General features: G+C 72.2%; 33 protein-coding genes and 2 pseudogenes. 28 read left to right on the top strand and 7 right to left on the bottom strand.

What is annotated here, in order from left to right; genetic code table 11:
* From ABD207_RS23825 to ABD207_RS23795, 7 genes and pseudogenes are all read left to right on the top strand, one after another.
* Positions 1 to 437, top strand: a 437-nt coding sequence (locus ABD207_RS23825) for a hypothetical protein (protein WP_344015155.1), incomplete at its 5' end; no start/stop codon positions are given.
* Positions 438 to 653: 216 nt separating this feature from the next.
* The gene (locus ABD207_RS23820) at positions 654 to 2,900 is read left to right on the top strand and encodes an MMPL family transporter (protein WP_344015154.1); all 2,247 of its coding nucleotides are present in this window, start codon (positions 654 to 656) and stop codon (positions 2,898 to 2,900) included.
* Positions 2,878 to 3,438: pseudogene (locus ABD207_RS23815) on the top strand (GNAT family N-acetyltransferase); the annotation flags it as partial. The gene ABD207_RS23820 and the pseudogene ABD207_RS23815, both read left to right, overlap by 23 nt.
* A 176-nt stretch (positions 3,439 to 3,614) precedes the next feature.
* Entirely contained in the window at positions 3,615 to 4,151 is a 537-nt protein-coding gene (locus tag ABD207_RS23810) for a hypothetical protein (protein ID WP_344015152.1), read from the top strand.
* Between the two features lie 237 nt (positions 4,152 to 4,388).
* Positions 4,389 to 4,574, top strand: a complete 186-nt coding sequence (locus tag ABD207_RS23805) for a hypothetical protein (protein WP_344015151.1) — start codon at positions 4,389 to 4,391, stop codon at positions 4,572 to 4,574.
* 223 nt (positions 4,575 to 4,797) lie between these two features.
* Complete coding sequence (locus ABD207_RS23800; RefSeq protein ID WP_344015150.1) at positions 4,798 to 7,854, top strand: helix-turn-helix transcriptional regulator; 3,057 nt, start codon at positions 4,798 to 4,800, stop codon at positions 7,852 to 7,854.
* A 63-nt stretch (positions 7,855 to 7,917) separates the two neighbouring features.
* Positions 7,918 to 8,109: a DUF6191 domain-containing protein gene (locus tag ABD207_RS23795; protein ID WP_344015149.1), complete on the top strand. Its 192-nt coding sequence runs from the start codon at positions 7,918 to 7,920 to the stop codon at positions 8,107 to 8,109.
* A gap of 58 nt (positions 8,110 to 8,167) precedes the next feature.
* Here ABD207_RS23795 and ABD207_RS23790 read toward each other — a convergent pair whose 3' ends face one another.
* Positions 8,168 to 9,331, bottom strand: a complete 1,164-nt coding sequence (locus tag ABD207_RS23790) for a PQQ-dependent sugar dehydrogenase (protein WP_344015148.1) — start codon at positions 9,329 to 9,331, stop codon at positions 8,168 to 8,170.
* 557 nt (positions 9,332 to 9,888) lie between these two features.
* Positions 9,889 to 10,887 (bottom strand): aldo/keto reductase, encoded by a 999-nt coding sequence (locus ABD207_RS23785; RefSeq protein WP_344015147.1) that lies wholly within the window; start codon positions 10,885 to 10,887, stop codon positions 9,889 to 9,891.
* A gap of 74 nt (positions 10,888 to 10,961) precedes the next feature.
* Between ABD207_RS23785 and ABD207_RS23780 the strand changes: the two genes are divergently transcribed.
* The 6 genes from ABD207_RS23780 to serA all read left to right on the top strand — a co-directional run bounded on the left by ABD207_RS23780 (position 10,962) and on the right by serA (position 20,910).
* Entirely contained in the window at positions 10,962 to 11,915 is a 954-nt protein-coding gene (locus ABD207_RS23780; protein ID WP_344015146.1) for a 2-hydroxyacid dehydrogenase, read from the top strand.
* A gap of 409 nt (positions 11,916 to 12,324) precedes the next feature.
* On the top strand, positions 12,325 to 15,321 hold the full coding sequence (locus ABD207_RS23775; protein ID WP_344015145.1) for a putative bifunctional diguanylate cyclase/phosphodiesterase: 2,997 nt from the start codon (positions 12,325 to 12,327) through the stop codon (positions 15,319 to 15,321).
* Positions 15,322 to 15,551: 230 nt separating this feature from the next.
* Positions 15,552 to 17,402 (top strand): acetolactate synthase large subunit, encoded by a 1,851-nt coding sequence (locus tag ABD207_RS23770; RefSeq protein WP_344015144.1) that lies wholly within the window; start codon positions 15,552 to 15,554, stop codon positions 17,400 to 17,402.
* Positions 17,403 to 17,422: 20 nt separating this feature from the next.
* On the top strand, positions 17,423 to 17,947 hold the full coding sequence (gene ilvN, locus ABD207_RS23765) for an acetolactate synthase small subunit (RefSeq protein ID WP_167996585.1): 525 nt from the start codon (positions 17,423 to 17,425) through the stop codon (positions 17,945 to 17,947).
* 123 nt (positions 17,948 to 18,070) lie between these two features.
* On the top strand, positions 18,071 to 19,069 hold the full coding sequence (ilvC, locus tag ABD207_RS23760) for a ketol-acid reductoisomerase (protein WP_344004945.1): 999 nt from the start codon (positions 18,071 to 18,073) through the stop codon (positions 19,067 to 19,069).
* A gap of 251 nt (positions 19,070 to 19,320) precedes the next feature.
* On the top strand, positions 19,321 to 20,910 hold the full coding sequence (gene serA / locus ABD207_RS23755; RefSeq protein ID WP_344004948.1) for a phosphoglycerate dehydrogenase: 1,590 nt from the start codon (positions 19,321 to 19,323) through the stop codon (positions 20,908 to 20,910).
* A gap of 61 nt (positions 20,911 to 20,971) precedes the next feature.
* On the opposite strand, the pseudogene ABD207_RS23750 reads toward serA, so the two are convergent.
* Positions 20,972 to 21,214, bottom strand: a pseudogene (locus tag ABD207_RS23750) (hypothetical protein); the annotation flags it as partial.
* Positions 21,215 to 21,331: 117 nt separating this feature from the next.
* On the opposite strand from ABD207_RS23750, the gene ABD207_RS23745 reads away from it, so the two are divergent.
* Positions 21,332 to 21,922 (top strand): TetR/AcrR family transcriptional regulator, encoded by a 591-nt coding sequence (locus ABD207_RS23745; protein WP_344015143.1) that lies wholly within the window; start codon positions 21,332 to 21,334, stop codon positions 21,920 to 21,922.
* On the opposite strand, the gene ABD207_RS23740 is transcribed toward ABD207_RS23745, so the two are convergent.
* Positions 21,903 to 23,135, bottom strand: coding sequence for a helix-turn-helix domain-containing protein (locus ABD207_RS23740; protein ID WP_344015142.1), 1,233 nt, complete (start codon positions 23,133 to 23,135; stop codon positions 21,903 to 21,905). The two genes, ABD207_RS23745 and ABD207_RS23740, sit on opposite strands and share 20 nt — an antisense overlap.
* A gap of 136 nt (positions 23,136 to 23,271) precedes the next feature.
* Between ABD207_RS23740 and ABD207_RS23735 the strand changes: the two genes are divergently transcribed.
* The 6 genes from ABD207_RS23735 to ABD207_RS23710 all read left to right on the top strand — a co-directional run bounded on the left by ABD207_RS23735 (position 23,272) and on the right by ABD207_RS23710 (position 29,505).
* Entirely contained in the window at positions 23,272 to 24,198 is a 927-nt protein-coding gene (locus ABD207_RS23735; protein WP_344015141.1) for a proline dehydrogenase family protein, read from the top strand.
* A gap of 38 nt (positions 24,199 to 24,236) precedes the next feature.
* A complete protein-coding gene (gene pruA, locus ABD207_RS23730) occupies positions 24,237 to 25,868 on the top strand; it encodes an L-glutamate gamma-semialdehyde dehydrogenase (RefSeq protein WP_344015140.1) in 1,632 nt (543 codons plus the stop codon).
* 244 nt (positions 25,869 to 26,112) lie between these two features.
* Positions 26,113 to 26,652: a GNAT family protein gene (locus ABD207_RS23725; RefSeq protein WP_344015139.1), complete on the top strand. Its 540-nt coding sequence runs from the start codon at positions 26,113 to 26,115 to the stop codon at positions 26,650 to 26,652.
* A gap of 272 nt (positions 26,653 to 26,924) precedes the next feature.
* Complete coding sequence (locus tag ABD207_RS23720) at positions 26,925 to 27,056, top strand: hypothetical protein (protein ID WP_277350731.1); 132 nt, start codon at positions 26,925 to 26,927, stop codon at positions 27,054 to 27,056.
* A gap of 64 nt (positions 27,057 to 27,120) precedes the next feature.
* On the top strand, positions 27,121 to 28,164 hold the full coding sequence (locus ABD207_RS23715) for a 3-isopropylmalate dehydrogenase (protein ID WP_344004966.1): 1,044 nt from the start codon (positions 27,121 to 27,123) through the stop codon (positions 28,162 to 28,164).
* A 252-nt stretch (positions 28,165 to 28,416) separates the two neighbouring features.
* On the top strand, positions 28,417 to 29,505 hold the full coding sequence (locus ABD207_RS23710) for a branched-chain amino acid aminotransferase (protein ID WP_344015137.1): 1,089 nt from the start codon (positions 28,417 to 28,419) through the stop codon (positions 29,503 to 29,505).
* 113 nt (positions 29,506 to 29,618) lie between these two features.
* On the opposite strand, the gene ABD207_RS23705 is transcribed toward ABD207_RS23710, so the two are convergent.
* The gene (locus tag ABD207_RS23705; protein ID WP_344015136.1) at positions 29,619 to 31,049 is read right to left on the bottom strand and encodes a cytosine permease; all 1,431 of its coding nucleotides are present in this window, start codon (positions 31,047 to 31,049) and stop codon (positions 29,619 to 29,621) included.
* A gap of 155 nt (positions 31,050 to 31,204) precedes the next feature.
* Between ABD207_RS23705 and ureA the strand changes: the two genes are divergently transcribed.
* The 7 genes from ureA to ABD207_RS23670 all read left to right on the top strand — a co-directional run bounded on the left by ureA (position 31,205) and on the right by ABD207_RS23670 (position 38,994).
* Positions 31,205 to 31,951 carry an urease subunit gamma gene (gene ureA, locus ABD207_RS23700; protein WP_344015135.1) on the top strand — a complete coding sequence of 249 codons (747 nt, stop codon included), beginning with the start codon at positions 31,205 to 31,207 and terminating at the stop codon, positions 31,949 to 31,951.
* A complete protein-coding gene (locus ABD207_RS23695) occupies positions 31,948 to 33,657 on the top strand; it encodes an urease subunit alpha (protein ID WP_344015134.1) in 1,710 nt (569 codons plus the stop codon). Before ureA ends, ABD207_RS23695 begins: the two co-directional genes overlap by 4 nt.
* A 97-nt stretch (positions 33,658 to 33,754) precedes the next feature.
* Positions 33,755 to 34,792, top strand: coding sequence for an agmatine deiminase family protein (locus ABD207_RS23690; RefSeq protein WP_344015133.1), 1,038 nt, complete (start codon positions 33,755 to 33,757; stop codon positions 34,790 to 34,792).
* Positions 34,793 to 34,810: 18 nt separating this feature from the next.
* On the top strand, positions 34,811 to 35,410 hold the full coding sequence (locus ABD207_RS23685) for a TetR/AcrR family transcriptional regulator (RefSeq protein ID WP_344015131.1): 600 nt from the start codon (positions 34,811 to 34,813) through the stop codon (positions 35,408 to 35,410).
* A 32-nt stretch (positions 35,411 to 35,442) separates the two neighbouring features.
* Complete coding sequence (locus ABD207_RS23680) at positions 35,443 to 35,625, top strand: hypothetical protein (protein ID WP_344015130.1); 183 nt, start codon at positions 35,443 to 35,445, stop codon at positions 35,623 to 35,625.
* A 306-nt stretch (positions 35,626 to 35,931) separates the two neighbouring features.
* A complete protein-coding gene (gene cimA, locus ABD207_RS23675) occupies positions 35,932 to 37,536 on the top strand; it encodes a citramalate synthase (RefSeq protein WP_344015129.1) in 1,605 nt (534 codons plus the stop codon).
* Positions 37,537 to 37,638: 102 nt separating this feature from the next.
* Entirely contained in the window at positions 37,639 to 38,994 is a 1,356-nt protein-coding gene (locus tag ABD207_RS23670; protein WP_344015128.1) for a hypothetical protein, read from the top strand.
* A 117-nt stretch (positions 38,995 to 39,111) separates the two neighbouring features.
* Here ABD207_RS23670 and ABD207_RS23665 read toward each other — a convergent pair whose 3' ends face one another.
* Positions 39,112 to 39,714: a YceI family protein gene (locus ABD207_RS23665; protein WP_344015127.1), complete on the bottom strand. Its 603-nt coding sequence runs from the start codon at positions 39,712 to 39,714 to the stop codon at positions 39,112 to 39,114.
* Positions 39,715 to 39,871: 157 nt separating this feature from the next.
* Here ABD207_RS23665 and ABD207_RS23660 point away from each other — a divergent pair, with 157 nt between their 5' ends.
* A complete protein-coding gene (locus ABD207_RS23660) occupies positions 39,872 to 41,158 on the top strand; it encodes a glycosyltransferase (protein WP_344015126.1) in 1,287 nt (428 codons plus the stop codon).
* A gap of 529 nt (positions 41,159 to 41,687) precedes the next feature.
* Here ABD207_RS23660 and ABD207_RS23655 read toward each other — a convergent pair.
* Positions 41,688 to 42,095, bottom strand: a 408-nt coding sequence (locus tag ABD207_RS23655) for a DMT family transporter (protein WP_344015124.1), incomplete at its 5' end; no start/stop codon positions are given.

The raw sequence follows: 42,095 nt of genomic DNA, 5'->3' as shown, positions 1-42,095 counted from the left end.
GCGACGAGCCCGCCGGCGAGGAGGCCGCCGGCGAGGAGGCTGCCGGCGACGAGCCCGCCGGCGAGGAGGCCGCCGGCGAGGAGGCTGCCGGCGACGAGCCCGCCGGCGAGGAGGCTGCCGGCGACGAGGCCGTCGGCGAGGAGGCGAACGGCGACGGGTCCGGCGACCACGAGGACACCGACGCCGACGGGAGCGGTGCCCGGCGTGCCCGGTGGCTGGCCAGCGGCACCGGGGCCGCGCTCGCCCTCGCCGGTCTGGCCGCGGCCCTGCTGCGGCTCACCGGCGGCACCCCGCCGCTGGTTCCCGTCGCGTACGCCTGCGGAGCCGCCGTCTGCGCCCTGGCCGGGCTGCTGGGCTCCCGGGGCCGGACCCGCAGGGCGCTGTGGCTGCTGATCGCGGGGCTGATGGTGATGGCGCTGGGTGACCAGTTCGACTGAACCTGTCACCGGACCGGGCGATCGGTTGACTCATCCGGGCCGATTGTCCTGTGAGCTGCCTCCCATCGCTGTGAGGAAGCCCACGAACCCGGCAAATGATCACTCTTGCCTGTCAGAGTGGCACTGCATTGCTCATGCGTTCTTTGCGGGCGGTTCGTTTCATGAACGTCTGTTCCCGGTCAAAGATCCGCAGACAGTCACTCTGGGAGCACGTCCGTGGCAGCTCTTGCACGCTGGTGTGTCCGGCGCCGTCTGATCACCGTGCTGCTCTGGCTCCTCGCCCTCGGCGTGGCCGGCTCGGGCGCGGTCCTGGCCGGCAGCGCCTACTCCAACGACTACCGGGTCCCGGGGACCGAGTCCTCGCAGGCGGCCCGCCTGCTGGAGGAGGGCTTCCCGTCGCTGGGCGGCGACACCGACACCGTCGTCTGGCACACCTCCTCCGGCACGGTCCGCGACGCCGCCGTCGAGCAGACCATGACCCGCACCCTGGACCGGATCGCCGCCCTGCCCGGCGTGGCCTCCGTGTCCGGCCCCTACGACGAGCGAGGGGCCGGGCGGATCAGCGAGGACGGCCGCACGGCCTACGCCACGCTCACCTTCGAGGACCGGGCTCAGGACGTCGACGCCGGTGAGGCCGCGGCCGTGGTGCGCACGGCGCAGGAGGCCGAGACCGGTGACCTGAGGGTGGAGCTGGGCGGCAGCGCCATCGCCCTCACCGAGTCCTCCGGCGGGCACACCGCGGAGATCGTCGGTGTGGTGGTCGCCGCAGTGGTGCTGTTCCTCGCCTTCGGCTCGCTCGCCGCCTCCCTGCTGCCCATCGGCACCGCACTGGTCGGCGTCGGCACCGCCTACGCGGGGATCGCCCTCCTCGGGCACGTCATGACCGTGGCCGACTTCGCGCCCATGCTCGGCATGCTGATCGGCCTCGGCGTCGGCATCGACTACGCGCTGTTCATCGTGACCCGGCACCGGCGCGGTCTGAAGCGAGGGCTGTCCGTCACCGAGGCCGCCGCCCGCGCCGTCGCCACCACCGGACGCGCGGTCGTGTTCGCGGGTGCCACCGTTTGCATCGCCCTGCTCGGGATGCTGATGCTGCGGCTGAACTTCCTCAACGGCGTCGCCGTCGCGGCCTCGCTGACCGTGGTGCTGACGGTGGCCGCCTCCGTCACGCTCCTGCCCGCCCTGCTGTCCTTCGTCGGCATGCGCGCGCTCAGCGGCCGGGAGCGGCGCCGCCTCGCCGAGCACGGTCCCGAGCCGGAGCTGCCGACCGGCTTCGCCGCCCGCTGGTCGGCGTTCGTGGAGCGCCACCCCAGGATCCTCGGCGTGATCGCACTGGTGGTGATCACGGTCCTGGCGCTGCCCACCACGTCCCTGCACCTGGGCACCTCCGACCAGGGCAACGACCCGGAGAACACCACCACCCGCCAGGCCTACGACCTGCTCGCCGACAACTTCGGCCCCGGCGTGAACGGCCCCCTCACCCTGGTCACCGAGGTCGGGGGCGCCGAGGACCGGCTGGCCCTGGGCGACCTGGACGCCACCCTGCGCCAGACCGAGGGCGTCGCCTCGGTGTCTCCGGTGACCTTCGGCAAGGGCGGCGACACCGCGTACCTCACCGTCGTACCGGAGTCCTCCCCGCAGTCGAAGCAGACCAGCGACCTGGTCGACCGGCTGCGCGAGGACGTGCTGCCCCGGGCCGAGGCCGGCACCTCGCTCGATGTGCACGTCGGCGGCATCACGGCCGCCTACGACGACTTCGCCGACGTGATCGTCGGCAAGCTGCCCCTCTTCGTCGGCGTGGTGATCGGCCTGGGCTGCCTCCTGCTGCTGCTCGCCTTCCGGTCCATCGGCATCCCGCTCAAGGCCGCCGCGATGAACGTCGCCGCCGTCGCGGCGGCCTTCGGCGTGGTCGTGGCGATCTTCCAGTGGGGCTGGGGCAGCGAACTGCTCGGCCTCGGCCGGTCCGGGCCCATCGAACCCTTCCTGCCGGTGATCATGGTCTCGGTCCTGTTCGGGCTGTCCATGGACTACCAGGTCTTCCTGGTCAGCCGGATGTACGAGGAGTGGCTGGAGACCGGCGACAACCGGCGCGCCGTCCGGGTGGGGCTCGCCGAGACCAGCCGGGTGATCAACTCCGCGGCGGTCATCATGATCTCCGTCTTCCTCGCCTTCGTGCTCACCGGGGACCGTGTGATCGCCATGTTCGGCATCGCGCTCGCCTCCGCCGTCGCCCTCGACGCGTTCGTGCTGCGCACCCTGCTGGTCCCCGCGCTGATGCACCTGCTCGGCGGCGCCAACTGGTGGCTGCCGCGCCACCTCGACCGGATCCTGCCGCGCATCAGCATCGAGCCGCCCGAGTGCCGCGCCGCCCATGAAAGGCTGGCCGCCGCGACGGACGCCGAGGTGGCGGACGTGCTGGCCGAGGAGGGGCGCGAGCGGGATGTACGCGATACGACTGGGTGATGACGGAGCCGAACTGCGCCCCCTGGAGCCGTGGCACGCCGAGGAGTTCCTGGCGCACCTGGAACGCGGACGGGACTTCATCAACCGGTTCGTCCCCTTCGCCGCCACGGCCACCGATGCCGCCGGCGCCCGCGAGGTGCTCCAGCGGTACGCCGACCGCCGGGCCGCCGACACCGCCTCGCTGCACGGGCTGTGGCTGGACGGCAGGCTCGTCGGCGGCGTGCTCACCCTCAACTTCGACGCGGCGAACGGCACCTGCGAGGTCGGCTGCTGGCTGGAGCCCGCCGCCACCGGGCGCGGGCTGGTCACCCGCGCGATGCGGGTGCTGATCGACTGGGTGGTCGAGGAGCGCGGCATCCACCGCGTCGAGTGGGTGGCCGCCGCAGGCAACACCGCGAGCCTCGCCGTCGCCCGCCGGCTCGGCATGACCCGTGACGGCGTCCGCCGCGAGGCCCACCTCCACCACGGTGTGCGGCACGACCTGGAAGTCTGGTCGGTGCTGGCGCCCGAGTGGCGGGCGGCGCGCGCCGCCGCCTCCTCGGCCGCCGCATCTTCGGCTGCCGCATCTTCGGCTGCCGCATCTTCGGCCACCGCCTCCTCGGCCACCGCATCTTCGGCCGCCGCCCCCTCGGCCACCACCTCCCCGGCCACCGCGGCCGGCTCCCGCGACGATCATTAAGACGACTCTCAGACGGCGTCCGTACGGTGCGGGGCATGGTTACCAAGACAGCGGACGACACCGCGAACGAGACCGCCGAGGACCGGCAGGACGAGGAGGCGGTGGACGCCACGGAGTCCGCGCCGGAGACGGAGACGGAGGTGGCACAGACCCCTGCCGACGCGGGCGAGGAGAAGCCCGCCGGGGTGGGACAGGGCGCCGCGGCGGTCGTCTCGGCCGCGCTCGGCCTGGTCTCGCTCACCGGCAGCTGGCTCGGCACGGTGGCCGCCGCCCGCGAGACCCTCGTCGGCCAGCTCCGGACGTCCACCGAGGCGGGCGTCGCCACCCAGATCAAGGAGATGTACGGCGACGCCTGGCAGACAAGCGCGCTGTGGGGCGGACTGTTCGCGCTCACCGCGCTGGTCGTGGGCGTGGTGGTGCTGCTCCGGCCCGCCTTCGGCACGCCGGGCCGCCTCCAGGCGCCGTGGATCAGATCCGTCGCCTGGGCGGGCATCTCGCTCGGTGTGATCGGACTGCTGCTGGCGGTGCTCAAGTACACCGACGTGCTGCTGGGCCTGCCCTCGGCGGGCTGAGGCACCTCAGACCGTTCCCGGGGCCCTGAGTCCCCTCCGTAAGCGCCTTACGGCGGGGACTCAGGGCCCCCTTCGCATGTCTAAGGTCCCGTGGCCCGCCGAAGATGCGGCACCTTCCCGATGTGCCGGCCCCCCCTGGGAGACGACAGTGGAGACATCGCAGACAGGGCGATCGCCCAGAGCGATCGCACCGAGCGAGATCCCACCGCATTCCCAGTCCTAGCAGAGGGGCCCACCATGCTCGAGTACGAGATGCAGCAGTTCCGCCAGGCCGAGCTCGTCCGCCAGGCCGAGCAGGAGCGCCGGGCGCGCGAGGCCGCCCGCGGGCGCCGGGCGGCCCGCCGGGACTCCGCCGAACGCAGCCCCGAGGCCGAGAGCCATAGGCGCCGCTTCCGCAGGCCCCGGTTCGCCCGCGCGGCATGAGACCGGGATGGCACCGGCGACGGGCCGCGCAGGCGGCACGGGGACCGGCGAGGCGAGGCCCGGCGAGGGCACGGGTTCCGGCGACCGCACGGGGGTCGGCCGCCGCAACCCCGCTCCCGCCGGGCCTCGCGGCGTCACCCCCGCAGATGCCCACGGTGTGAAGGGGCGCCGGGCGGCGTTCAGCCGTGCGAAAACGGGTGACGCGTTGTCACCGGCTCGTGCGATGCTCAGGACCGTGGAGACCAGGTCCGTCAGTCCCGTGTTCGTCGGCCGCGCCGGTGAACTCGACATCCTGAACACCGCGCTCGACCGCGCGAGCACCGGCGCGGGCGAGCCTCAGGCACTGCTCCTCGGCGGCGAGGCAGGGGTCGGCAAGACCCGGCTCGTCGAGGAGTTCGCGGCGGCCGCACGGCGCCGCGGCGCGATCGTGGCGCTCGGCGGCTGCGTCGAGATCGGCGCCGACGGTCTGCCGTTCGCGCCGTTCTCCACCGCGCTGCGCCAGCTGCGCCGGGAGCTGCCCGAGCAGCTCGCCGCCGCCGCGGCCGGGCAGGAGGAGGAGCTCGCCCGGCTGCTGCCCGAGCTCGGCACCACCGCCCGCGAGGCCCGCCGCGACGAACAGGGCATGGCCCGCCTCTTCGAGCTCACCGCCCGCCTGCTGGAACGCGTCGCCGCCGAGCACACCGTCGTCCTCGTGCTGGAGGACCTGCACTGGGCCGACGCCTCCACCCGCCATCTGCTGGCCTACCTCTTCCGCACCCTGCGCACCGGCCGCCTCGTCGTCCTCGCCACCTACCGCTCCGACGACATCCACCGCCGGCACCCGCTGCGCCCCCTGCTCGCCGAACTCGACCGGCTGCGCAGCGTCCGCCGCATCGAACTCGGCCGCTTCAACCGCGAGGAGGTCGGCCGCCAGATGGCCGGCATCCTGGCCCGGGAGCCCGACCCCGACCACGTCGACGAGATCTTCGAACGCTCCGACGGCAACGCCTTCTTCGTGGAGGAACTCGCCGTCGCCGCCCACGAGGGCTGCCGCACCGGACTCACCGACTCGCTGCGCGATCTGCTCCTGGTCCGGGTCGAGAGCCTCCCCGAGAACGCCCAGCGGGTGGCCCGGATCGTCGCCGAGGGCGGCTCCACCGTCGAGCACCGGCTGCTCGCCGCCGTGGCCGGGCTCGCCGAGGACGACCTCCTCGACGCCCTGCGGGCCACCGTCAACGCCAGCATCCTCACCCCCGCACCCGACCGCGACGGCTACCGCTTCCGCCACTCCCTGGTGCGCGAGGCCGTCAGCGACGACCTGCTGCCCGGCGAACGCTCCCGCCTCAACCGCGGCTTCGCCGAGGCCCTGGAGGCCGACCCCACCCTGGTGCCCGCCGACGAGCGGGTGACCCGGCTGGCCAGCTACTGGTATCACGCCCACGACGCCGCCAAGGCGCTGCCCGCCGTGCTCGACGCCTCGGCGGAGGCCCGCCGCCGCCACGCCTACGCCGAACAACTCCGGCTCCTGGAGCGGGCCATGGAGCTGTGGGAATCCGTCCCCGAGGAGATACGCGCGGGCCTGCGCACCGCCGACTACACCGAGGCCTACTGCGGCTGCGACCCCGAGACGGCCACCCTGCGCTACCTCGACCTCCTCGCCGAGGCCGCCGTCGCCGGACGGCTCTGCGGCGAACGCGAACGCTCACTGAAGATCACCAAGCGGGCGCTGCGCATCCTGGAGGAGGAGCCCGACCCGCTGCGCGCCGCCTGGTTCTGGGTCCAGCGCTCCCGGCTCAGCCAGTCCCTGGCCCGCAGCGACGGCTGGACGGAACTGGGCACCGCGCAGGAACTGGTGCGCGGCCTGCCCCCGTCCGAGGTGCACGCCGAGGTGCTCGCCTCCGTCGCCAACTGGTCCATGCTCCACCAGCCCGGCCCGGAGGCCATGGCCGCCGCCGAACGCGCCGTCGAGTACGCCCGCATGGTCGGCGCCCACGACATCGAGCTCAACGCCCGCCTCACCCTCGGCGGCCTCACGGTCGACGCCGGCGACATCGAGACCGGGCTCGCCATGATGTACGAGGTCCAGCGGCAGGCGGCCGAGCTGGGCGTGGACACCGTGCTGTGCCGCAGCTATGTGAACCTGCCGTCCGGCCTCGAAGGCGTCGGGCGCTCCGAGGAGGCGCTGCGCCTGCTGCAGGAGGGGACCAAGGTCACCCGCCGGCTTGGCCTGCTGGACTCCGAGGCCTGGGTGTGGGGCAACCTCGCCGAGAGCCTCCACTCCCTGGGCCGCTGGGACGAGGCGGCCGAGGCCGCCGCCACCGCCCAGCGCCGGGAGCCGAGCGCCCGACCCCGCGCCGGAGCCGCGCTGCGCCTGGCCCATCTCGCCTGCGACCGCGGCGATCTGGCCACCGCGACCCGGCAACTCGCCGCCGCCCGCGCCCACTTCGGCACCCACGACCTCATGCCGCAGTACGCACTGCCGATGGCGCTGGTCGCCCTCGACATCGCCGCCGCCGAGGGCCGCCTGGCCGACGCCCGCGCCGAACTGCTCACGGCCCTCGACGCCGGACTCCCGCCCGGCACCCAGCGCTACGGCTGGCCCCTGCTGCTCGCCGCAGCCACCGCCGAGTCCGACGCCCTCGGCGACCCGGCCGCCGAGTCCGGCCGCCCCGGGATCCTCGACCGGATCCGCGAGGCCGCCAAGAACCTCGCCACCGGCGTGCCCGTGTGGCAGGCCCACGACATCTGGCTGCGCGCTGAACTCAAGCGCGCCGAGGGCATCGCCGCCCCCGACGAGTGGAGCGCCGCTGTCACCGCCGTGGAGCCCCTCGGCAGGCCCTACGACCTGGCCCGCGTGCGCCTCCGGCTCGCCGAGGCCCTGCTCGCCGCCGGGGCCGGCGAGGACGAGCGGGCCCGCGCCAGGGAGCTGCTGCGGCTGGTCCAGGCCGTCGCCGACCACCTGGGCGCCCGCCCGCTGGCCCGGGCCGCCGCCGTGCTGGCCCAGCGCGCCCGCCTCGCCCTCGGCCCCGCCCCGGCCCGGGAGACCCCTGCGGACACCGGCGACCCGGCCGACGCCCTGGGCCTCACCAGCCGGGAACGCGACGTGCTGCGCCTGGTCGCCGCCGGCCACACCAACCGCCGGATCGCCGAGGAGCTGTTCATCTCCCCGAAGACGGCCAGCGTCCATGTCTCCAACATCCTCGCCAAGCTGGGCGTCTCCGGCCGCGGCGAGGCGGCCGCGGTGGCCCACCGGCTGGGTCTTTTCCCCACGGATACCGGTGACCGCGCCACGGCGGGATGATGGACCTGTCCACCCGTCCACCCGTCCGCCCCGCACGTCCGCCACGGCCCTGGAAGGGGAGCGATGTTCAACGTCTTCGAGGAACTCTTCGCACCCGGCCGCAAGCACACCCGCGACGAGCGGAAGCGCCTGGAACTGACGCGGGAGGACGTCGGCGACTCCGACCCCGGCCGCGGGCCCATAGACCTCGCCTCCGGGAAGGTCGTGGTGCGCCCGCCGGCGAAGGACGGCACCGAGCCGGACGCCGAGCAGTGACGGCACCCGGCACGGCGACCTGACGGCTGCCTGCCTGCCTGCCTGCCTTCCGGCCGGCTCAGCTCACCTCCAGCTCCAGGATCCGGTCGTCGCCGTCCTTGGGCTCGACGTGGCCGTCGGTGTTGCTGGAGACCAGCCACAGCCTGTTCTCACCGGCCGGGAGCACCGTGCGCAGCCGCCCGTACTCGCCCTCGAAGAACGCCTGGGGCTCCGCGGACGCCTCCGTGCCCTTCAGCGGGATCCGCCACAGCCGCTGGCCCCGCAGCCCCGCCATCCATATCGAGCCCTCGGCGTAGGCGATGCCGCTGGGGGAGGCCTCGCCGGTGGACCACTGCTCCAGCGGGTTGTGGAAGCCGCCCTCGTCGGAGCGGCCCTCCGCCTCGGGCCAGCCGTAGTTGTCGCCCGGCTTGATCGCGTTCAGCTCGTCCCAGGTGTTCTGGCCGAACTCGGAGGCGAACAGGCGCTGCTTGGCGTCCCAGGCGAGACCCTGCACATTGCGGTGGCCGTAGGAGTACACGGGGGAGTCGGGGAACGGGTTGCCCGGGGCGGGCTCGCCCTCCGGGGTGATCCGCAGGATCTTGCCGCCGAGCGACTCCTTGTCCTGGGACAGGCCCGTGTCACCGCTCTCGCCCGTGCCCGCGAACAGCATCTTGTCCGGGCCGAAGGCGATCCGGCCGCCGTTGTGGATGACGCCCTTGGGTATGCCGCGCAGGACCGTGTCCGGGGCGCCCAGTTGCTCTCCGGAGGGCTTCTTCTCGTCGTAGATCATGCGGACGATGCGGTTGTCCGAGGCGGAGGTGAAGTAGGCGTAGATCATGTGGTCCGAGGCGTACTCGGGGGAGAGCGCGATGCCCAGCAGGCCGCCCTCCCCGGCCGGGGACACCCCGGGCACCTCGCCCAACTCGGTCTTCTTGCCCGTCTTCCCGTCCACCCGCGTGATCGTCGCCTCGTCGCGGGAGGAGACCAGCAGGTCCCCGTCCGGCAGCGCGGCGAGACCCCACGGGGTCTTCAGCCCCGTGGCGACGGTGCGCAGCACCTTCACGGACCCCTTCGCGGGAGGCGTCTGCTCCCCGGAGCGCTCCGGGGGCGAGGCCTGCCCGCTCGTACGGCTGGAGGGAGCGCTGCCGTCCCCGCCCGGCGATCCTCCGTCATCGGAGGAGCAGCCGGCCGTCAGCAGGAGCGCGGCGGCGGCCAGCACGGCCGTCACGGCTCGACGTTGCACGATCTTGTCCCTTCGACGCGGCAGGTTCCACTTGTCATACACCGCTCGCGCCTCCCAGGTTCCCGATCACGCAATTCCCGAACCGGAAAAACCGGAAGGACGGCTCGGTCCGAGCCAGCCGGAGCTCTCGTCGCCCCGCGGTTCCCGCCGACCCCTCCGCGCCTCGTGTTCTCGGGGCGCACATTTCGCGGACCTGCTCGAAGTCTGCGCCAGCGCTGGCCTTCAGGGGCGCGCCCCCGGCCCTCGACCCCGCGCCGCCCGCCGCCCGGCGGCGTCGCCGCCGGGGAGTGCGCGGGCCGGTCCGCGCGGGGGCTCGGCGACGACGGTGGCCTGCACCTGGCGCTGCGCCGCGTCGGCAGGAGGCCCTTCATGACAGACATCCACGCCGCGTCGGCCGCGACGGCTGGGCCGCTCCGGCCCCGAGCGCCGGGCCGCTTCCGCCATGAAACCGGGGATGCGCCGACTATGGAACAGGGGCGTGTCAGCCGGGCATCCGCGCCGCACCACCCACAAAGGACGAGCCAGGAAAGCCGGGCACGCCGAAGTGCCCAGACCGGTCAGTCCCAGGACCCCTGCGCCGGCGGCAGCCCGGCGATCTCCGCGAAGTCCTCCCGGGTCAGCCGCAGCTCCGCCGCCGCCGCGTTCTCCTCGACCCACCGGGTGTGCTTGGTGCCCGGGACCGGGATGACCCGGGGGCTCTGGGCCAGCAGCCAGGCCAGGGCGACCTGGGCCGGGGTGACCGACTCGCCGTGGCGGCGGGCGACGCGGCGCAGGCCGGCCACGATCGGCTGGTTGGCGGCCATCATCTCGGCGGTGAAGCGGGGGTGCCGGGCGCGCAGGTCGTCCGGCTCGAAGCCCTCGCCGGGGGTGAGCGTGCCGGTCAGGAAGCCGTTGCCCAGCGGCATCGCCGCGAGGAATCCGATGCCGCGCGCCTCGCACCACGGCAGCAGCGTGCGCAGCGCCTCCGGCGACCAGACCGACAGTTCGGCCTGCACCGCGCTCACCGGGAACACCTGCTGCACCCGCTCCAGCTGGCGGATGGTCGCGTCGTACAGCCGCGTCCCCGGCCGCCGGGCCGAGCGCGCGCCCACCGCGCACAGTCCCAGCGCCCGTACCTTGCCGGCCTGCACCAGCTCGGCCATCGCCCCCCAGGTCTCCTCCACCGGCACCTCGGGGTCCTCCCGGTGCAGCTGGTAGAGGTCGATGACATCCGTCTGCAGCCGGCGCAGCGAGGCGTCGCAGGCCCGCTTCACATAGCCGGGGCGGCCGTTGGCCACGATGTGCTGGTCGCCCACCAGCAGCCCGACCTTCGTCGACACGAACGCCTCGGCACGCCGCTCCTTCAACACCCGCCCCAGCAGCAGCTCGTTGGTGAACGGCCCGTACATGTCGGCGGTGTCCAGCAGCGTCGAGCCGAGGTCGAGCGCCCGGTGCACCGCCCTGAGCGACTCCTCGCCGCGCTGCTGTGACGTGCTGTAGGCCCAGCTCATCGGCATGCACCCGAGTCCGACGGCCCCCACCGCGAGCGCCGCCGCGCCGATCGTCCTGCGCTCCACCTGCTCGTGACCCTCCCTCTCCGGCCCCCCAACCTAACCTCTGGCCCTCGGGGCCCCTGACATAGCCTCGGGCCATGACTGCAGCAGACGTCTGGCTCCCGATCCCGCCGGAGGAGATCGAGGATCTTCCCGAGGGACCGCGCTACCGATTCTGGGACGGCGGCGAGGAGTTCCCCGCCGACCCCGCCGACTGCGCCTTCTACGTCGTGCCGTACATGAAGCCCAGCGGCATCGGCACCCGCCCGCTGCCGCGGATGACCTCGGTGCGGGTGGTGCAGACGCTGTCCGCCGGCATCGACCACGTGGAGCCGGGGCTGAAGGACCTGCCGCCCGGTGTGCGGCTGTGCAACGCCCGCGGGGTGCACGAGGCCAGCACCGCCGAGCTGACCCTCGCGCTGATCCTGGCCTCGCTGCGCGGCATCCCGGACTTCGTGCGGGCCCAGGAGCGAGGGGAGTGGCTGGGCGGATTCCGGCCCGCGCTCGCCGACCGGACGGTGCTCATCGTGGGCTACGGGTCGATCGGTGCGGCCATCGAGGACCGGCTCGCTCCGTTCGAGCTCGCGCGGGTGGCGCGCGTCGCGCGCTCCGCGCGCACCACGGAGCGCGGTCCGGTGCACCCGCTCACCGCACTGCCCTCGCTGCTGCCCGAGGCGGACGTCGTGGTGCTGTCCACGCCGCTGACCGAGGCCACCCGGCACCTGGTGGACGCCGGCTTCCTGTCCCGGATGAAGGACGGCGCCCTGCTGGTGAACGTGGCCCGCGGCGGGGTGGTCGACACCAAGGCCCTGCTCACGGAACTGGAGAGCGGCCGGATCACCGCGGCCCTGGACGTCACCGACCCCGAACCGCTGCCCGCCGGGCACCCCTTGTGGCGGGCGCCGGGCGTCCTCATCACCCCGCACGTCGGCGGACCCACCTCCGCCTTCCTGCCGCGCGCCAAGCGGCTGCTGGTGGACCAGTTGCGCCGTTTCCTGAACCACGAGGAGCTGCGCAACGTGATCCTGGTGACGGGAGCGGACACGCCGTAGCCGGATTGTCGCGTACTGTCCGTGTTTTCCCGGGGGCGATGGGTACTCATACATCTGTTGATCGTCACGCAGAGTAGAGAATCTATGTCCCTGAGTGACCAGACTGGTGTATCGTCCGGACAGGGGCTGCGCCACTGACCTGACGGCGCGGGGGACGACCAACGCAGATGTGAGGGGGGCGACGCGCGATGCACGGCCTATGGACGAGCGATCCGACGCGGCGGAACCGCCGGCGGGGACCCTGGCGTGCGGTCGCGCACAGCCGCGGCCGGATCACCGGCCGCCCCACCCGGCTGATCGGCCCGCACAGCCGCCCCCACCCGCTGCCCCGCAGACAGCGCGGCCGAAGGAGGCATGCCACGGTGCCCCGGGCTCCACGGGGTTCGGGGGCGCGGACCGGGAGGAGCCGGTGAGCGCGCCGACCCCCACACCCACGCTCGAAGGCGCGGCGCTCAGGCCGCACTCCCCGCCGGGAGCGCTGCTGCCCCGCCCGCCCGGTGACGGGCCCCGGAGCGGCCTGGTCCCGCAGCTCGTCCTCGCTCTCGTCTGCGCGGCCTACGCCGTCGGGGCCGCATGCGGCTGGGGCTCGGACCGACTCGCCCTGGTCATGGGGGACTTCGGGCTGAGCTCCGCGGCGGCCGCCGCCTCGGTCTCCTGTTTCGTCTACGCGCGCGGCCGCCGCACCCGGTTCCGGCCTGCCTGGCTGCTGTTCGGCATCTCCTCGGCCATGGCGGCCCTGGGCAACTTCGTCTGGGGCTGGTACGAGGTCGTCCTGGGCGAGCCCGTGCCCAGCCCCAGCTACGCGGATCTGTTCTTCCTGTGCTTTGCGCCGCCCGCCATCGTGGGCCTGCTGGTGTTCGCCAAGCGGCCCGTCACCAAGGCGGGCTGGGTCTGCCTCGCCCTCGACGCCTGGCTGATCGGCGGCTCGCTGCTCACTCTGGCGTGGAGCCTGGCGCTCGCCCAGGCCGCCCAGGAGGGCGGGCCGGACGTGGCGCACACGGCGCTCTCGCTGGCCTACCCGCTGCTCGACATCGCCCTGATCAGCATGGTGCTGGCGCTGCACTTCAGACGGTCGGCGGTCAACCGCTCCGCGGTCAACACCGCGATCGGCGCCCTGGCGCTCACCGTGCTCTGCGACGCCCTGTTCACCTCGCCGCTGCTGCACGAGGACTACCGCTCGGGGCAGCTGCTCGACGCCGGCTGGTTCGCGGGCTCGCTGCTGCTGGCGTACGCGCCGTGGACCGCGCCCCGGGACGGCGGCCGGCCCGAGGAGGAGCAGCACACCCGCGTGGTGCGCGGGCACGTGCCCGGCCAGCGCAGCGGACCGCACCCCCAGCCGCCCGCGCCCGCCGGCGAGCTGCGCTATCCGACCGCACGGCCCATCGCGGGCTCACTGGCCGCCCTCACGCCCTACCTGGCCGCGGCCGTGTGCACGCTGGGCATCCTCTACAACGTCCTCAACGGCCGCAGCGTCGACCGCGTGGTCCTGCTCACCGGCGGCACCGTGGTGCTCGCCCTCGTGGTGCGCCAGGGCATCATGCTGCTCGACAACATCACCCTCACCCAGGAACTGGCCCAGGCGGAGAACCACTTCCGCTCACTGGTGCAGGGCTCCAGCGACGTCATCATGATCGCCGCACCCAACGGCGTGCTGCGCTACGTCTCCCCGGCCGCCGCCGGGGTGTACGGCCGGCCCGCCGAGGAGCTGGTGGGCAGCGAACTGGCCAGCCTGATCCACCCCGAGGACCTGGGCTGCGTGGTGCACGAGGTGCGGCGCTTCCTCGCCGCCAGCCCCGTCGACGAGCCGACCACGCGCATCGAGTGCCGCTTCCGCTCCGGCGACGGCGGCTGGCTCAACGTGGAGTCGACGGTCAACCGCCATCACGGCGGCCTGATCTTCAACAGCCGGGACGTCACCGAGCGGGTGCGCCTGCAGGCGCAGCTGCAGCACAACGCCGAGCACGACCCGCTCACCGATCTGCCCAACCGCGCGCTGTTCACCAAGCGCGTCCAGCAGGCCCTCTCCGGCCGCCGCGCCTCCGACCGGGGCGCCGCCCTCAGAGGGACGGCCGTGCTCTTCATCGACCTCGACGGCTTCAAGGCCGTGAACGACACCATCGGCCACCAGGCCGGGGACGAGCTGCTCGTCCAGGCCGCCCGCAGACTCAAGGAGGCCGTCCGCAAGGGCGACACCGCCTCCCGGCTGGGCGGCGACGAGTTCGCGGCCCTGATCGTCGGCGACGGCGCCCGCGACCGGGACGCCCGCGAGGGTCACATCCTGGAGCTCGCCGACCGCCTCAGAGCCACCCTCTCCCAGCCCTACGTCATCGACGGCAACGATGTCCGCGTCAACGCCTCCATCGGCGTCGCCTTCGCCGAACCGGGCCTGGGCGCGGGGGAGTTGCTGCGCAACGCCGACCTGGCGATGTACCGGGCCAAGGCGGCGGGCAAGGGCCGGGTGGAGCTGTACCGGCCGCAGATGCAGCAGGACGTGGTGCGCAGGGCGGAGCTGGCCACCCGCCTGCGCTCCGCGCTGCACGACGGCGAGTTCGCCCTGCTGCACCAGCCGGTGGTGTGCCTGGAGGACGGCCGGATCACCTCGGTGAGCGCCCAGGCGCGCTGGAGATCCTCGCAGGGCGTGCTGTTCACCCCGGCGGAGTTCCTGCGGGTCGCCGAGGACACCGAGAAGACCGCCGAGCTGGGGCGCTGGGTGCTCCAGGAGGCTGTGGAGCAGGCCGCTGAGCGCCAGGCCACCGGAGTGGCCGTGCCCGTGGCGGTACGGATCGGCGCGCGGCGGCTGCTTGACCGGTCGCTGCCGCTCGGCTCGATCGAGGCGCTGCTGACCCGCCACGGGCTGCCGCCCGGCTCGCTGATCATCGAGCTGGCCGACACCGACCCGAGCGTCTGCTTCGACGAGCTGGAGCGCCGTCTCAACGCCCTCAAGCGGGTCGGCGTGCGGATCGCCCTGGACGGCTTCGGCAGCGGCTACGCGGCGATCACCGCCCTCAGACGGCTCCCGGTCGACATACTCAAGCTCGACCGCGGACTGATCGACGGCGTGGTGGAGTCGGCCCGGCTGCACAAGATCACCAGCGGGCTGCTGCGGATCGCCGGGGACCTCGGGCTGCAGTCGGTGGCCGACGGGCTGGATCTGCCCGACCAGGTGGCCGCGCTGCGCGCGATGGGCTGCACGCACGGGCAGGGCATGGCCTTCTCCGGGCCGCTGGACGAGTACCGGCTGCGCCGGGCGCTCACCACCGGCCACTACCCGGTGCCGCACGAGCCGGCCGAGCCCGCCCTCGCCGGCGGTGCCCACGCCGGGGTGTACTCCGCGGGGGTGAGTGCCGTGCTCAGGACGGGGACGACCCTCCGTTCACATAATGAGACTCCCGTCCCACCCACTTGACACCAGGTGTGTGCCGGGTGGAGGGTCAGTGCCATGCGCACCCGAATTCTCGTACTTGGACAGCGCGTCGGCTGACGCCGAGCCACCACCGCTCGGCGACTCGCACCCGGCGCGCTCCCCTCGCTTGCCTTTTGGCACGAGGGGTTTTTTGTTGCACCAGCACCTGTCGCACAGCCCGCGTACACCACGCAAACCTCGCAAAAACCCTCAGCATCGAGAAGAGAATGCCGATGACCGAGCAGGCCACCGGGGCCCATCACCCGCAGCCGCGGCCCCGATCCGGAGGACAGCAGTCCGCCCCCGTCGAGCACCTCACGGGCGCGCAGTCCCTCATCCGCTCTCTCGAGGAGGTCGGCGCCGACACGGTATTCGGCATCCCCGGCGGTGCGATCCTTCCGGCGTACGACCCGCTGATGGACTCCACCAAGGTGCGCCACGTCCTGGTCCGCCACGAGCAGGGCGCCGGCCACGCGGCCACCGGCTACGCGCAGGCCACCGGCAAGGTCGGCGTCTGCATGGCGACCTCGGGACCCGGCGCCACCAACCTGGTCACCCCGATCGCCGACGCGCACATGGACTCCGTCCCGCTGGTCGCGATCACCGGCCAGGTCGCCTCCCGGGCGATCGGCACGGACGCCTTCCAGGAGGCGGACATCGTCGGCATCACCATGCCGATCACCAAGCACAACTACCTCGTCACCAAGGCCGAGGACATCCCGCGGGTCATCGCGCAGGCGTTCCACATCGCCTCCACCGGCCGCCCCGGCCCGGTGCTGGTCGACATCGCCAAGGACGCCCTCCAGGCGCAGACCACCTTCTCCTGGCCGCCGGTCATGGACCTGCCCGGCTACCGGCCCGTCACCAAGCCGCACGCCAAGCAGATCCGGGAGGCCGCCCGGCTGATCACCTCCGCCAAGCGCCCCGTGCTCTACGTCGGCGGCGGAGTGATCAAGGCCGGCGCCACCGCCGAGCTGAAGGTCCTCGCAGAACTCACCGGAGCGCCCGTCACCACCACCCTGATGGCGCTCGGCGCATTCCCCGACAGCCACCCGCTGCACGTGGGAATGCCGGGCATGCACGGTTCGGTCACCGCCGTCACCGCGCTGCAGAAGGCCGACCTGATCGTCGCCCTCGGAGCCCGCTTCGACGACCGCGTCACCGGCAAGCTGGACAGCTTCGCCCCCTACGCCAAGGTCGTCCACGCCGACATCGACCCGGCGGAGATCGGCAAGAACCGCGCCGCCGACGTGCCGATCGTCGGTGACGCCCGCGAGGTCATCGCCGACCTGGTCCAGGCCGTGCAGAAGGAGCACGCCGAGGGCCGCAAGGGCGACTACACCGCCTGGTGGAACGACCTCAACCGCTGGCGCGAGACCTACCCGCTCGGCTACGACCAGCCCGAGGACGGCTCGCTGTCCCCGCAGCAGGTCATCGAGCGCATCGGCCAGCTCGCCCCGGAGGGCACGATCTTCGCCGCGGGCGTCGGCCAGCACCAGATGTGGGCCGCGCACTTCATCCAGTACGACAAGCCCGCCAGCTGGCTGAACTCCGGCGGCGCCGGAACCATGGGCTACGCCGTCCCCGCCGCCATGGGCGCCAAGGCCGGCGCCCCCGACCGCACCGTCTGGGCGATCGACGGCGACGGCTGCTTCCAGATGACCAACCAGGAGCTCACCACCTGCGCCCTGAACAACATCCCGATCAAGGTCGCCGTCATCAACAACGGCGCCCTCGGGATGGTCCGCCAGTGGCAGACCCTCTTCTACAACCAGCGGTACTCCAACACGGTCCTGCACTCCGGCCCGGACGACATCAACCCGGACGCCCGCGGCACCCGGGTCCCGGACTTCGTCAAGCTGTCGGAGGCCATGGGCTGCTACGCGATCCGCTGCGAGAACCCGGCCGACCTGGACAAGGTCATCGAGGAGGCCAACTCGGTCAACGACCGCCCGGTCGTCGTGGACTTCATCGTCCACGAGGACGCCATGGTGTGGCCGATGGTCGCCGCCGGCACCTCCAACGACGAGATCATGGCCGCCAGGGACGTCCGCCCGGACTTCGGCGACAACGAAGACGACTGAGCGAGGAAGAGCCACACACCATGTCCAAGCACACGCTCTCCGTCCTGGTGGAGAACACGCCCGGCATCCTCGCCCGGATCGCCGCCCTGTTCTCCCGCCGCGGCTTCAACATCGACTCGCTCGCCGTCGGCGTCACCGAGCACCCGGAGATCTCCCGCATCACCATCGTGGTGAACGTCGAGGACCTGCCGCTGGAGCAGGTCACCAAGCAGCTCAACAAGCTCGTCAACGTGCTGAAGATCGTCGAACTCGAGCCCGGGCAGGCGGTCCAGCGCGAACTCGTTCTGGTGAAGGTGCGCGCCGACAACGAGACGCGCTCCCAGATCGTCGAGATCGTCCAGCTGTTCCGCGCCAAGACCGTGGACGTCTCCCCGGAGGCGGTCACCATCGAGGCCACCGGAAGCAGCGACAAGCTGTCCGCGATGCTCAAGATGCTGGAACCGTACGGCATCAAGGAGCTCGTCCAGTCCGGCACCATCGCGATCGGCCGCGGCGCCCGGTCCATCACCGACCGCTCGCTGCGCGCCCTCGACCGCAGCGCCTGACCTTCGTACGGGCGGCCCGCTCTCCGCGACGCGGGCCGCCCGTATACCGAGATCCCGAGACGTCCCGTCCCCCCACCGTCATACGGTGGGACGCAACACCTGCACTCAAGGAGAGAACCCAAAGTGGCCGAGCTGTTCTACGACGCCGACGCCGACCTGTCCATCATCCAGGGCCGCAAGGTCGCGGTCATCGGTTACGGCAGCCAGGGCCACGCCCACGCCCTGTCGCTGCGCGACTCCGGCGTCGACGTGCGCGTCGGTCTGCACGAGGGCTCCAAGTCCAAGGTCAAGGCCGAGGAGCAGGGCCTGCGCGTGGTGACCCCGTCCGAGGCAGCCGCCGAGGCCGACGTCATCATGATCCTCGTCCCGGACCCGATCCAGGCCCAGGTCTACGAGGAGCACATCGCCCCCAACCTCAAGGACGGCGACGCGCTCTTCTTCGGCCACGGCTTCAACATCCGCTTCGGCTTCATCAAGCCCCCGGCCGGCGTCGACGTCTGCATGGTCGCCCCCAAGGGCCCGGGCCACCTGGTCCGCCGCCAGTACGAGGAGGGCCGCGGCGTCCCCTGCATCGCCGCCGTCGAGCAGGACGCCTCCGGAGGCGCCTTCGCGCTCGCGCTGTCCTACGCCAAGGGCATCGGCGGCACCCGCGCCGGCGTCATCAAGACCACCTTCACCGAGGAGACCGAGACCGACCTGTTCGGTGAGCAGGCCGTGCTCTGCGGCGGCACGGCCGCGCTGGTCAAGGCGGGCTTCGAGACCCTCACCGAGGCCGGCTACCAGCCGGAGATCGCCTACTTCGAGTGCCTGCACGAGCTGAAGCTGATCGTGGACCTCATGTACGAGGGCGGCCTGGAGAAGATGCGCTGGTCGATCTCCGAGACCGCCGAGTGGGGCGACTACGTCACCGGCCCGCGGATCATCACCGACGCCACCAAGGCCGAGATGAAGAAGGTCCTCGCCGAGATCCAGGACGGCTCCTTCGCCCGCAACTGGATGGAGGAGTACCACGGCGGTCTGAAGAAGTACAACGAGTACAAGAAGCAGGACTCGGAGCACCTGCTGGAGACCACCGGCAAGGAGCTCCGCAAGCTGATGAGCTGGGTGAACGAGGACGCCTGATCGTCCACTTCCCGTGGCGGCGCACCCGAGGCAGGGGCGCCGCCACGGGCTGCGCCCGGACCCTTCCGGAATGGAGCATCTCGTCCGGGTGATCCTTCCGAAGCGGCGTAAGACGAGCCCCTCGGCGCCACTACACTGCTGCATTAATACGCGTCAGGCCCACAGCGTCGTGCGTCTTCCACGCGGCAAGCATCCCTCCACCGCCAGCGGCCGTCGGGACGGCCGTCCGCATTGGACTTGTGAGGACTCACGTGAGCTCGAAACCCGTCGTACTCATTGCTGAAGAGCTGTCGCCCGCCACCGTCGACGCGCTGGGGCCGGACTTCGAGATCCGCCACTGCAACGGAGCCGACCGCGCGGAGCTGCTCCCGGCCATCGCCGACGTGGACGCGATCCTGATCCGCTCGGCCACCAAGGTCGACGCGGAGGCGATCGCCGCGGCGAACAAGCTCAAGGTCGTCGCCCGCGCCGGCGTCGGCCTGGACAACGTCGACGTCTCCGCCGCCACCAAGGCCGGCGTGATGGTCGTCAACGCCCCCACCTCCAACATCGTGACGGCCGCGGAACTCGCCTGCGGCCTGATCATCGCCACCGCGCGCAACATCCCGCAGGCCAACGCCGCGCTGAAGAACGGCGAGTGGAAGCGGAGCAAGTACACGGGCGTCGAGCTCGCCGAGAAGACCCTCGGTGTCGTGGGTCTGGGGCGGATCGGCGCCCTCGTCGCACAGCGGATGAGCGCCTTCGGTATGAAGGTCGTCGCCTACGACCCCTATGTGCAGCCCGCGCGGGCCGCGCAGATGGGCGTCAAGGTGCTGTCCCTGGACGAGCTGCTCGAGGTCTCCGACTTCATCACCGTCCACCTGCCGAAGACCCCCGAGACCATCGGCCTCATCGGCGAGGAGGCGCTGCGCAAGGTCAAGCCGAGCGTGCGCATCATCAACGCCGCCCGCGGCGGCATCGTCGACGAGCAGGCGCTGTACTCGGCGCTCAAGGAGGGCCGGGTCGCCGGAGCCGGCCTCGACGTGTACGCCAAGGAGCCCTGCACGGACTCCCCGCTGTTCGAGTTCGACCAGGTGGTGTGCACCCCGCACCTCGGTGCCTCCACGGACGAGGCGCAGGAGAAGGCCGGTATCGCCGTCGCCCGCTCGGTGCGGCTCGCCCTCGCCGGTGAGCTGGTCCCGGACGCGGTGAACGTCCAGGGCGGTGTCATCGCCGAGGACGTCAAGCCGGGCCTGCCGCTCGCGGAGCGCCTCGGCCGGATCTTCACCGCGCTCGCGGGCGAGGTGGCCGTGCGGCTGGACGTCGAGGTGTACGGCGAGATCACCCAGCACGACGTGAAGGTGCTGGAGCTGTCCGCCCTCAAGGGCGTCTTCGAGGACGTCGTCGACGAGACGGTCTCCTACGTCAACGCCCCGCTGTTCGCGCAGGAGCGCGGTGTCGAGGTGCGGCTGACCACCAGCTCCGAGTCGGCCGACCACCGCAATGTGGTCACCGTGCGGGGCACACTGGCCGACGGCGAGGAGATCTCGGTCTCCGGCACGCTGGCCGGGCCCAAGCACATCCAGAAGATCGTGGCGGTCGGGGAGTACGACGTCGACCTCGCGCTCGCCGACCACATGGTGGTGCTGCGGTACGAGGACCGGCCCGGTGTCGTCGGCACGGTGGGCCGCATCCTCGGCGAGGCAGGGCTGAACATCGCCGGTATGCAGGTCTCCCGGTCGACGGTCGGCGGTGAGGCGCTGGCGGTGCTGACGGTGGACGACACGGTGCCGGCGCCGGTGCTGAGCGAGGTTGCTTCCGAGATCGGGGCTACGTCGGCTCGGTCCGTGAATCTGGTCTAGGACCACGCGAGCGCCGGGTGAGTTCGAGTCGTTGCTCGACTCGCCCGGCGCTTTGCTGTGCTCAGGCGGCGATCCTGACGTCGTCCGTCTCCTTCTGATCCCTCTGATCCCTGACGCCCCGCAGTGACCTCGCCGCCAGTGCGGCTGCCGCAGTCAGAACGACCGCGCCCGCGATCGCCGCGCCCTGCATGCCGCTGGTGAAGGCCTCGCGAGCCGCCGTCGCCAGGGCGTCTCCCGCGCGCCCCGGGAGTTCGGCGGCCACGAGCGGTCCATTCGCGGCGCCCGGCGCGGGCGGGAGCGGGTGCGGAGGTTGCCGGATTCGTCATGCGAGCGAATGTACACGCGTCTTAAACGTTTGTATAGAACGCTTGTATAGAACGCATGTATAAGACGGGTGTGTGAACCGGGGTAGGGTGACGCCATGGGACACCGCGAGGATCTGCTCGAGGGCGCCAAGCGCTGCCTGCTTCAGAAGGGGTTCGTGCGCACCACGGCGCGCGACATCGTCCGTGAGTCCGGGACCAACCTGGCGTCCATCGGCTACCACTACGGCTCCAAGGACGCGCTGCTCGTGCAGGCCTACCTCGCCCTGGTCGCGGAGACGGGCGACGCCTTCGACCAGGGCAATCTGGACGACACCGAGCCCGGCTCCGTGGAGCGCTTCGAGCGTGTGTGGTCCAACATCATCGGCACCATGAAGCAGCCCTCCTCCGTGTGGCGGCTCAGCATGGAGGTCCTCGCCCTCGGCGACCGCATGCCCGAGGTGCGCGAAAGCCTCGCCCGCGCCCAGCGGGAGGCCGGGCGCGGGCTGGTGCCGCTGCTGATGGGCGGCACGGAGCAGGACGTCTCCGACGAGACCGCGGACACCGTGGGCGCGTTCTACGTCACCCTGATGACGGGCCTGATCGCCCAGTGGTCCTTCGACCCGGACTCCGCGCCGGAGGCCGGGCAGCTCGCCGCGGGCCTGCGCCGGGTGATCGAGGCGGCCCGCGCTACAGGCGGTTCGCCTTGAGCGCCATGTGCAGCAACAGGCGGTCCTCGCCGTCGTCCAGGTCCAGGCCGGTGAGCTGCTCGATGCGGGACAGGCGGTAGTACAGGGTCTGGCGGTGGATGCCCAGCTCGGCGGCGGTGCGGCCGGCCTGTCCGGCGCAGTCGAGATATACCTCGGCGGTGTGCGCCAGCTCGTAGTGGGCGGGGGAGAGCAGCGGGGTGACCGCGGGGTCCTGGGCCGCCTGCGGGGGCAGCGCGGTCAGCAGCCGGAAGGGGCCGATCGAGGCCCACTCGGTGACCGGGCCCAGCCGGGGCTCGGCCAGCGCCGCCCGGGCGGCGGCCGAGGCCTCCGCCCAGGCCGTGCCCAGCTCGGCGAGATCCGCCCGGGGCGGGGCGATACCGGCCGCCGGGGTGCCCTTGGCGCCCGGGGTGCCGCTCTGCCGGGCCCGCTCCAGCAGACGGGTGGCGGCGGTGCGCGCCGGGGCCAGCACATCGCTCGACCGCAGCCGCAGCAGCAGCGCCAGGGAGAGGGAGGTCGCGCCCCACGGCAGGGTGCACAGCGCCGTCGCACCCGGGATCGTCCGCACCGACGGGGCGTCGTCGGGGTCCGCCGAGGGCCAGGGGGCGACGCACAGCACCGTGTGCAGACCCTCCCCGCGGGGGCCCAGCGCCGTGCGCAGCTCGGCGACCGCCATGTCGCGCTGCCAGTCGCGCTCGGCGGTGAGCACCGCCCGCAGCTCGCGGGTCAGGTCGGCGCCGTGCTGGGCCTCGTCCGCGAGCAGCGCGCCGATCCGGGCGGTCACCTCCATCGCCGACGCCAGCTGCCGCTCGGTCGGGCCGGGGTCGTAGTCCAGCAGCCACACATAGCCGTGCACCACACCCCGATGGCGTACCGGGAGGCAGATGCGTCCCCGGTGCACGCCCGCCTCCGGGGTGCGCGGGATGCGGACCGGGCCGGTCGCGCGGGTGATGCCGAAGGACTCGAACCAGGCGCGCACCGCGGGCGTCGAACGCCGGGTCAGGATCGAGCGGGTGCGCACCGGGTCCAGCGCGGACGGATCGAGGTCGCCCTCGTCGTCGTACGCGCCGAAGGCGATCAGCTCGAAGTCGCGGTTCTCCAGCGTCGCCGGAGCGCCGAGCAGCTGGGAGATCTCGTCCACCAGCTCCTGGTAGTCACCCCTGTATTCGGACGTCACCCGGGCATTCTCCCGCAGGATCCCAGGGTCTTCATACATCTGTCTGAGATCTGCGGCACGGATGCGTGACAGCTGTCGATGGCCCACGATCGGAGTCATCCTTAGGTTTCACGGTGGTTCTCCGTGCCGTCCCCGGGCCGTCGGGTGCGGCCATCGACAGTTGTGGAGGTGCCCCGTGCTGGGTCCCGTGATTCTCGCCGCGTCGCGCAGCGACCGGATGCGACGCCTGATCTCGGCGGCCCCGGTGACCAAGCAGGTCGTCGACCGTTTCATACCCGGCGAGACCGTCGACGACATCCTGCCGATCGTCCAGGAGCTCACCGGCAAGGGCCTGGAAGTGACCCTCGACGTCGTCGGCGAGGACATCACGACGCCCGAGCAGGCCGCCGGCGCCCGCGACGCCTACCTGGAGCTGATCGACCGGCTCAAGCCGCTGAAGCTGGGTACCCGGGCGGAGATGTCGGTGAAGCTGTCGATGTTCGGCCAGGCGCTTCCCGGCGGTCACGAGCTGGCCCTCGCCAACGTCCGCCCCGTCGTCGAGGCCGCCGCCGAGATCGGCACCACGGTCACCCTCGACGCCGAGGACCACACCACCCTCGACTCGATGTTCGCCATCCACGAGGAGCTGCGGAAGGACTTCCCGCAGACCGGCTGCGTCATCCAGTCCTACCTCTACCGCACCGAACAGGACGCGCGCCGCCTCGCCGCGAACGGCTCTCGCGTACGGTTGGTGAAGGGCGCCTACAAGGAGCCCGCCGAGGTCGCCTTTCAGCAGAAGCACGAGATCGACAAGGCGTACGTACGCATCCTCAGGACGCTGATGGAGGGCGAGGGCTACCCGATGATCGGGTCCCACGACCCGCGCCTGATCACCATCGCCCAGGAACTCGCCCGCCGCGCCGGGCGAAAGCCCGGTGAGTACGAGTTCCAGATGCTCTACGGCATCCGCAGCGACGAGCACCTGCGCCTGGCCGCCGAGGGCCATCGCATGCGCGTCTACACGGCCTACGGCACCGACTGGTACGGCTACTTCATGCGCCGCCTGGCGGAGAAGCCGGCGAACCTGCGCTTCTTCGTCCGGTCGATGGTCAGCAAGGGCTGAGCCCGAACACCCGCTCAAGTCAAGGAGTTACGGAACCCATGGACGCTGTGACCCAGGTCCCCACCCCCGTCAACGAGCCGGTGCACGGCTACGCCCCCGGCTCGCCCGAGCGCGCCCGGCTGGAGGCCAAGCTCAAGGAGCTCGCCGAGAACCCCAGGGACCTCCCCTGCACCATCGGCGGTGAGAAGCGCCTCGGCGGCGGCGAGCCGTTCGAGGTGGTGCAGCCGCACAACCACAAGGCCGTCCTCGGCACCTTCCGGCACGCCACCCAGGCGGACGCCAAGGACGCCATCGACGCGGCGCTCGCCGCCGCGCCGGCCTGGCGCGCCATGTCCTTCGACGACCGCGCGGCGATCATCCTGCGCGCCGCCGAGCTGCTGGCCGGCCCCTGGCGCGAGACCATCGCCGCCGCCACCATGCTGGGCCAGTCCAAGACCGTCCAGCAGGCCGAGATCGACACCCCCTGCGAGCTGGTCGACTTCTGGCGCTTCAACGTGTACTACGCCCGGCAGATCCTCGCCGAGCAGCCCCCGGCCAACTCCCCGGGCGTGTGGAACCGCCTCGACCACCGCCCGCTCGAGGGCTTCGTCTACGCCATCACGCCGTTCAACTTCAGCGCCATCGCGGGCAACCTGCCCACCGCGCCCGCGCTGATGGGCAACGTCGTGGTGTGGAAGCCCGCCCCGACGCAGACCCTGGCCGCCGTCCTGCTCATGGAGCTGCTGGAGGAGGCCGGCCTGCCCAAGGGCGTCATCAACCTGCTCACCGGTGACGGCATCGAGGTCTCCAAGGTCGCCCTGGAGCACCGCGACCTCGCCGGCATCCACTTCACCGGCTCGACCAAGACCTTCCAGTACCTGTGGAAGACGGTCGGCAACAACATCGAGAAGTACCGCTCCTACCCGCGCCTGGTCGGCGAGACCGGCGGCAAGGACTTCGTCGTCGCCCACCCGAGCGCCGACCGCGCCGTGCTGAAGACCGCGCTGACCCGCGGTGCCTTCGAGTACCAGGGCCAGAAGTGCTCGGCCACCTCGCGCGCCTACATCCCGGCCTCCATCTGGAACTCCGGCTTCAAGGAGGAGTTCGCGGCCGAGGCCGACGGCATCGCCATGGGTGACGTCACCGACCTGTCCAACTTCATCGGCGCCGTCATCGACGAGCGGGCCTTCGCCAAGAACAAGGCCGCCATCGACCGCGCCAAGGAGGACCCCACCTGCACCATCGTCGCGGGCGGCACCTACGACGACTCGGTCGGCTACTTCGTCCGCCCGACCGTCATCGAGTGCACCGACCCGGAGAACGAGGTGTTCCGCACCGAGTACTTCGGCCCGATCCTCGCCGTGTACGTCTACGAGGACGACAAGTACGACGAGATGCTGACGCAGATGGAGTCGGTCTCCGACTACGCGCTCACCGGCTCGGTCATCGCCAACGACCGCGCCGCGGCGGCCTACACGATGGAGAAGCTGCGCTACGCGGCCGGCAACTTCTACATCAACGACAAGTCCACCGGCGCCGTGGTCGGCCAGCAGCCCTTCGGCGGCGGCCGCGCCTCCGGCACCAACGACAAGGCGGGCGCCCCGCAGAACCTGATGCGCTGGACGCTGACCCGCGCCATCAAGGAGACGCTGGTCCCGCCGACCGACTACACCTACCCGCACATGGGCTGACGGCCGCACGTGGGCTGACACCCTCCGATCCCGGACGGGCCAGGTCTCTCCCCCGGACCTGGCCCGTCCGCCCCTCCGGGCCCGGCCGCGCGCCGGGTCCGTTCGTCTGTCCGGGACCAGGCACCCGTGGTGTGTCCGGGGCGGGCACGCATCCGCTCCGTCCGCTTGTCCGGATCCTTCGCCCGTTGTCCGGATCCCTCCGCCCGTCCGGTCGGAAGGGGATCAGCGGTCCGATACTGGCCGCATGACCGTCTGGCTGCGCACCGCCCACACCGCCGACCTCGCCCCCGCCGAACTCGACGGGGTGCGGTCCCTTTTGACCGACGCCTTCGACGGCGACCTCGGCGAGGAGGACTGGGAGCACGCGCTGGGCGGCCTGCATGTGCTGGCCCACGACGCGTCCGGCCTCGCCGCCCACGGCTCCGTGGTGATGCGGCGGGTGCGGCACCGGGAGCGGTGGCTGCGCGTCGGGTACGTCGAGGCCGTGGGGGTACGCCGGGACGTGCGGCGGACCGGGCTCGGCGGCCGGGTGATGGCGGAGCTGGAGCGGATCGTCGACCGGGCGTACGACGCCGGAATGCTGTCCGCCGGCGACGAGGGCGCCCTGCTGTACCGGGCGCGCGGCTGGCAGCTGTGGGACGGACAGATCTTCGGGCTCGGCCGCGAGGGGGTGGTCCGGCTGGCCGAGGAGGAGGGCTGCACCTTCGTCAGGCCCGCGCTCGCGGGCCCGCTCGACCCCGCTCACGAGTTGGTGTTCGACTGGCGCGACGGCGATGTGCTCTGAGCGTTTGCGCAGGTCAGGGGTGTGTGAGGGACCCCACTGTCTCAGATAGTAGGAAGTCCGACTAATTGTGGAGACAGAAGCGGGGCGCTCCTCTAGCTTTGTAGAAGCCGAACGTCTCGCTCGATCAAGCGATGGCGGTCCGGGCCGGACCCCGTGCAGGCAACCCCTGCGGTCCCCTTGGCCCGCCGCCCCTTCCGGCGTCTCGAACCTCTGTTTTCCGCATTCCGCGCACTCCGCCTGTGCTTAGCGTTTCTCGAAGGAGTCGATCCCTCATGGCCGAGACGACCGTCCGCCGCCGCGTCCGCCACACCCGCTCCTCCAGCGAGTCCGACCGCCAGAACGCCGCCGCCGCGCTGCAGCGCGCCCTCGACCGCCGCGACAACGGGGGCTCCACGGGCCACTGACACGTGCATGTCCGCATGGCGGACATGCAATGTCATCACGTGGGACGAGGAGTAGGGTGCCCGCATGTCTCGCAGCATCGATCTCGCAGTGATCCCCGGTGACGGCATCGGCCAGGAGGTAGTGGCCGAAGGCCTGAAGGTCCTCTCCGCCGTCCTCCCGCAGGATGTGAAGCTGGAGACCAAGGAGTACGACTTCGGCGCCCGCCGCTACCACGCCACCGGCGACACCCTCACCGACGCCGACCTGGAGCAGCTCAAGCAGCACGACGCCATCCTGCTCGGCGCCATCGGCGACCCCAGCGTCCCCTCCGGCGTCCTCGAGCGCGGCTTCCTGCTCAAGCTCCGCTTCGCCTTCGACCACCACGTCAACCTGCGCCCGTCGAAGCTCCTCCCGGGCGTGGCCACGCCGCTCGCCGGGCAGCCCGAGATCGACTTCATCGTCGTCCGCGAGGGCACCGAGGGCCCCTACACGGGCAACGGCGGCACCATCCGCAAGGGCACCCCGCACGAGGTCGCCACCGAGGTCTCCGTCAACACCGCCTTCGGTGTCGAGCGCGTGGTCCGCGACGCCTTCGAGCGCGCCCAGGCCCGCCCGCGCAAGAAGCTCACCCTGGTCCACAAGAACAACGTGCTGACCTTCGCCGGCCACCTGTGGACCAACATCTTCAACAAGGTGGCCGAGGAGTACCCGGAGGTCACCACCGACTACATCCACGTCGACGCCGCGACGATCTACCTCGTCACCGACCCCGGCCGCTTCGACGTGATCGTCACCGACAACCTCTTCGGCGACATCATCACCGACCTCGCCGCGGCCGTCTCCGGCGGCATCGGCGTCGCGGCCTCCGGCAACATCAACCCCAGCCGCGAGTTCCCGTCCATGTTCGAGCCGGTGCACGGCTCGGCCCCGGACATCGCCGGCCAGGGCAAGGCCGACCCCACCGCGACGGTCCTGTCCGTCGCCCTGCTGCTGCGCCACCTCGGCTACGACACCGAGGCCGACCGCATCGAGCAGGCCGTCTCCGCCGACCTCGCGGAGCGCGGCGCCCTGCCCGCCCGCAGCACCTCCGAGATCGGCGACGCGCTCGCCGTACGCGTAGCGGGCTGACCGGCGCGCGTTCCACTTCCCTCCGTAAGGCGAAGCCGCCGGGACGCACCCGGCGGCTTTCGCATGCCCGAGCCGGGTGCCACCATTCGACCACCGGGCCGCATTCCCCCCGTTCCGCCCGCGAGCGCCCCCGGGCGATAATCGAACGCGGAGCCGCGGAATGAGGGAATGCTCGGACGTCCTAGCATCGGCCACCGGCCGTGGGGGCGTGTGCGCGGCCCGTCACTACAACTCGGTGAAGGACTACCACTCATGACGACGCCCACGATCGAGCTCAAGCCCTCCGCCCACCCTCTCTCGGACGCGGAGCGGGAGGCGATCCTGGCCAACCCGGGATTCGGCCGCCACTTCACCGACCACATGGTGACGATCAAGTGGACCGAGGGGCGCGGCTGGCACGACGGCCAGCTCGTCCCCTACGCGCCGATCCAGCTCGACCCGGCGACCACCGTGCTGCACTACGCGCAGGAGATCTTCGAGGGGCTGAAGGCCTACCGCCAGCCCGACGGCTCGGTCGCCACCTTCCGGCCCGACCAGAACGCCGAGCGCTTCCAGCGGTCCGCGCGGCGGCTCGCCATGCCGGAGCTGCCGGTCGAGACGTTCATCGAGGCGTGCGACGCGCTGGTGAAGCAGGACAAGGCGTGGGTGCCGGCGCACGGCGGCGAGGAGTCGCTCTACCTGCGCCCGTTCATGATCGCCACCGAGGTGGGGCTCGGTGTGAAGCCGGCCAACGAGTACCTGTTCCTGGTGATCGCCTCGCCGGCCGGGGCGTACTTCCCCGGTGGTGTGAAGCCGGTCTCCATCTGGGTGTCCGAGGACCGGGTGCGGGCCGTGCCGGGCGGCATGGGCGCGGCCAAGACGGGCGGCAACTACGCGGCGTCGCTGCTCGCGCAGGCGGAGGCGGCGGCCAAGGGCTGCGACCAGGTGTGCTACCTCGACGCGGTGGAGCACAAGTGGGTCGAGGAACTCGGCGGCATGAACCTGTACTTCGTGTACGGGGACAAGATCGTCACGCCCACGCTGACCGGCTCGATCCTGGAGGGCGTCACGCGTGACTCGCTGCTCACCGTGGCCCGGGACCTCGGGTACGAGGCGGTCGAGGAGCGGGTGTCCGTGGAGCAGTGGCAGCGGGACTCGGAGAACGGGAGCCTGACGGAGGTGTTCGCCTGCGGCACGGCGGCGGTGATCACTCCGGTCGGGACGGTCAAGCGGGCCGGGGCCGAGTGGCAGCAGTCGGGCGGGGAGCCGGGTGAGGTGACCCTGCGGCTGCGGAGCGCGCTGCTGGATATTCAGCGGGGGACGGCCGAGGACAAGCACGGGTGGATGCACCCGCTGGGCTGAGCGGCGTTGCTGGGGGCTCCGCCCTCAGACCCCCGGTTCTCTGCCCACCCCGCCACCCGACTCGGTGGGTGGAGGGGTGGGCGTTTCGGTTTCTGAGTACTTCGTCGGTGGCGTCAGCCGACGAGCTGGTCGGCCGGTACCGGTTCGGTCGGGCGGGGAGTCGCCCGGCGGGACGAGGTCGTCAGCAGGTACGTCAGGCCGCCGGTGACGGCGGAGAGGACGAAGCTGCAGTCCACGCCGCCGGTGAGGGGCAGCAGCGGGCCCTCGTAGGACGGCAGGGACACGGACAGGACGCCGACGACCGCGCCCGTCGCCCAGGAGAACGTGGCCGGCAGGTTCCAGCCGCCGCGGTACCAGTAGATGCCGCCCCGTGAGCGGCGGTTGAAGACCTGGAGGGCGTCCGGGTCGTAGACGCCGCCGCAGCGGACGTGGCCGATCAGGGTGATGACGGCCCACGGCGTGCCGATCGCGGTGAGCAGCAGGACGAAGGAGGTCATCGCGTCCTGGGCCGTCGAGCCGTAGTGGCCGAGGAAGACACACGCGGTGGCCACGACGGCGACGATGCAGGTGGCCGTCGCCCGGGACGCGCGCGGGACGATCGCGTCCAGGTCCAGGCCCATCGAGTACAGCATCAGACCCGCGTTGCCGACCGAGCCCGCCGAGGCGGCGAGCAGCAGCGGCAGCAGGTACCAGCCCGGCGCGGCGTCCACCAGCGGTCCCGCGTAGTCCAGGGCCGCGCCGGCCGCGTACGCCGTGAACGTGCCGAAGAGCTGGGGGACCAGCAGGCCCAGCATCAGGCCCAGCCAGGTCGCGTGCAGCACCCGCCGGGAGGAGTGGCGGGCCGGGGAGATGTAGCGGGTGTAGTCGCCGAGCAGGGTGATGAAGGCGATCGGCCCGGACAGGCCCGCCGCCACGGCGGCCAGCAGCCAGGTGGGCCAGAAGCCGTCCAGCAGGTAGCCGCCGGTCTCCGGGAGCGCGGCGGTGGTGAAGTCGGGTGCGTAGGCGATCAGGCCCAGGACCAGCAGGAGCGTCATGCCGATGGCGAGGGCCCGGGACATGGCCAGCAGCACCCGGTAGCCGTACACCGCGCCCGCCACGGTCGCCGCCGCGAGCAGGCCGTAGACCACGGCGTACGAGGTGTCACCGGCCGGCATCCCGGACATCCGGCCGAGCACCGCCACCATCACATCGCCTCCGATCCACACCGTCAGCGCGGTGTAGCCGAGGGCCAGCAGGAGTCCCACGACCGAGCCGACCAGCCGTCCGCGCACCCCGAACTGGGCGCCGGAGGAGGTGGACAGGTTGGTCGCGGTGCGCAGGGAGATCAGCGCCAGGGGCGCCGTGAGCAGGGTGCCCACCACCGTGCCCGCCACCACCGAGCTGACCGAGGCCCACCAGTCGAGACCGAAGGACGGCGGGAGCCAGCCGAAGACGATCACGCCCAGGCAGAGGTTGGAGCCCAGCAGGATCGACACCAGATCGCGCGGCCCGCTGGTGCGTTCCTCCTCGGGGATGGTGTCGACCCCGCGCTGTTCCATCGGCATTGCTGGTCTCCTTCGACGGTCGCCGCACTGCCGCGGCAGGACGTTTGAGCAACGCTCAATGTGACTCCGGCCCTGGCTTCGCGTCAATGGTTGGAAAGCTGAAAACTTGGGTTTAGAGTGACGCTCAAATTTGTGGAGCAGGGAGGTGCGCCGTCGTGCGACTGACACCCACCGAGCGGGACCGGCTGCTGCTGTTCTCGGCCGCCGAGCTCGCCCGGGCCCGCCGGGCGCGCGGACTGCGGCTCAACGTGCCGGAGGCGACCGCGCTGATCGCCGACACCGTGTGCGAGGCCGCCCGCGACGGCGCCCGCCTCGCCGAGGCGATCGGGCGCGCCCGGTCCGTGCTCGGACCGGACGACGTGCTGCCAGGGGTCGCGGACGTGGTGACCGAGGTGCAGGTGGAGGCGGTTTTCGACGACGGCTCCCGCCTCGCGGTGGTCACCGATCCGATCGGCGACCGGACCGGTGGTCCGGCCGGCGGCTCGCTGGGGCCGGACGCGCCCGGTGCGCTGCTGCCCGGGCCCGAGCATCCCGAGCCGGAGGCGTCGGTGCGGATCACCGTCACCAACACCGCCGCGGTGCCGGTCTCGGTCACCTCGCACTTCCACTTCTTCGAGGCCAACCCGCGGCTCGACTTCGACCGTGAGCGGGCCTACGGCATGCACCTCGCCGTACCGGCCGGCTCCTCGGTGCGCTTCGGGCCGGGGGAGAGCGCCGAGGTGGGGCTGGTGCCGATCGGCGGCGAGCGGATCGCCCACGGCTTCGCCGGCCTCGTCGACGGGCCGCTGGACGCACCGGGAGCCAAGGAGGAGGCCCTGCGCCGGGCCGCCGCCTGCGGATATCTGGGGGTCCCCGAACGCTTCGGGCGCCCGGCGGCCGACGCAGAGGAGGCCGGCCGATGAGCCGCCCCGGAGGGCACCCCGCCGAGGCCCGCCGCCTCACCCCGTACGAGTACGCCGCCACGCACGGCCCCCGCGCCGGTGACCGGATCCGGCTCGGCGACTCGGGGCTGACCGTCCGCGTCGAGTCCGACTCCCAGCGCCACGGGGACGAGTTCCTCGCCGGGTTCGGCAAGACCGCCCGCGACGGACTGCATCTGAAGGCCGCCGCCGTGCGCGAGACCTGCGACGTCGTGATCAGCAACGTCGTGGTGATCGACGCCGTTCAGGGCGTCCGCAAGGCGTCCATCGGCATCCGCGCGGGCCGCATCTGCGCCATCGGGCGGGCCGGTAACCCGGACACCCTGGACGGCGTGGACGTCGTCGTCGGCACCGGCACCTCGATCGTGTCCGGCGAGGGACTCATCGCCACCGCCGGGGCCGTCGACACCCATGTGCATCTGCTGTCGCCGCGCATCATGGAGGCCTCGCTCGCCTCCGGGGTGACCACGATCATCGGGCAGGAGTTCGGGCCCGTGTGGGGCGTGGGCGTCAACTCGCCCTGGGCGCTCGGGCACGCCTTCAACGCCTTCGACGCCTGGCCGGTCAACATCGGCTTCCTGGGCCGGGGTTCCTCCTCCCGCCCGGCGCCGCTGGTCGAGGCGCTGGCCGAGGGCGGGGCGTGCGGCTTCAAGGTGCACGAGGACATGGGCGCCCACACCCGGGCGCTGGACACGGCGCTGCGCGTGGCCGAGGAGCACGACGTCCAAGTGGCCCTGCACAGCGACGGGCTGAACGAGTGCCTGTCCGTGGAGGACACCCTGCGGGTGCTGGAGGGCCGGACCATCCACGCCTTCCACATCGAGGGCTGCGGCGGCGGGCACGTCCCGAACGTGCTGAGGATGGCGGGCGTGGAGAACGTCATCGGCTCCTCCACCAACCCCACGCTGCCGTTCGGGCGGGACGCGGTCGCCGAGCACCACGGCATGATCGTGTCCGTCCACGACCTCAAGCCCGACCTGCCGGGCGACGCCGCCATGGCCCGCGACCGGATCCGGGCCGGGACCATGGGCGCCGAGGACGTCCTGCACGACCTGGGCGCCATCGGCATCACCTCCTCGGACGCGCAGGGCATGGGGCGGGCCGGTGAGACCGTGCGCCGCACCTTCGCCATGGCCGGGAAGATGAAGGCCGAGCGCGGCGGACCGGACGAGCACGACAACGAGCGCGTGCTGCGCTACCTGGCCAAGCTCACCATCAACCCGGCCATCGCCCACGGCCTGGCGCACGAGGTCGGCTCCCTCGAGGTGGGCAAGCTCGCCGACATCGTGCTGTGGCGGCCGGAGTACTTCGGGGCCAAGCCGCAGCTCGTCCTCAAGGCCGGTTTCCCCGCCTATGGCGTCACCGGCGACCCCAACGCGGCCACCGACACCTGCGAACCCCTTGTCCTGGGGCCGCAGTTCGGGGCGCACGGCGCCACCCCGGCCGACCTCTCCGTGGCGTTCGTCGCCAGGGCCGCCCTGGAGCAGGGGAACGACACCCTGCCGACCCGGCGCCGGCGGGTCGCCGTACGCGGCACCCGCGGGATCGGGCCCGCCGACCTGCTGCTCAACACCCGTACCGGACAGGTCGACGTCGACCAGCGCACCGGGCTGGTCACGCTGGACGGAGAACCGCTGCGCTCCGAGCCCGCCGAGTCCGTCTCCCTCAACCGCCTGTACTTCCTCTGACGCTCCACCTCCTCCGAGGCTCCACTGCCTTGGAGACCCACGCACGACCCTGCGGACCCATGAATTCGAGGACCCCCATGAACCCGAGGACCCACGCATGAACACGCCCGCCGCCGACGGATTCCGCATGCCCCCGGAATGGGCCCCGCACGAGCGCACCTGGATGGCCTGGCCCGGCCCCAACCACACCTTCTCCGACCCCGGGGAGCTGGCCGCCGCCCGCGCGGCCTGGGCCGCGGTGGCCCGCGCGGTCCGCCGGTTCGAACCGGTCACGGTGGTGTGCGGCCCCGGCCAGGCGGCCGGGGCGCGGGCGCTGCTGGGCGAGGGGATCGACACGGTGGAACGCGAGCTGGACGACGCCTGGATGCGCGACATCGGCCCGACCTTCCTCACCGACGGCTCGCGTCTCGCGGCCGTCGACTGGACGTTCAACGGCTGGGGCGCCCAGCCGTGGGCCCGCTGGGAGCACGACGCCAAGATCGCCGCCCATGTCGCCGATCTCGCGGGGGCGCAGACCTACACCTCCCGCCTGGTCAACGAGGGCGGCGGCATCCATGTGGACGGCGAGGGCACCGTGCTGCTCACCGAGACGGTGCAGCTGGGCCCGGAGCGCAACCCCGGCTGGACCCGCGAGCAGGTGGAGGCGGAGATCCACGCCCACCTGGGCACCCGCAAGGCCATCTGGCTGCCGCGCGGACTCACCGGCGACTATCCGCCGTTCGGCTACGGGACGCTCGGACATGTCGACATCGTGGCCGCCTTCGCCCGGCCCGGCGTGGTCGTCGCCCACCGCCAGCCGGACCCGGCGCACCCCGACCACCAGGTGACCGAGGAGGCCATCGGCATCCTCAGGTCCGCCACCGACGCCCGGGGCCGCCGCCTGGAGGTCGTCGAGGTGCCCGCCCCGACCGTCCTGGAGGCCGACGGCCACTGGGCCGACTACTCCTACATCAACCACTACCTGTGCAACGGAGGCGTGGTCCTGTGCGCCTTCGACGACCCCCGTGACGAGACGGCCGCCGGCATCTTCCGCCGGCTGCACCCGGGCCGGACCGTGACCCTGGTGGACGCGCGTACGATCTTCGCGGGTGGCGGGGGCATCCACTGCATCACCCAGCAGCAGCCGAAGATCTAGAACATCCGGGAGCAGGGCATGGCCGGTGGGCGCAGACAGGCTCCGCCGCGCGAGGACGTGCTCGCCGCCGCCATGGAGATGATCGCCGAGCGCGGCCTGGAGAAGCTCACCATGGCCGCGCTCGGCCGCACGGTCGGCATGAGCAGCGGGCATCTCGTCTACTACTTCCACAGCAAGGACGAGCTGCTGCTGCAGACCCTGGAGTGGAGCGAGGGCCGCCTGGGCGCCGCCCGCTCCCGCCTGCTCGCCCGCGCCGCACCCGCCCGCGAACGCCTCGACGCCTACGTCGACCTGTACGTCCCCGACGGCCACCGCGACCCGCACTGGACGCTGTGGCTGGAGGTCTGGAACCGCTCGCAGAACGCCGACGACGACGCCCGCGACCGGCAGGCGGCCATCGAGGGCGCCTGGCACCGCGATCTGGTCGCGCTGCTCGCCGAGGGCATCTCGCGCGGCGAGTTCCGCCGGGTCGACCCCGACCGCTACGCCGCCCGGCTGCGCGCCCTGCTCGACGGCCTCTCCATCCATGTGGCGATCGGGCTGCGCGGCACCGACCGGCCCCAGGTCCTCGGCCACGTACGGGAGTTCCTCGAGGAGACGCTGCTCGCAGACGCTTGAGAGGCCGCCCGGGTTGTACGTAATACGTCCGATTGACCCGGCGGCGGGCGGTGCTCGTCGGGCTGGTCGCGGGAGCGCTGACGCTGGTGACGCTTGCGCCGGCCATGGCCGCCCCCGAGCCGCGGACGCACATCGGCTTCAGCAGCGGCTCGTCCCAGCTCGTCGCCGGTGACACCAACGGCAGCGTCGACGGGTTCCTGCGCCGGCTGCGCTGACCACCCACCGCCCGCATCCTGAGACAGCCGGGGAGCGCGGGGGCGGATTGTGCCAGACTGCCCCCGTGCTCTCGTTCGCCACGATTATTGGCAGCAGGCGCGCCGGTCCGCAGTGACCGTCACGTACGACACCGTACGGGCGGACACCGTCGTCCTCGACCCGCGCGCAGACCTCTCGCACCCGCGAGAGGTTTTTCTGTTTCCCGGCCCCACCCACCGCCGGGAGGCGAGCGCGAGGGACCATGGGGGGACGGTGGAGCCGGTCATTCCGGTAGACCGAGATCCAACTTCAGGAGCCTTCAGACCATGACCGCAACCAGCGAGCTCGACGACTCGTTCCACGTCTTCGACACCACTCTGCGCGACGGCGCCCAGCGCGAGGGCATCAACCTCACGGTCGCCGACAAGCTGGCCATCGCCCGGCACCTGGACGAGTTCGGCGTGGGCTTCATCGAGGGCGGCTGGCCGGGCGCCAACCCTCGGGACACCGAGTTCTTCGCCCGCGCACGGCAGGAGATCGAGTTCCAGCACGCCCAGCTGGTCGCCTTCGGGTCCACCCGCCGCGCGGGCACCACCGCCGCCAAGGACCCGCAGGTCAAGGCGCTGCTGGAGTCCGGCGCCCCGGTCATCACCCTGGTCGCCAAGTCCCATGACCGGCATGTCGAGCTCGCCCTGCGCACCACCCTCGAGGAGAACCTGGAGATGGTCCGCGACACCGTCTCCCACCTGCGCGCCCAGGGCCGCCGGGTGTTCGTCGACTGCGAGCACTTCTTCGACGGCTACCGCGCCAACCCCGAGTACGCCAAGAAGGTCGTCCGCACCGCCGCCGACGCCGGCGCCGACGTGGTGGTCCTGTGCGACACCAACGGCGGCATGCTCCCCGCCCAGATCCAGGCCGTGGTCTCGACCGTGCTCGCCGACACCGGCGCCCGCCTCGGCATCCACGCCCAGGACGACACCGGCTGCGCGGTCGCCAACACCCTGGCCGCCGTCGACGCCGGCGCCACCCATGTGCAGTGCACCGCCAACGGCTACGGCGAGCGGGTCGGCAACGCCAACCTGTTCCCGGTGGTGGCCGCGCTGGAGCTGAAGTACGGCAAGAAGGTGCTGCCCGAGGGCCGGCTGCGCGAGATGACCCGCATCTCCCACGCCATCGCCGAGGTCGTCAACCTCACCCCCTCCACCCACCAGCCCTACGTCGGCCTCTCCGCCTTCGCGCACAAGGCCGGGCTGCACGCCTCCGCCATCAAGGTCGACCCGGACCTGTACCAGCACATCGACCCCGAGCAGGTCGGCAACACCATGCGGATGCTGGTCTCCGACATGGCCGGACGCGCCTCCGTCGAGCTCAAGGGCAAGGAGCTCGGCATCGACCTCGGCGACGACCGCGAGCTGGTCGCCCGGGTTGTCGAACGGGTCAAGGAGCGCGAGCTCGAGGGCTACACCTACGAGGCCGCCGACGCCTCCTTCGAGCTGCTGCTGCGCGCCGAGGTCGAGGGCAAGCCGCTGAAGTACTTCCAGGTCGAGTCCTGGCGCGCCATCGTCGAGGACCGCCCCGACGGCAGCCACGCCAACGAGGCCACGGTGAAGCTGTGGGCCAAGAGCGAGCGCATCGTGGCCACCGCCGAGGGCAACGGCCCGGTCAACGCCCTCGACCGCGCCCTGCGGGTCGCCCTGGAGAAGATCTACCCGCAGCTCGCCAAGCTGGAGCTGGTCGACTACAAGGTGCGCATCCTCGAGGGCAAGCACGGCACCCAGTCCACCACCCGGGTGCTGATCTCCACCTCCGACGGCGCGGGGGAGTGGTCCACGGTCGGCGTCGCGGAGAACGTGATCGCCGCGTCCTGGCAGGCCCTGGAGGACGCCTACACCTACGGCCTGCTCCGCGCGGGCGTCGCACCGGCCGGGTAACCGGCCCGGGCGCTCGGGCATCCGGTCCCGGCGGGGCGGGCGGCGCAAGTTCCCGCCGGGAGGTATGTCCGTTTGTGTACCGGTTCGGGTAGCTTCGAACATATGAAGGCCGCACCGGTGCGTACCCTCGTACGCCTTTTGATCGTGCCGATCGCCGCCGCGCTGGCGGCGCTGCTGGCCGGTGCGCCGGGTGCGCATGCGGCCACCGACGACCTCTCGGCCGTCGCCGCCGGGCTGCGCGAGAGTCCCGTCTACGTGGATCCCGGGGCCCGGGACATCCTGTCGGCGTCGGACGCCGAGGCCCTCGCCGGCAAGATCGAGGACGCCGGCAAGCCCGTCTTCGTCGCCGTCCTCCCGGCCGACTTCCCGACCGGCGACCAGTTCTGGCGCGAGCTGCGCACCGAGACCGGCATCACCGGCCTGTACGGGGTCCGGCTCGGCGACCGCTTCGACGCCCGCGCCGACAGCAGCGTGCTGAGCAACCAGGGCGTGCAGAACCTGGTCGCCTCCGTGCAGGACGCCGGCGACGCCAAGGCCCAGCTGAACGACTTCGTCGACAGCGCGCTGCGCAACCTCGGCGGTTCGGCGCCGGGCTCCTGGGACCAGGGCGGCGGCGTGGACGTCCCGGTCGGCGGCCTGATCACCACCGGTGCGCTGCTCGCCGCGGGCGGTGCGGGCGCCTACGCCGTGGCCCGCCGCAACCGGCGGCGCCACGAGGAGGAGCAGCGGGCCGCGCTGGAGAGGCTGCGCGTGGTGGTCGACGAGGACATCACCGCCTTCGGCGAGGAGCTGGACCGGCTCGACTTCCACCCCGGCGAACCGGGTGCCGACGACGCGATGCGCGCCGACTACGAGCGCGCGCTGGACGCCTACGAGCAGTCCAAACGGCTGATGGAGCAGGTCCGCAAGCCGGAGGACGTGCGGGCGGTCACCCAGGCCGTGGAGGACGGCCGCTTCGCCCTGGCCTGCCTCGCCGCCCGCCGCGAGGGCCGCGACCTGCCCGAGCGGCGCCCGCCCTGCTTCTTCGACCCGCGTCACGGCCCCTCGGTCGCCGACGCGCCCTGGACTCCGCCGGGCGGTGCCGAGCGCGAGGTCCCGGTCTGCGAGGCCGACCGCGTCCGCCTGGCCGAGGGCCGGGACCCGGCGGTCCGCGAGGTCGACACCGAGTACGGACGCCGCCCCTACTGGGAGGCGGGCCCGGCCTACGGCCCCTGGGTGGGCGGCTACTTCGGCGGCGGCATCCTGCCCGGCCTGCTCATCGGCACCATGCTCGGCAACATGATGGCCGGCTCCGCCTACGCGGCCGACTACGGCGCCGGCTACGGCGACTTCGGCGGCTACGAGGGCGGCGACGTCTCCGGCGCGGACTTCGACGGCGGCGACTTCGGCGGCGGCTTCGGCGGAGGTTTCGGAGGGGGCGACTTCGGCGGCGGCGGTGACTTCGGGGGCGGATTCTGAGGCTTCCCGCAGTTGCCGGGCGCCCACACACCGAGCGCCCGCCCTTCCTCACGGGGAGTGGGAGGGGCGGGCGCGCTCAGAATGCCCGGTCCCGGGCGGCGGGACCGGGCGATCCGGTCAGGCCTTGCGGATCGCCGAGATGTCGAAGTTCAGCTTGATCTTGTCCGAGACCAGGACACCGCCCGTCTCCAGCGCCGCGTTCCAGGTCAGACCCCAGTCGGAGCGCAGGATCTCGGCCTTGCCCTCGAAGCCCACGCGCTCGTTGCCGAACGGGTCCTTGGCGGCGCCGTTGAACTCCAGGTCGATGGTGACCGGCTTGGTGACGTCGCGGATCGTCAGATCACCGGTGATGCGGTAGTGGTCGCCGCCGAGGGCCTCCGCGGCGGTCGAGCGGAAGGTCATCTTCGGGTACTTCTCCGTGTCGAAGAAGTCCGCGCTCCTCAGGTGGTTGTCACGGTCGGCGTTGCCGGTGTCGATGCTGTCCATCACCACGTCGATCGAGGCGGTGGACTTCGACGGGTCGGTGCCGTCCAGGTGCAGGGTGCCGCTGAACTCCCGGAACTCGCCCTTCACGTTGGTCACCATCGCGTGCCGCGCGGTGAAGCCGAGGGTGGTGTGCGCGGGGTCGATGGTGTAGTCGCCGGTCAGCGCGGCGAGGTCCGGGTTCACCGTGGTCGTGGCGGTCGCGGTGTCGTTGTCGCTGCGGTTGAAGATGCCCATGATCTTCCTCCTGTAGGGGACGGCCGTCGGTGTCGAGATCACGTTTAATGTTCAACTAACTCAACAACACTCACCGTAGACCTATTCCCTTAAACATTCAACATCTTTGGGCGGGTGTCGCGATTGGATCACCCGACCGGGTGGTACACGGGGGTGCGTGCCCTCGGTCGCGGTCCTGGTCGAGCTGCTGCGACGCGACACGTCGGGCGGCCAGGTGAAGTGCTGGGAGCACTTCGCGCACAGCGCCGCCCGGCTGCCCGCCGGCAGCGGACTCGACCTGACGGTCTACTTCCTCGGCGAGCGCGAACACCTCGAGCACCTCGCGCCGCACGTCCGGCTGGTCATGCTCCGCCCGCTGCTCAGCTCGGCGCCGTTCCGCTCCGCGGAGAGCGCGGAGGACCCCTGCGACCTCGCGCCCCACCACCCCCGGCTCGCCGCGCTGCTGCCCCGGCACGACGTCTGGCACCTCACCCACAGCTTCGCCTTCGCCACCACCGCCGTACGGCTCGCCCGCGGACGGCCCGAGGGCCGGCGCCCCCGGCTCGTCGCCTCCGTGCACACCGACGTCCCGCTGCTGGCCTCCGTCTACGCCCGCTACCTGGCCGGCCGGTGGCTGCCCGGCTCGCATCCGGCGGCCGGCGACTTCCTCGCCGAGCACGCGGAACGCGCCCTGCGCCGGCGCCGGGACCGGCTGCTGGACGCCTGCGAGAAGGTGCTCGTCCCCACGGCGCAGGCCCGCGCGGAACTCGCCCGCACCCTCGGGCCGCACCGGGTGGCGCTGCTGCGCCGCGGCACCGACCACGCCCGCTTCCGGCCCGACCCCGGCGCCCGCGCCTGGCTCACCCGCACCCACGGCGTCCCGGCCGACCGCCCGCTGGTACTGTTCGCCGGCCGGCTGGACGCCACCAAGGGTGTGCCGCTGCTCACCGAGAGCCTGCGCCTGCTGCGCGAGCGCGGCGTGGCCGCCCACCTGGTCACGGCCGGCTCCGGCGCAGAGGCCGAGAACGTCAAGCGCGTCCTCGGCCCCGACGCCACCCTCCTCGGCCCCGTCCCCCAGGACCGGCTCGCCCGCGTCTACGCGGCCTGCGACATCTTCGCCCTCCCCTCCCGCACGGAGACCAGCGGCAACGTCGTCGCCGAGGCGATGGCCGGCGGCCTGGCGGTCGTCCTTCCGGAGGGCGCCCAGACCACGAGCTGGCTCACCGAACCGGGCCGCGACGGCGTGCTCGTCCCCTACGACGACCCCCTCACCTGGGCCGACACCCTCGCCACCCTGGCCACCGACCCCGCCCACCGGAATGCCATCGGCGCCCGCGCAGCCACCGCCGCCAGAACCGCCCACCCGACCTGGGACCGCGTCCTGGAGGAGGACCTCCTCCCGGTCTGGTCCCCGCAGCCCGCGGCGGCCTCGCCGGGGACGCCGGGCCGTCCAGTGCACCGGTAGGGGGCGTCCGCCGAGCCGCGCCTGCCCCGGGTCGCCCGGCCCGCATCGGATTCCGCGCGGGCGGTTGACGCGGCAGTGCGGCTGCGGCCGAGCCGTGGGCCTCGGTCGGCGGCCCCGGTCGCCGGAGGGCGATCGGCGCCCGGCCGCCGCCAGGACTGCGCACCCGATTCGGGGCCCGGTCCTGGTGGGGGATCTTCTGCTGGTCGTCTCCGCAGCCGCGGCGACCTCTGGCGGGTGGGGGCCTTGACCGCTGGCGGGTGGTGGGCGTTCCGACGGGCCGTCAGGCATGTCCGCAAATCTAGAAATCTAGAAATCTAGAAATCCACACTTCCACAAAGCCGCGCCTGCCGCGCGGCGCCCGGCGCGCACTGCCGCCTCGGCGGACGCCTGCCCACGGGCCTCAGCACGCGGCGTCCGCAGCAACGCCTGCCGTCCGCAGCAACGCCCGCCTCGGGCCCGGGGGACTCCAAGAGCATGCGCCCGACGCCACCCGGCCTGCCCCTCCGGGAGCGGACGACGCGACTTGGCCTCACCCCTCGCGCCGGTGCAGTGCTGCGATCACCGGTGAGGTGTCGAGCCGCACGATACCCGCGGCGACCAGCAGCAGGCCGGCCAGGGTCGCCGCCGACAGGGGCCAGCCCGTGCGGAGCGACTCCCCGAACAGGACCGTGCCCACGATCACCGCCACCGCCGGCTCCGTCGCGTCCATCACGGTCATGCCGGCCGCCAACGGGCCCTGCTGGAAGGCGCTCTGGATGAGGAGCAGTCCCCATACGCTCGCCGCCACCAGCGCGTAGGTCTGCCATGCCGTCAGTGCCGCGAGGAGGCCGTGGCGCAGCTCGTCGACGGTCGCCGCCAGGAGGACCGACTGCGTGCCCATCACCGCACCGGCGGCCAGTGCCGTGGCCGAGGCGCGCCACGGTCCGGTCAGCCTGGC

It is taken from the genome of Streptomyces thermospinosisporus (assembly GCF_039526425.1).
GTDB classification, from domain to species: domain Bacteria; phylum Actinomycetota; class Actinomycetes; order Streptomycetales; family Streptomycetaceae; genus Streptomyces; species Streptomyces thermocarboxydovorans.
The sequence above is the reverse complement of the archived record's forward strand: the minus strand, read 5'-3'. Positions and strand labels throughout refer to the sequence as shown.

What these genes read in the sequence shown, in the direction of transcription:
- ABD207_RS23810 (WP_344015152.1), top strand. Translation starts at nt 3,615, where the DNA reads ATGGTTACCAAGACAGCGGACGACACCGCGAACGAGACCGCCGAGGAC.
- ABD207_RS23805 (WP_344015151.1), top strand. Translation starts at nt 4,389, where the DNA reads ATGCTCGAGTACGAGATGCAGCAGTTCCGCCAGGCCGAGCTCGTCCGC.
- ABD207_RS23800 (WP_344015150.1), top strand. Translation starts at nt 4,798, where the DNA reads ATGCTCAGGACCGTGGAGACCAGGTCCGTCAGTCCCGTGTTCGTCGGC.
- ABD207_RS23795 (WP_344015149.1), top strand. Translation starts at nt 7,918, where the DNA reads ATGTTCAACGTCTTCGAGGAACTCTTCGCACCCGGCCGCAAGCACACC.
- ABD207_RS23780 (WP_344015146.1), top strand. Translation starts at nt 10,962, where the DNA reads ATGACTGCAGCAGACGTCTGGCTCCCGATCCCGCCGGAGGAGATCGAG.
- ABD207_RS23770 (WP_344015144.1), top strand. Translation starts at nt 15,552, where the DNA reads ATGACCGAGCAGGCCACCGGGGCCCATCACCCGCAGCCGCGGCCCCGA.
- ilvN (WP_167996585.1), top strand. Translation starts at nt 17,423, where the DNA reads ATGTCCAAGCACACGCTCTCCGTCCTGGTGGAGAACACGCCCGGCATC.
- ABD207_RS23745 (WP_344015143.1), top strand. Translation starts at nt 21,332, where the DNA reads ATGGGACACCGCGAGGATCTGCTCGAGGGCGCCAAGCGCTGCCTGCTT.
- ABD207_RS23740 (WP_344015142.1), bottom strand. Translation starts at nt 23,135, where the DNA reads ATGTATGAAGACCCTGGGATCCTGCGGGAGAATGCCCGGGTGACGTCC.
- pruA (WP_344015140.1), top strand. Translation starts at nt 24,237, where the DNA reads ATGGACGCTGTGACCCAGGTCCCCACCCCCGTCAACGAGCCGGTGCAC.
- ABD207_RS23725 (WP_344015139.1), top strand. Translation starts at nt 26,113, where the DNA reads ATGACCGTCTGGCTGCGCACCGCCCACACCGCCGACCTCGCCCCCGCC.
- ABD207_RS23720 (WP_277350731.1), top strand. Translation starts at nt 26,925, where the DNA reads ATGGCCGAGACGACCGTCCGCCGCCGCGTCCGCCACACCCGCTCCTCC.
- ABD207_RS23715 (WP_344004966.1), top strand. Translation starts at nt 27,121, where the DNA reads ATGTCTCGCAGCATCGATCTCGCAGTGATCCCCGGTGACGGCATCGGC.
- ABD207_RS23710 (WP_344015137.1), top strand. Translation starts at nt 28,417, where the DNA reads ATGACGACGCCCACGATCGAGCTCAAGCCCTCCGCCCACCCTCTCTCG.
- ABD207_RS23705 (WP_344015136.1), bottom strand. Translation starts at nt 31,049, where the DNA reads ATGCCGATGGAACAGCGCGGGGTCGACACCATCCCCGAGGAGGAACGC.
- ABD207_RS23695 (WP_344015134.1), top strand. Translation starts at nt 31,948, where the DNA reads ATGAGCCGCCCCGGAGGGCACCCCGCCGAGGCCCGCCGCCTCACCCCG.
- ABD207_RS23690 (WP_344015133.1), top strand. Translation starts at nt 33,755, where the DNA reads ATGAACACGCCCGCCGCCGACGGATTCCGCATGCCCCCGGAATGGGCC.
- ABD207_RS23685 (WP_344015131.1), top strand. Translation starts at nt 34,811, where the DNA reads ATGGCCGGTGGGCGCAGACAGGCTCCGCCGCGCGAGGACGTGCTCGCC.
- cimA (WP_344015129.1), top strand. Translation starts at nt 35,932, where the DNA reads ATGACCGCAACCAGCGAGCTCGACGACTCGTTCCACGTCTTCGACACC.
- ABD207_RS23670 (WP_344015128.1), top strand. Translation starts at nt 37,639, where the DNA reads ATGAAGGCCGCACCGGTGCGTACCCTCGTACGCCTTTTGATCGTGCCG.
- ABD207_RS23665 (WP_344015127.1), bottom strand. Translation starts at nt 39,714, where the DNA reads ATGGGCATCTTCAACCGCAGCGACAACGACACCGCGACCGCCACGACC.